Raw genomic sequence first — 45,625 nt, 5'->3', positions numbered from 1 at the left:
CAGCCGGTGGAGTGGGCGATCCATGCGCCGATCGCGCGCGATTACGGCATCGGCGAGGCGGTGATCGCGGCGATTGCGGCGCGCCAGCGGCCGGACGGGTTATTGGCGGATGAGGCGCTGGTGTATGACTTTTGCATGCAGCTGCACCGGCAGCAGCGGGTCGATGACGCCACCTACGCGGCGGCGCTGGCGGCGTTCGGCGAGCAGGGCGTGGTGGACCTGATGGGCATCAACGGCTATTACACGTTGCTGGCGATGGTGATGAATGTGGCGCAGACGGCAGCGCCGCCGTCCGATGCGCCGCCGCTGCCGTAGTTCAGAGGATGCGTTTGAGCCAGGCGCTGATGTCGTCGACTTCTTGCTGGCACAGCGAGTGCTGCATCGCGTATTCGTGCCATTCCACCTGGTAGCCCCAGTCGACCAGCAGGTCGCGCGAGGCGGTGGCGCGGGCGATCGGGATCACCGGGTCCATGCGGCCGTGCACCAGGAAGATCGGCGTGGCCAGGCTTTCCGGGGTGTGCTCGGCGGCGGCTTTGGGCGCGATCGGCACGTAGCCGGACAGGCACAGCAGGCCGGCCAGTCTGGTTTTCTGGCGCAGGCCGGTTTGCAGGGTCATGGCGCAACCTTGCGAGAAGCCGGCCAGGATGATGCGCTCGTTCGGGATGCCGCGGGCGTTTTCGCGCGCGATCAGGGCTTCGACCTTGGTTTGCGAGGCGCGCAGGCCGGCTTCGTCTTCCTGGCGGCCGAGGTCGGTGGCGATGATGTCGTACCAGGCGCGCATGACGTAGCCGCCGTTGACGGTCACGGGCATGGTGTCGGCGTTGGGGAAGATGAAGCGGATAGCCGGCAGGCCGGCCAGGTCGAGTTCTTGCAGCATCGGCACGAAGTCGTTGGCGTCGGCGCCCAGGCCGTGCATCCAGATGATGGCGACGGTCGGGTTGGGGCCGGTTTCTTTTTCGATGGTGTGCAGCAGTGCGGTCATGAGGCGGTTCCTTGCGCAGGGCGAATGGCGGATTTGGGACGGAAAGCCTTGCACACGGCCGGGTCGGTTTCCATGTACGGACCGCCGATCAGGTCGATGCAGTAGGGCACGGCGGCGAAGATGCCGCCCACCAGCGTGGCGCCGTCGGCGTCTTTCAGGCCGCCCAGCGTCTCGGCGATGGCTTTCGGCTGGCCCGGCAGGTTGAGGATCAGCGCCGCGTGGCCGGCGCTTTCACGGATCACGGCGGTCTGGCGCGACAGGATGGCGGTCGGCACGAAGTGCAGGCTGATCTGGCGCATCTGTTCGCCGAAACCCGGCATTTCCTTGGTGCCGACGGCCTTGGTGGCTTCCGGCGTGACGTCGCGCCGCGACGGGCCGGTGCCGCCGGTGGTCAGGATCAGGTGGCAGCGCACGGCATCGGCCAGGTCGGTCAGCGTGGCCTCGATCTGCGGCTGCTCGTCGGCGATCAGGCGGGTTTCGACGCGGAACGGCGTGGTCAGCGCGCGCGCCAGCCAGTCCTGCAGCGCCGGCAGGCCCTGGTCCTGGTAGACGCCGCCGCTGGCGCGGTCGGAGATCGACACCAGGCCGATCACCAGCGCAGCATCGGCGGCGGCGGGTGCGGTATTACTCGTCATCGGCTTCGTGGTCGTCTTCGTCGCCGTCGTCACCATCTTTGGCGGCCTTGCGCTTGGCGGCGTCCAGCTGCTTGAGAATCTGGAAGATTTCGCGGTAGGCTTTCGGCGGCTTGTTCTCGGCCTGCTCCTTGCGGGCGTTGCGGATCAGCGTGCGCAGGTGCTGCACGTCCAGTTCCGGGTGGTCCGACAGCAGCGAGGTCAGCGCGTTGTCGTCGGTCAGCAGCTTGTCGCGGCGGCGTTCCAGCGCGTGCATGGCCGAGGTTTCGGCCTTGGAGGCGCCTTTCCAGCCGTCGATGGCGGCCTGGATCAGGCCGATCTCGGTTTCATCCAGCGTGCGCATCTTTTTGCCGACAAATTGCATCTGGCGGCGGCGGCCTTCGTGGTTGGTGATGGTCTGGCACATCAGGATGGCTTCCAGCACGTCTTCCGGCATCGGCACGCGTTTGACGCGGTCGCGCGGGGCTTCGACCAGGGTTTCGCCCATCTTTTGCAGCGCGTTGGACTGGCGCTTGGCCTCGGATTTGGAGGGGCGTTCGTATTCTTCTTCGAATTCCGTCGAGCTGAAGCCGACCGCGCCGCGATTTGGATTTACCATAATATCAACTTTCGTGCGGACGCGTGGCCGCGCCCTTAAACTGTAAACGGCTGCTATGATAACTGTTTTAGCGGCCACCCGAAGAAAACAGCCCATGAGCGATACCCATTTTACCCACACCCAGGACCAGTTGAAGCAGCTCGCACGCGATGTGCTGGGCTATGCCAAAGCGCAGGGCGGCACCGATTGCGCCGTCGAAATCAGCGAAGGCAGCGGCCTGTCGGTGTCGGTGCGCAAGAGCCAGATCGAGACCATCGAGCAGAATAAAGACAAGGGCATGGGCGTGACCGTGTTTATCGGCCAGCGCCGCGGCAATGCGTCGACCTCGGATTTCTCGCCGGCGGCGCTGAAGGCGACGGTGGAAGCCGCTTACAACATCGCCCGGTTTACCGCCGATGACGATTGCGCCGGGCTGGCCGATGACGACCAGCTGGAAATGCAGCCGCGCGACCTGCAGTTGTTCTATCCGTGGGAGATCGCGACCGCCGACGCGGTGGCGCTGGCGCAGCGCGCCGAGGCGGCGGCGTTTGCCGTCGATCCGCGCATCACCAATTCGGAAGGCGCCGGCGTGCACGTGCAGCAGTCGCATTTTGTGGCGGCCAATTCGCGCGGCTTTATCGGCGGTTATCCGTTCTCGCGCCACACGCTGTCGGTGGCGCCGATTGCCGGCAAGGGCAAGCACATGCAGCGTGACGACTGGTATTCGTCGGTGCGCGATGCGTCCAAGATGTCGACGCCGGAGGCGATCGGCCGGTACGCGGCCGAGCGCGCGCTGGCGCGGCTGAATGCGCGCACCATCGATACGCGCACTTGCCCGGTGCTGTTTGAGGCGCCGCTGGCGGCCGGTCTGCTGGGGGCGTTTGTGCAGGCGACCTCGGGCGGCGCGCTGTATCGCAAGTCGACCTTCCTGCTCGATTCGCTGGGCAAGCAGGTGTTGCCGAAGCATGTGCAGATTCAGGAAGATCCGCATGTGATCGGTGCGGTCGGTTCGGCGCCGTTCGATGAAGAGGGCGTGCGCACCGTCAAGCGCGATGTGGTCAAGGATGGCGTGGTGCAGGGTTATTTCCTGTCGACCTATTCGGCGCGCAAGCTGGGCATGAAGACCACCGGCAATGCCGGCGGTTCGCATAATCTGTCGCTGACGTCGTCGCTGACCAAGCCGGCGGATGATTTTGCCGGCATGCTGCGCAAGATGGGCACCGGCTTGCTGGTCACTGAGCTGATGGGCTCGGGCACCAATTATGTGACCGGCGATTATTCGCGCGGCGCGGCCGGTTACTGGGTGGAGAATGGCGTGATCCAGTATCCGGTGGAGGAGATCACCATCGCTGGCAATATGAAGGATATGCTGGCGCAGATCGTTGCGGTGGGTAACGATGTGCTGGTGCGCGGCACCAAGCAGACCGGCTCGATCCTGATCGAGAATATGGTGGTGGCGGGCGGTTAATCGGTACTGCGGCGGGCGCGGCGCCGGCGGTTGACGCCGGGGCGGCGCTCGGCGCCAGCGCGCAAGTCGTGGGCGCGCGTCCACGGTTCGCGGTAGTTGCGGCGAATGTAGATGTCGCGCCAGGCATTGCGCACCATGCCGCAGACCTCGGCGGCCCAGGCGTTGGGTGTGGTGATTTTTCCGTCGGCCATCAGCAGGTCGCTTTCCACCTGGGCGAAATAGCATAGCCTGCGGTGCGTGATGCGCAGGCGCGTGCCGTGCGGCAGGAACAGGTCTTTCCATTGGTAGCCGCGATCGGTCGGCTGGCCGTATTCTCGCGTCATCCATTCCTTCAGCGCGATCAGCGTGATTTCTTCCCGCGAACGCAAGTCTTCGCGTTTGCGCATCTGGTAGTAGAGCTCTATATACACAGGGTGTGTAGTGTCCATGGCGTGCCTGATTTTGTCTGGAATGGTCTGACGATTGTCTGCGTTTGTAACTGTTAGACCGCCTCTTTCAGAGGGAAGTTCCTACGTTGGCACGTGAAATTTCAGGCATTTTTCAGACTATTTCAGACAAAATCAGGCAAGGGGTGGAGAGGACAAACCCTATGTATATACTCAGATACATAGCTTGCTGATTGGCTGGCCGCAGGCAATGAGGCGGCCGACGTCCGGGTTGCTCAGATACTCCAGATGGGCGGTATCGGGGCGCTCCAGCAGGCCCAGCAATGTGGGCGCGTTGGAGACGAGGATGTTGTAGACGGTGATGCCATCCTGCGCGTACTTCTCTTCGTCCAGCGTGTACGACAGCAGATCATTCGGATCGGTGAAAGCCACCAGCGTCAGGTGGCGATCGAGCGCGCGGCGCTGGCCGGCCTGCCGCTTGCGCAACAACAATTGCAGACTATCGGGCGGCGCCGCAGCCGCAATGCCGGCCTTGGCCAAAGGCTGATCGGCCAGCGACAGTAGCGGAATCTGATTGGCCGCCATCACCAGAAAGCGCATGCGGTCCACCGCCTGCTGCGCTACCAGCGCCGCTGTCGAACCGGGCGGCTCCTCCGTCATGCGCAACAGCGTATCGAACAAAATCTTGCTGCCCATGCTATGTGAGATCACCACCAGCGGCACGTCGGCTCGCGCCGTCGACACCACCTGCAAGACCGCCTCGCGCATGCGCTGCTGAATGGTGTCGCGCGCCACGCCCTGGTAGATCAGCGCATCGGGCAGGCAATCGTCGATCAGACCGTCCTTGAAGCGTGCATTGAGGCGGGCGCGGGTGTAAGGATAGGGCGGCGCGCCCTCGCACAGCGACGACTTGCCGCTCTGGTCGTAGCACAGCTGGCGCTTGAGGTCATTGGTCAGCGGCGACCAGATCAGCGCATCAAAGCGCAGCCGGCCGGCGGGCGTGGACACGGTGGATGGCACGATCTCGACGGCGTCGGTGGCAGCGGCGGCGCGGCGCGTGCCGGGTGCGGTGGTGGCGTCGGCCAACGCGCGCGCCAGCTGCGGCACCACCTCGCCGGCCCAGCTGGCGTCATGGGTGCAAATGCCGTGCACCAACAGCACATCGGCCTCATGGCCATCAGCCTGCGCGGCCAGATCGATCAAACCGGGAAACACCGCCGGCGGCACCTGCGGCGGACGATAGGGCGTGCTGCACGCGGGCAGCAGCAACGCCAGCAGCAAGGCCGAACACAGCGCGACGCGCCGCAAAGGGGAAAAAGGGAACATGATGGACCTCCGAACACGGCGCGCGGATGCGCCGTCTGAGGTCCAGTGTATTTTTCCCTGCGGCGGCCGCTTTGTGACGCCGCAGGAAAGAGGCTTACTGCGCCTGCGCCAGCAGCGATTGCAGCACGGGCTGCAGGATGGCCTTGCCCAGCTCGGCGCTGCGCGCGCCGTTCCAGCCGGTCTCGGCGTCCGGATCGTTGGCGTTGTCCTTGAACGGCATTTCCAGCGTCAGCGACAGGCAGCCGAACGCGTGCGTGATGTGCGGCGAGCCCATGGTCAGCGTTTCCGGCGTGTACGGCGTCTCGCCGTAGCCGAACTCGTCCTGGAAGTCCGGGCTGGCGATCAGGAAATTGTCGATGAAGTATTGCTGCGCTTCGGCCTGGTCGGCGGTGAAGGTCGGCAACGACTCGCTGCCAGCCACGAACACGTACGGCAGGCCTTCATCGCCATGGATGTCGAGGCACAGGTCGACGCCGATCTCGTGCATCTTCTGCTTGACCAGGAACACTTCCGGGCTGCGCTCCATGGTCGGGTTCAGCCATTCGCGATTGAGGTTGGCGCCGGCCGCGTTGGTGCGCAGGTTGCCGCGCACCGAGCCGTCCGGATTCATGTTCGGCACCACGTAGAACACGGCTTCCTTCAGGCACTGGCGGCCGAACGGATTGGCCGGGTCCAGCAGCGCTTCAACCAACCCTTCGACAAACCACTCGGCCATGGTCTCGCCCGGGTGCTGGCGGGCGATGACCCAGACCTTCTGCTGCGCGTCCGGATCGCCGATCACCAGCATGTTCAGGTCGCGGCCGTCGACCGTGTTGCCGAGGTCGACCAGCTTGACCAGCGGCGACAGCTGGGCGTTGTCCAGCAGCGCCAGGTGGCGTTCCCACGAGTACGGCTCGAAATAGGCGTAATAGACGCTGTCGTATTCCGGCGTGTGCTCGATGGTCATGGTCTGGCCGTCGTAGCGGGTCGGCACGCGGAACCAGCTGTCGCGGTCGTAGCTGGCGACGGCCTGGTAGTCTTTCCAGCCGTCCGGATAGGCGGCCGTGCCGGCGTTCAGGAAGTTCATCGTCAGCGGCGTCCCCTGCGCACCCTGCACGCGGTAGTAGAACCACTGCACGATGTCGGCGTGGGAATCCTTGCGGATGTTCAGGTCGATGGCGGCCGGATCGTCGGCGCGGACCACTTCGATGGCGCCGGCGTCGAACTGCTGGCTGATTTTGATAGGCATGGCAGGAATCCTGGTGAATTCGATGAAAAGAGTCGCTCACGCTTGTGGCGCGGCGCCGACATGATACAGGCTTGCGCCGCGCCGCGCCCGGATTTCCGCCCGCCGTGGCGGCCGCACCGCGCTAGGCCAGCCCGCCGAAGCGGTCGAAGAAGGCGGCTTCGGCGCGCGGGGCGGCCGCGTCTTCCCGGCGCAGCGCGCTGTCGACGTGCTGCTCGGCGGCGACGTAGACCTGCTGGTAGATCTGGCGCGCCAGCTCGTAGGCCAGTGCACCCGGCCACGGCGTCGGCAGCAGCTCGACCGGCAGCTGCGGATCGTGCAGCTGGACCCGGCGGTAGGCGTGGATCAGCAGCGTGCGCACCACGAACGCTTGTTCCGGCGTCAGCGGCTGGTCGCAGCCGTCGGCGTCCGGCGGCCCCCCGGCTGCGGCGTCGGCGCTGGCGCGCAGCGCCGCCAGCAGCGGCTCGAACTGGGCGATGAACTTGCTGTAGCCGCCGGCCACCGCCGCCACGTCCCAGCCGTCGGCCACCAGATCGCTGAGCGGGCGGGCGCTGACCTGGCGCATGGCCTTGCCCTGCACCACGAACAGCTTGCCGGCCACGCCCAGCCGCTTGAGCAGCTCGTCGAGCGCCGGGCCGTCGGCGGCCGGATGGCCCATGATGCCGGGCGCGATCACGCTATAGCCTTCCCACAGCAGCTCCTTGCGCACCGCCGCCCGCTCGGCCGCGTTGAGCGCGCCGTCGCCGTTGAGCACCAGCGTCCAGCTGCCGTCCCAGTGCACATTGGGCGGCGCGTAGATGCGGCGGTAGGCGTGCACGAAGCGCGCCATCGCATCGGGCGTGATGGCGTACGAGGCGCGGCGGCCGTCGCGCTGGGCGCCCAGCCAGCCTTCCTGCGCCAGCCGGAACACCGCGGTGCGCAGCAGGCGGTCGTTGACGCCGAACGGCGCCAGCAGCTCGATCAGGCTGCCCAGCCAGACCATGCCGCCGTGCGGCACGATGGCGTCGCCGAAAATCGTCACCACCAGCGACTTCGAGCGCGGCGGATCGCTGGCCAGGAATCCGGCTATCCAGTCGTTGCAATTCATAAGCGGCTTACTATTCTGACCATGGAAGCCATAGTTTACTTGGCCGCGCGCGCAAAATTAACGCGACGCATTAAAATAATATGACACAAGAAAACTGTAGCTAAATCAAAATACGTATCGTATTATGTATTGAAACAGGAGACAGCCATGTACGCACAACTGGTAGAAACCGGCCTCAAGCAAGTTCGCACGGCGGCCGACATGAGCGCCGACGAGCAGGCGTTCCAGGCCCGCATCGACGACGGCGTCAAGATCGAGGCCAAGGACTGGATGCCGGACGCCTACCGCAAGACGCTGATCCGGCAGATTTCTCAGCACGCCCATTCGGAAATCGTCGGCCAGCTGCCCGAGGGCAACTGGGTGACGCGGGCGCCGACCTTGAAGCGCAAATCGATCCTGCTGGCCAAGATCCAGGACGAGGCCGGTCACGGCCTGTACCTGTACAGCGCCGCCGAAACGCTGGGCGTGTCGCGCGACGAGCTGCTCGCCGCGCTCCATTCCGGCAAGGCCAAATACTCCAGCATCTTCAACTACCCGACCCTGAACTGGGCCGACATGGGCGCCATCGGCTGGCTGGTGGACGGCTCGGCCATCATCAACCAGATCCCGCTGTGCCGCTGCTCGTACGGCCCGTACGCGCGCGCCATGATTCGCGTCTGCAAGGAGGAATCGTTCCATGCGCGCCAGGGCTACGACATCATGCTGGCGCTGTGCCGCGGCACGCCGGAGCAGAAAGCCATGGCGCAGGACGCGCTGAACCGCTGGTGGTGGCCGTCGCTGATGATGTTCGGGCCGTCGGACGCTGAATCGGTCAACAGCGCGCAGTCGGCGCAATGGCGCATCAAGCTGTTCTCCAACGACGAACTGCGCCAGCGCATGGTCGACCAGACCGTGCCGCAAGCCGAATTCCTCGGCCTGACGGTGCCCGATCCCGATTTGAAATTCAACGCCGCCAGCGGCCACTACGAATTCGGCGCCATCGACTGGAGCGAATTCCACAATGTCCTCAAGGGCAACGGACCGTGCAACCGCGAACGCCTGCAAACCCGCGTCAAGGCATGGGACGACGGCGAATGGTTCCGCGACGCGCTGGTGGCCCACGCCGACAAACAACGCGCCGCCGCCTGACGTCACTCCCGCGTAGGCGGGAGTCCATACGACGCGGGCGACGGACAATCAGCATGGATTCCCGCTTGCGCGGGAACGACGAGGAGACAAGCATGAGCAAAGAATGGCCACTGTGGGAAGTATTCATCCGCAGCCAGCACGGGCTGGCGCACAAACACGTCGGTAGCCTGCACGCGCCGGACGCCGCCATGGCGGTCAACAACGCGCGCGACGTCTACACACGGCGCAATGAAGGCGTCAGCATCTGGGTGGTGCGCGCGGCCGACATCGTCGCCAGCAGCCCGGCCGACAAGGGCGCGCTGTTCGAGCCGTCCAACAGCAAGGTGTACCGCCACCCGACCTTCTTCCCGATGCCGGAAGAAGTCAAGAACCTGTAAGGCGCCGCCATGGACAACAAGGTGAATTATCTGCTGCGCCTGGGCGACAATGCGCTGATCCTCAGCCAGCAGCTGTCGCAATGGTGCGGCAAAGGCCCGGCGCTGGAGGAAGACATGGCGCTGACCAACGTCGCGCTCGACCTGCTGGGCCAGACGCGCCTCTGGTACCAGTACGCCGCCGAACTAGAAGGCGCCGGCCGCGACGAAGACCAGCTGGCCTACCTGCGCGACGCCCACGACTTCAAGAACTGCCTGCTGCTGGAGCAGCCGAACGGCAATTACGCCGACACGCTGGTGCGGCAGTTCTACTTCGACACCTGGCATTACTTCTTGATCGAAGGCCTGACGCGCAGCAGCGATGCCCGCATCGCCGCCATCGCCGAAAAATCGCTGAAGGAAGTGACCTACCACCTGCGCCGCAGCGGCGACTTGATCGTGCGCCTGGGCGACGGCACGGAAGTCAGCCACGCCCGCACCCAGGCCGCCGTCGACGCGCTGTGGATGTACAGCGGCGAAGTATTCGCCTACGACGCGGTGGACGAGGCCATGGTGGCCGCCGGCGTGGCGCCGGCCGCCAATGAACTGCGCGCGCAATGGCTGGCGCATGTGGCCGAGATTTTCGCCGAAGCCACGCTGACCATGCCGCCGGCCGACGCCTGGATGCAGCAGGGCGGCAAGCAAGGCCGCCACAGCGAGCACCTGGGCTTCATCCTGGCCGAGATGCAGTTCCTGCAACGCGCTTATCCTGGCGCCGAGTGGTAAGCGCGAGCCAGCCATGAAAGCCGCCGCCACCGCCATCGCCGCCGCAGCACCCGCCGTCCGCAGCGCCGCCGACGCGGCCCGCCCGGCCACCACCGTCACCCCGGCCACCACCGTCGCCCCGGCGAAAGCCGGGGCCCATGCTGAGCAAATCTGGACCTGGCTCGCAGAAGTACCCGATCCCGAAATCCCGGTCATCAGCATCGTCGACCTGGGCATCGTGCGCGACGTGCGCGTGGCGGCCGACGGCGGCTGCGACGTCACCATCACGCCGACCTACTCCGGCTGCCCGGCCATGCAAGTCATCGCCGACGCCATCACCGACGCGCTGCACGCGCACGGTATCGCGCAAGTCCGCCTGCACAATCAGATCTCGCCCGCCTGGACCACCGACTGGATGAGCGACGCCGGCAAGGTTGCACTGAAAGGCTACGGCATCGCCCCGCCGGCGCAGCAGGTGATCGACATCAGCGGCCTGCGGGCGGGGAGCAGGAGCGCAGCCGGCCGCAGCACCGCCGCCGCCGCCGTCGCCCGCCGCGCCGTGGCCGCACCAATCGTCGCCTGCCCTTACTGCGGCTCTCAGCACACCGACATCACCAGCCAGTTCGGCTCCACGCCCTGCAAGGCGCTCTACAAATGCCTGGACTGCCGCGAACCGTTTGACTACTTCAAGTGCCACTGACCGCCATGAGCAAATTCCACCCGCTGACCATCGCCCACGTGCGCAACGAAACGCGCGATACCATCGCTGTCACCTTCGCCGTGCCCGCCGAACTGGCGCACAGCTTCCAGTACCAGCAAGGCCAGCACCTGACCCTGCGCGCACAGATCGGCGACGAAGACGTGCGCCGCTCCTACTCGATCTGCTCCGCCGTGCAGGACGGCGCGCTGCGCGTGGCCATCAAGCGCACCCAGGGCGGCCTGTTCTCCAGCTGGGCCAACGACACGCTGCAAGTCGGCCACACCATCGACGTCATGCCGCCGTCGGGCCACTTCAACGTGCCGCTGGACGCCGCCAACAAAAAGCACTACCTGGCCTTCGCCGCCGGCAGCGGCATCACGCCCATCCTGTCGATCATCAAGACCACGCTGGCGACCGAACCGGAAAGCCGGTTCACGCTCTTCTACGGCAACCGCGCCTCGTCGTCGGTGATCTTCAAGGACGAACTGTCGGACCTGAAGGATACCTACCTTGAGCGCCTGAAAATCGCCTACGTCATGAGCCGCGAGCAGCAGGACATCGACTTGTTCAATGGCCGCATCACCAAGGAAAAGGCCGCGCAGTTCCTCAAATACTGGGTGCGCGCGGAAGACATCGACGTCGCCTTCATCTGCGGCCCGGAAGACATGATGCACGGCGTCTCCGAAGCGCTGCAGGAAGCAGGCATGCCGAAATCGCAGATCAAGATCGAACTGTTCGCCGCCAGCATCCCGAAACACGCGCACCAGCCGCGCGCCGCAACTGCCGCCGCCCCCCACCAGCACACCGAAGTCACCGTCATCATGGACGGCAACGCCGCCAGCTTCACCATGGAGCAGGACAAGGAATCGCTGCTGGACGCCGGCCTGCGCGCAGGCCTCGACATGCGCTACTCGTGCAAGGGCGGCGTGTGCTCGACCTGCCGCTGCAAAGTCATCGAAGGCAAAGTCGACATGGACGTCAACTACGCGCTGGAAGACTACGAAATCGCGCGCGGCTATGTCCTCAGCTGCCAGAGCTTCCCCACCACCGCCAAAGTCGTCATCGACTTCGACCAGGCCGAATAAAAACGGAGACACCATGGACTACCAGAACATCCTGTTCGACATCAGCGACGGCATCGCCACGCTGACGCTCAACCGCCCGGATAAACTGAACAGCTTCACGCAAGCCATGCACGACGAAGTACGCCACGCGCTGAAGCGCACCGCTGCCGCAGCCGCCGACGGCAGTGCGCGCGTGCTGGTGCTGACCGGCGCGGGGCGCGGCTTCTGCGCCGGCCAGGACTTGTCCGACCGCGCGGTGGGGCCGGGCGCCGCCGACGCGCGGCCGGTCGACCTGGGCGACTCGGTGGAAAAGAACTATGCACCGCTGGTGCAGTCACTGCGCGCGCTGCCGCTGCCGGTGATCGGCGCCATCAACGGCGTCGCCGCCGGCGCCGGCGCCAACATCGCACTGGCCTGCGACATCGTGCTGGCTACCCAATCCGCCTCGTTCGTCGAAGTATTCTGCAAACTGGGCCTGATACCCGACACCGGCGGCACCTACTTCCTGCCACGTCTGGTGGGCAGCGCACGCGCCATGGGCATGGCCATGCTGGGCGAAAAACTGACCGCCGACAAAGCCGAAGCCTGGGGCCTGATCTGGAAAGCCATCCCCGACGACGCCTTTGCCGACGAAGTGCAGGCCATGGCGCGCCACTTCGCCAGCGCGCCGACCAAGGGACTGGCCTTCACCAAGCAGGCCCTATACGCCAGCGCGCAAAACAGCCTGCAACAGCAGCTGGCGCTGGAGTGCGGCATGATGAGCGAGTTGGGTCGCAGCGACGACTACCGCGAAGGCGTGGCCGCCTTCATGGAAAAGCGCGCGCCACAATTCAAGGGGCGCTGAGATGGCGGCCCTGCATACTGAACGCGCGGTCGCCGTCATCGGCAGCGGCGCCATGGGCGCCGGCATCGCCCAGGTGGCGGCGGTAGCCGGCTACACGGTGCACTTGTTCGACACGCGGCCGCCAGCGGTGGCCAAGGCCATCTCCGATATCGCCGCCGCGCTAAACAAACTGGTCGCCAGGGAGCGCATGAGCGCCATCGACTGCGCCGCCGCCATCGCGCGCGTGCACGCCGCCGTTACGCTGGATGCGGTGGCCGGCGCCGGCCTGGTGGTGGAAGCCATCGTCGAAAACCTCGACGCCAAGCGCGCCTTGTTCGCGCAACTGGAGGCCATCGTCGGCGACGACTGCATCCTGGCCACCAACACCTCCTCCATTTCCGTCACCGCCATTGCGGCCGGGTTGCGCCTGCCGGAGCGGCTGGTGGGCATGCACTTCTTTAATCCGGTGCCGCTGATGGCGTTGTGCGAAGTGGTCAGCGGCCTGGCCACCGACGCCGGCGTGGCGCAGACCGTGTACGACACCGCCGCCGCCTGGGGAAAGAACCCGGTGCACGCCAGATCGACGCCGGGTTTCATCGTTAACCGCGTGGCGCGGCCGTTCTACGCCGAGGGCTGGCGTCTGCTGAATGAGCAGGCCGCCGATGCCGCCACCATCGACGCCGTGCTGCGCGAAGCCGGCGGCTTCCGCATGGGGCCATTCGAGTTGATGGATCTGATCGGGCATGACGTCAACTTCTCGGTGACGCAATCGGTCTTCAACGCCTACTTCGGCGATCCGCGCTTTACGCCGTCGGTGCTGCAACAGGAAATGGTCAACGCCGGTTTCCTCGGCCGCAAAACGGGGCGTGGCTTCTACCGCTATGGCGACGACGCAGCCGCGCCGCAAGCGCAGTCCGAGGCGGCGCAGCCGAAGCCGGAATACGTCAGCTACACCATCGAGCAGGGTGGCGCGGCGCACGCGGTGGGCGGCGCCGTGGTCGATGCGCTGGCGGCCCGCCTGCGCGCGGCCGGCGTCGACATCACGCACCGCAAGACGCCGGAAACGATTCGTCCCGCCGGCGCGCATGACGACGCGCCAGCCTTCCACTGCAACGGCGCCGCCATCTACCTGACCGATGGCCGCAGCGCCACCCAGCGCGCCAGCGACAACCATCACCCGGACACCGTGCTGTTCGACCTCGCACTGGACTACGGCAGCGCCAAACGCATCGCCATTGCCTGCGCCGACCAGTGTTCGCCGGCCGCTTACCACGCCGTGGTCGGCCTGTTGCAGGCCGCCGGCTTCACCGTCACGCGGCTGGACGACGTACCCGGCATGGCCGTCATGCGCACCGTCGCCATGCTGGCCAACGAAGCGGCGGACGCTGTCAACCAGGGCGTGTGCAGCGCCGCCGCTGCCGATATCGCGATGCAGAAAGGCGTCAACTACCCGCGCGGCCCGCTGGCCTGGGCCGACGCCATCGGCATTGAACACATCGTGCGCGTGCTGGCCAATTTGGCGACCAGCTACGGCGAGGACCGTTACCGCGTCTCGCCACTGCTGCGCCGCAAGCAGGTGAGCGGAGGGCGCTTCCATGAATAAGCCGATCGACCCGCAAGCGCTGGCCGAAGCGGTCGGCGCGGCGATGTATGCGCGCGATCCCGCTTCGCAATCGCTCGGCATGACGCTCGACGCCATCGCCCCCGGCCACGCACGCATGTCGATGCCAGTGCGCGCCGACATGCTGAACGGCCACGCCACCTGCCACGGCGGCTTTATCTTCACGCTGGCCGACAGCGCCTTCGCCTTTGCCTGCAACAGCCATAACCACGTCACGGTGGGCGCCGGCTGCACCATCGACTACCTGTCGCCGGGCCGCGAAGGCGACGTCCTCACCGCCAGCGCCACCGAACAGACGCTGGCCGGCAAGACCGGCATCTACGACGTCAACGTCAGCAACCAGGACGGCCGAACCATCGCCCTGTTCCGCGGAAAATCGCACCGCATCAGCGGCGAAGTCATATAACGAGGAGACACCGATGGTCCAACGCATTCCCGAACCGTCCGACCTGGAACCGATCGAACGCGCCAGCCGCGACGAATTGCAGGCCTTGCAGCTGCAACGCATGCAATGGTCGCTGAAGCACGCCTACGACAACGTACCGCACTACCGCGCCGCCTTCGACGCCGCCGGCGTCCATCCGGACGAGCTGCGCACGCTGGCCGATATCGCCAGATTCCCGTTCACCACCAAGAAGGACTTGCGCGATAATTATCCCTTCGGCCTGTTCGCCGTGCCGCAGGACCGCGTGGTGCGCGTGCACGCGTCGAGTGGTACCACCGGCAAACCGACGGTGGTCGGCTACACTCAGAACGACATCGACACCTGGGCCAATGTGGTGGCGCGCTCGATCCGCGCCGCCGGCGGCCGGCGCGGAGACATGGTGCATATCTCGTACGGCTACGGCCTGTTCACCGGCGGCCTGGGCGCGCACTACGGCGCCGAACGTCTCGGCTGCACGGTGGTGCCGATGTCCGGCGGCCAGACCGAAAAGCAGGTGCAGCTGATCCAGGACTTCAAGCCATCGATCATCATGGTCACGCCGTCGTATATGCTCAACATCATCGAGGAATTCCAGCGCCAGGGACTGGACCCGGCGGCCAGTTCGCTCAAGGTCGGCATCTTCGGCGCCGAGCCGTGGACCGATGCCATGCGCGCCGAAATCCAGCAGCGCGCCGGCATCGACGCGGTGGACATCTACGGCCTGTCGGAAGTGATGGGCCCCGGCGTCGCCAGCGAGTGCATCGAGAGCAAGGATGGCCCGGTGATCTGGGAGGACCACTTCTACCCGGAGATCATCGATCCCGAAACCGGCGAAGTACTGCCGGACGGCGAAGAGGGCGAACTGGTATTCACCTCGCTCAGCAAGGAAGCGCTGCCCATCATCCGCTACCGCACGCGCGACCTCACGCGCCTGCTGCCGCCGACTTCGCGCGCCATGCGCCGCATCGGCAAGATCACCGGCCGTTCGGACGACATGCTGATTATCCGCGGCGTCAACGTTTTCCCCACGCAGATCGAAGAGCTGATTTGCAAGATGCCGAAACTGTCACCGCAATACCAGCTGGTGGTGACGCGCGACGGCCACCTCGACAAGCTGGAGGTGCTGGCCGAACTGCGCGCCGACACGGCCGCCGGCGATATCGAAGCGCTGGCGACCGAACTACAGCAGCGCATCAAGACCAACGTCGGTGTCAGCACCAAGGTCCGGCTGCTGCCGCCCAACGGCATCGAGCGCACGCTGACCGGCAAGGCGCGCCGCGTGGTCGACCAGCGTCCTAAAAATTAAAGGAGACACCGTGAACCAAGCATATATCTGCGACGCCATCCGCACCCCCTTCGGCCGCTACGGCGGCGCGCTGGCCGGCGTGCGCACCGACGATCTGGCGGCGCTGCCGATCGCCGCGCTGATCGCGCGCAATCCCGGCGTCGACTGGTCGCGCGTGGACGACGTCTACTACGGCTGCGCCAACCAGGCCGGCGAAGATAACCGCAACGTTGCCCGCATGGCGGCGCTGCTGGCCGGCTTGCCGGTGGACGTCCCGGGCAGCACCATCAACCGCCTGTGCGGCTCGTCGCTGGACGCGGTGGGCATGGCGGCGCGCGCCATCAAGTCCGGCGAGGCGCAGCTGGTGATCGCCGGCGGCGTGGAGAGCATGACGCGCGCGCCGTTCGTCATGGGCAAGGCCGACAGCGCGTTTTCGCGCGCCGCCAAGATCGAGGACACCACCATCGGCTGGCGTTTTGTCAATCCGCTGATGAAGGCGGCGCATGGCATTGATTCGATGCCGGAGACGGCGGAAAACGTCGCGCGGGAATTCGGCATCAGCCGCGCCGACCAGGACGCGTTTGCGCTGCGCAGCCAGCAGCGCTGGGCCGCCGCCAACGCCGCCGGCGTGTTTCGCGACGAGATTGTGCCGGTCACGCTGCCGCAGAAGCGCGGCGATCCGAAGATCGTCGACACCGACGAGCATCCGCGTCCCGACACCACCATCGAGATGCTGGCCAAGCTGAAAGGCGTGGTGCGGCCGGATGGCACGGTAACCGCAGGCAATGCGTCCGGCGTCAACGACGGCGCTTGCGCCATCCTGCTGGCGTCCGCCGCAGCGGCCGAGCAGTACGGCCTGCGCAAGCGGGCGCGCGTGCTGGGCATGGCCACGGCCGGGCTGGCGCCGCGCATCATGGGCTTCGGGCCGTCGCCGGCGTCGAAGAAAGTGCTGGCGCAGCTGGACCTGTCCATCGCCGATATGGACGTCATCGAATTGAACGAGGCGTTTGCCGCGCAAGGGTTGGCGGTGACGCGCGACCTGGGCCTGGCCGACGATGCGTCGCACGTCAACCCGAACGGCGGCGCCATCGCCCTCGGCCATCCGCTGGGCGCGTCCGGCGCGCGGCTGGTGCTGGCGGCGCTGCACCAGCTGGAACGCACCGGCGGCCGCTACGCGCTGTGCACCATGTGCATCGGCGTCGGGCAGGGCATCGCCGTCGTCATCGAGCGCGTATAAAACCCGTCATTCCCGCCTGCGCGGGAATGACGCTGACGGAGAGTATATGGTCAAGGTATATGAAATCAATGGCGTGACGCCGGTGGTCGATCCGACCGCCTATGTGCATCCGAGCGCGGTGCTGATCGGCGATGTGATCGTCGGCCCACGTTGCTATATCGGCCCGCTGGCGGCGCTGCGCGGCGACTTTGGCCGGCTGATACTGGAGGAAGGCGCCAACTTGCAGGACACCTGCGTCATGCACGGCTTCCCCGGCTGCGATACGGTGGTGGAGCGCGATGGCCATATTGGCCACGGCGCCGTGCTGCACGGCTGCCGCATCGGCCGCAACGCGCTGGTCGGCATGAACAGTGTGATCATGGATAACGCCGTGGTGGGCGCGGACAGCATCGTCGCCGCCATGAGCTTCGTCCGCGCCGGCATGGAGATTCCGCCGCGCAGCCTGGCGATGGGATCGCCGGCCAAGGTCGCGCGTGAATTGCGTGACGACGAAATAGCATGGAAGTCCGGCGGCACCGCGCAATACCAGGAGCTGGCGATACGCTCGATGCAGACCATGCGCGAGACCGAAGCGCTGACCGCGCCGGAGCCGGACCGCAAGCGCATCGACTGGGATAGCAGCCTGCCGCTGCATCTACACAAGAACGCCGCGCCCTGAGCCGCCGCGCGCTGGACGTGTCGCCTGCGCCACCGCCAACCGCCAAATCGAACATCACGGAGACCACATCATGCCAAACACGCCTACCCTGCAAAGCTTTATCGCCGGCCGCTGGATCGGCAGCGAAGCCGCCGCGCCGCTGCACAGCGCCCTGACCAACGCCGTCATCTACCACACCCACGCCGACAAGATCGACTTCGACGAAGCCGTCACCTACGCCCGCAAGACCGGCGTGCCGGCACTGATGCAGCTGAACTTCCAGCAGCGCGCCGCGCGTCTGAAGGCGTTGGCCCTGTATCTGCTGGAGCGCAAGGAAGAGCTGTACGCCATCTCGCACCAGACCGGCGCCACCCGCGCCGACAGCTGGGTCGACATCGAAGGCGGCACCGGCACGCTGTTCGCCTACGCCAGCATGGGCAGCCGCGAACTGCCGTCGTCCAACGTGCTGCACGAAGGCCCGGCCATGGCGCTGAGTAAAAACGGCGGCTTTGCCGGCACCCACATCCTGGTGCCGCGTGGCGGACTGGCGGTGCACATCAACGCCTTCAACTTCCCGATCTGGGGCCTGCTGGAGAAATTCGCCCCGAGCTTTTTGGCCGCCATGCCGTGCATTGGCAAACCAGCCAGCGCCACCAGCTACCTGACCGAAGCGCTGGTGCGCATGATGCACGAATCCGGCCTGCTGCCGCACGGCGCGCTGCAACTGGTGATCGGCAGCACCGGCGACCTGCTGGACCGCCTGAATGGCGCCGACGTGGTGACCTTCACCGGCTCGGCCGACACGGCCGCCAGGCTGCGCGTGAACCGCAACCTGATCGCCAACTCGGTGCCGTTCACCGCCGAAGCGGACTCGCTCAATTGCGCCATCCTGGCGCCGGATGTCACGCCGGACGACGTCGAGTTCGACCTGTTCGTCAAGGAAGTGGCGCGCGAGATGACCGGCAAGGCGGGGCAGAAATGCACCGCCATCCGCCGTATCATCGTGCCGGAACAGATGGTGGACGCCGTCGGCACGCGCCTGCGCGAGCGGCTGGCGAAAGTCAGCGTCGGCGATCCGTCGGTGGAAGGTGTGCGCATGGGGGCATTGGCTTCCCGCGACCAGCAGCGCGATGTCGCCGAACGGGTCGAGCTGCTTGCGCGCGGCAACGAAGTGTTGTTCAGCGCCCGCGACGGCTTCAAGCCGGTGGGCGAGGGCGTGGCGGAAGGGGCCTTCTTCGCGCCGACGCTGCTGCTATGCCGCGACGGCCATCGCAACGACGCGGTGCACGATGTGGAGGCGTTTGGCCCGGTCAGCACCATCATCAGCTACAACGGCATCGACGAAGCGCTGGCGCTGGCCGCGCGCGGCAAAGGATCGCTGGTGTCCACGCTGGTGACCAGGGAACCGGCCATTGCCGCCTACGCGGTGCCGATGGCGGCCGCCTCGCACGGCCGCGTATTGGTGCTGGACCGCGAAGCGTCGGTGGAGTCCACCGGCCACGGCTCACCGCTGCCGCAGCTGAAGCACGGCGGTCCGGGACGTGCCGGCGGCGGTGAGGAACTGGGTGGCATCCGCGCGGTGCGCCACTTCCTGCAACGGGCGGCGGTGCAGGGATCGCCGACCATGCTGGCTGCCGTCACCGGCGAATACGTGCGCGGCGCGGCGGTGCAGGAACACGATGTGCATCCGTTCCGCAAATACTTTGAAGACCTGGCCACCGGCGACTCGCTGCTGACGCATCGCCGCACGGTCAGCGAGGCGGACATCGTCAATTTCGGCGGCGTCTCCGGCGACTACTTCTACATGCACTTCGACGAGGTGGCGGCGAAAGATACCCAATTCGGCCAGCGCATCGCACACGGCTACTTCGTGCTGTCGGCGGCGGCGGGCCTGTTCGTGTCGCCGGCGCCGGGACCGGTGCTGGCCAACTATGGGCTGGACAACCTGCGCTTCGTGGCGCCGGTGGCGATTGGCGATACCATCCGCGCGCGCCTCACCTGCAAGCGGAAGGTGGACCGCAACCGTACCGATGACAAGGGCGTCGGCCAGGGCGTGGTGGCGTGGGACGTGCAGGTCACCAACCAGCGCGACGAACTGGTGGCCAGCTACGACATCCTGACGCTGGTGATGAAGCGCGCGTAACGGCATCGCGCATAACGAAGCCTGCGGTGGCGCGCGGGCGCGGCGCGGCGTAGAGTCGGCCGTGATGGTCGCCGCGCTTTGATTTTTTTGCAAAACTGGCGCATGATGATGGCATGAGATCCTCCTTTATCAAGCAAACAATCGGTATCAACCCGTTGCTCACCACGCGTGACTGGCTAATTTTCAGCGGTATTTTGGGCGCCATTGTGCTGTTGTGGATAGGGGTGGCGCCGGGCATACCGTCCGCCGCCGCGCGCGGCGCCTTGTTCGGCGCGGTCGGCGGCTGTCTGCCCTCGCTGCTTAGCTGCCTGCCGGTACGCGGCAGTGTGCCGGCGGAACGTAGCATCAGCTTCCTTGGCCGCATCGAGCAGGCAGGGTTCAAGCCGGCCGGAGAAACCGCCGAGGGCCGCATCTTCAACTACAAAGGCCCGCGCTGGCTGCGCTGGGACTCCAACCGCATCGTGATCCGCACCGCCGCCGATGGCGCGCTGCACGTCACTGCGCCGTATTACTTCTACTTCCGCCTGAAACGCCTTCAGGCCTGACTTTCCTCATGACGCAAGCGCATTCTCCGCAGGCCGGCCAGCTATTCGCGCAAGGCCTGCAATTTCATGGCGAGGGCGATCTGGCGCAGGCCATGCGGGCCTACGAGCAGGTGCTCAAGCTGGCGCCAGACCATATCGATGCGCTGTACCACGTTGGTATCGTCGGCTTCCAGACCGGGAATTTCGAAATGGCCGCTGGCTTTTTCCGCTCGGTGCTGGCGCTGGCGCCGGACGACGCGGCGGCGCACAGCAATCTTGGCAACGCCCTCAAGGAGCAGCAGTTGCTGGAAGAGGCGCTGGACAGCTACGCGCGCGCGCTCTCGCTCAACGCGGCCGATGCCGACACCTGGTTCAATCGTGGCGCGGTGCTGCTGGCGGTCGGACAGCCGGAGGACGCGCTGCACAGCTTCGAGCAGGCGCTGACGCTGAACGACGCCGACGACCAGGCATGGCAGCAGCGCGCGGCCGTGCTGCGGCAGCTTGGCCAGCATGTGCCGGCGCTGGAAAGCGCGGAGCAGGCGCTGGCTTTGAATCCACAGAACATCGAGGCGCACAATCAGCGCGGCGCTATCTTGCACGCGTTAGGACGACTGGACGACGCCGCGCAAAGTCTGCGGCAAGCGTTGGCGCTGCTGCCCGAATACGCGGATGCGCATCACAATCTTGGCCTGCTGCTGGCTGCGGCCGGGCAGCTGGACGATGCGCTGCATTGCCACGACCAGGCGATCGCGCTGCAACCACAATGGCATGAAGCGCATGCCAGCCGCACCGCTGTGCTGCGTCAATTGTCCCGCCGCGACGATGCGCAACGGGCCGATGCCACGGCCAACAAGCTGCGGCGCGAACAACTGGCCGATTGCCGTCGCCTCGGCGAAGAGCTGCTGGCGCAAGGCCGCGCGCCGGCTGCGGCACGTCACTTTGCCGCCGCGCTGCGGCTGGACGACAGTGATGCTGTCCTGTGGCAGCAGCATGCGCGCGCGCTCAACGCCGCGGCGCAGCGCGACGAGGCGCTGGTCAGCATCGGCCGCGCACTGGCGCTGAAGCACGACAGCGCAGAATTCCATCTGACCCGTGGCGTGATTTTGCGCGGCGCGGCGCGTTACGAGGAGGCGCTGCAAAGCTACCAGCAAGTGGTGCAGCTGGCGCCGCGCAACACCGCCGGCTATACCAATCTTGGCAGCGTGCAGGATCAACTGGGTCTGGCCGATCTGGCGATGGCCAACTACGAGCGCGCCATTGCGCTCGATCCCGGCAACGCGCTGGCGCGCTGGAACCGCGCGCTGGTGCATCTGCGGCGCGGCGACTACCAGCAAGGCTGGCGCGATTATGAATATCGCTGGAAGGCGGAAACGCTGGACCTGTATAAGAAGCAGCGCGACTTTGCGCAGCCCGCGTGGACCGGCCGCGAGCCGCTGGCCGGCAAGACCATCCTGCTGCACGCAGAGCAGGGCTTCGGCGACACCATCCAGTTCTGCCGCTATGCGCCGCTGTTGGCGCGGCGCGACGCGGTCGTTGTGCTGGAGGTAAAACCGGCGCTGGTAGCGTTGATGGGAACACTGGAAGGCGTCAGCAGCATCGTCGTCAAGGGCGATGCGCTGCCGCCGTCCGACTATCACATTCCGCTGATGAGTTTACCACTGGCCTTCGATACGCGGATCGACAGCGTGCCGGCCGCCACGCCGTATCTGGCGCCGGATGCGGCCAGGGTGGCCCATTGGCGCGCCGCGCTGGGGCCGCGCACGCGGCCGCGCGTGGGCGTGGTGTGGAGCGGTAGCGCAGCGAACCAGAATGACCACAACCGCAGCTTGCCGCTGCCGTTGCTGGCCGCCCTGTTCGACGCGCCGTGCGATTTCATTAGTCTGCAAAAGGAAGTGCGGCCGGACGATCAGGCCTTGCTCGACACGCTGCCCGTGCTGCAACTGGCCGACCAGCTGCGTGACTTCGCCGATACCGCCGCCTTGTGCGCGGTGCTGGATCTGGTGATTACGGTCGACACCAGCGTCGCCCATCTGGCCGGTGCGCTGAGCGTGCCGGTGTGGGTCATGCTGCAAACGCCGTTCGAGTGGCGCTGGCTGGAGCAGGGCGCCGCCAGCCCATGGTATCCGAGCGCCACGCTGTACCGTCAGGCGCAGCGCGGCGACTGGACGCAGCTGGTGGAGCAGGTGGCAGCCGACTTGCGCCAGCTGCGCTGAACCCTGCCTAGCGCTGCAAGCCGAACGGATCGTCGATGCTGTGCGCCGGTTCGGTGAACCACTTCGGACCCTGTTCGGTCATGTAGAAGTGGTCCTCGTGGCGCACGCCGAATTCGCCGGGGATGCAGATCATCGGTTCGTTCGAGAAGCACATGCCGACGTCCAGCGGCGTCTTGTCGCCGCCCACCAGGTATGGCCACTCGTGGATATCGAGGCCGATGCCGTGGCCGGTGCGGTGCGGCAGGCCTGGCAGCTTGTAGCCGGGACCGAAACCGTCGGCTTCCAGTGAACGGCGGGCGGCGGCGTCGACTTCCTCGCACGGCACGCCCAGCTGGGCCGCCGCAAACGCTGCGGCTTGCGCTTTCTTCTCGCTGTTCCACACCGAGCGCTGACGTTCGCTGATCGGGCCATACACGTAGGTGCGGGTAATGTCGGAAATGTAGTTGTGCAGTTTGCAGCCGGTGTCGATCAGCACCGTGTCGCCGGCCTTCAGCGTCTGCACGTAGCTGACGCCGTGCGGGTAGGCGGTGGCTTCGCCGAACAGCACGATGACGAAGTAGGAGCCGGCCGAGGCGCCGACCTTGCGGTGCGCGCGGTCGATGAACTCTTCCACTTCCCTGGTGGTGATCCCTTCGTGCAGCATGCTGGCGGTGGCGATGTGCACTGCCATGGTCATGTCCTTGGCGCGCTGCATCAGCGCGATTTCGGCGGCCGATTTGCGGGTGCGGCAGTGCGCGGTGACGGTGCGCGCATTCTGCAGCGCGTAGCCCTCCGCCAAAGGACGGATGCCGTCGTAGATGAAGAAGGCGGCGCTTTCGCAAATGCCCACGCGCGGCGGCTGTGCAGAATTCGGCGCGATGCCCATGCGTTTCAGCACAGCGACGAACAATGCGTACGGACTCTCATGCTCTTCCCAGCAATTGACGGCGCCTTCGACCAGCATGAAGTCCTTCAGCGTGCTCTCTTCAAACGCGGGCGCGATGTATTCAACGGCGCCTTGCGCCGGCAGGATCGCGCCGACCATGCGTTCGCTGGCGTACCACTTGGTGCCGGTGAAGTAGGTGAGGTTGGCGCCGGCATTGATGTAGATGGCGGCGATGCCCTGCGCCTGCATATAGGCTTGCGCGCGGGCGATGCGCTGCAGGTGTTCGTCTTTGCCGATGGGGACCGCGCCGGCGGTCATGTCCGATAAGGAGGCCAGCGCCTGTTCGATGGTCTTTCCGCCAATAGTCATTTTTATATCCTGATGTGGTGTACAAACAAGCAGAAGATGATAGCAGGTCATTCGGCCGTCACACACGAATGTTATGTTGCCCGCTCGTTTGTTTTACACTTCGGGATCATACAAAATGTCGCCTCAAAAATTGCTCATTCCTTCCGCTATTGCCATCATGCTGGCCGTCGTCGCCTGCGGCGGCGACAACGAACCGGTGAACACCACGCCGCCATTGCCGGCCGGCCGCTGGATCGCCGGCGACCTGCATACGCACACCACGCAGTCGGCCGACGCCGACGTCAGCCAGACGCTGGACAAGGTGCTGTCCAAGGCTTTCACCACCTATGGCCTGGACTGGATGGCGGTGACCAATCACCTGCGCGTGTCGACCCGCGACGACAAGGGCGCAACGCTGGCGGCGCAGATTCCGATGTCGCTGGGCCTTGAGCGCTACGAGACGCCGCGCATCCAGGCCTTGCAGGCTGGCGGCACCTATGCCGACAAGCTGATTTTCTCCGGCGTCGAGTGGGACATGCCGACCCACGATCACATCGGCGTGGCGCTGATGGATGGCAGCACCAAGGGTCTGAAGGAATTCGAGTATCTGTTCACCACGCGCGATGCGGCGATGTTCGATGCGGCCGACGTGGCGGCGTGGAAGGCCAAGTACGGTGAGACGCGCTACAACAAGACCGCCGCCGATGCGCTGCAGGCGTTCACCTGGCTGAAGACGAATTATCCGGATACCAGCTATGCGGTGATCAATCACCCGTCGCGCAACAAGGGCAGCTACACCATTGCCGACTTCCGCGCTTTCAACGACACCGCGCCAAACATCATGTTCGCCATCGAAGGCATGGTTGGCAACCAGATGGAACCGGACCGCGGCGGCTACACCGCTGCCTACACCGATGACAATGCGCTGCTGCGCGTCTACGGCGGCGTCGATTACGTGGTGGCCAAGCTGGGTGGCCCGTGGGATGCGCTGCTGGGCGAGGGCCGCCATATCTGGAACCTGACCGACTCGGATACGCATTTCAAGATCGTCGGCGGTAACAGCAGCGGTTATTTCCCGGGCGAGTATGCGAAGAACTATGTGTTCAACAGCGGCACCGGCAAGCCGGCGGCCAAGGATCTGCTGGCCGGTCTGCGCTCGGGCAAGATGTTCTCGGTCTACGGCGATTTGATCAACGCGCTGGACTTCAATCTGTCGACCAGGGATGACCGCAAGGAGATGGGCGGCGAATTGAAGGCGGCCAGTGGCGACAAGGTCACCATCACGATCCGCTTCAAGACGCCGGCCAAAAACAACTACGAGAAGCCGGTCGATAGCGGCACGGCGGCCAACGTCAAGCCGGTGGTCGATCACGTGGATCTGATCGCCGGCGACGTCGGCGCCAAGGCCACGCCGGGCAGCGCGGCCTACAGCGTGGCCACCAACGCCAGCACGCGCGTGGTCAAGCGCTTCACGGCGGCGGACTGGAAGGTGGATGCGGATGGCTACTACAGCGTGACGTATGAAACCACGGCGTCAAAGAACCAGTACTTCCGTCTGCGCGGCACCAATCTGGGCGTCGATGTGGCGGGGCTGACGGCCAACGGCGAACCGCTGGCCGATCAGCGCACCGGTACCACCGACAACACCCAGCGCTTCAACGATATCAACGACCGCAATTACCGCAGCCTGTGGTTCTATTCGAATCCGGTGTTCGTCACGCTGCGCTGAGCTATTTGGTGAGCAGGCTGACTTTGTCGAGCACAAAGGAGGTCTGCTTGCTGCGGTCTTCGCGCATGGAAAACGACAGCGTCACCGTCTGGCCTTTGTATGGCAGCAGGTCGAAGCTGCGGAGCTGGTAGCCGGCGGCCGGCGTCAGGTTGGTGTAGGTGGCCAGCGTGGCCGTCGCACCACTGCCGCCGGCCGGGGCTACCGTGACCGTCATGGTGTCGTAGACGGTGTTTTTCGTTTCGGCGGTGTCGATGTGCAGCGCGAAGCTCAGTTGCGCGCTGCTGGCGGTGGCGGGGATCTGTACTTGCTGCGTCAGTGTTTCCGTGCTGCGCCGGCCGTTGCCGCCCAGCCAGGCGTAGCGCGTGCCTTCGTACGGCGCGTGAGCGCTGTTGGCGGTGATGACGCCGATGCTGCCGCTCCAGCCGGTGGCGCCGCTTTCAAAGCCGCCGTTGCGCACCTGCTCGACGGCGTCACCGCCACCGCCACCGCCGCCGCCGCCGCCGCCTCCGGCTTGCTCATCGACATCCGCGCCGACGTTGATGGCGGCGTAGGCGCGCTGCACGGCGATGGCTTCCTTGGAACTGGCGCCGTACAGTTCCTGCGCCGCCTGCAGCACCTTGTTGCGCGCGTCGGCGTAGTTGGTGGCGGAGGTGAACTTGGTGGTCAGCGCCTTGAACCAGATGCGGTAAGCCTTGTCGTTGCCGATGCCGGTCATGGCGGCCGGCGTGCGGGTCAGGAAGGCGCTGTAGTAGTCGCTGGCCGGATCGGCTTTCGAGCCTTGCGACAGGAAGTAGAACATGCGGTTATTCGGGCCGCTGGAGTAGTGGACGTCGAGGTTTTTCAGGCTGGTGCTCCAGGCGTCCGGGCTGCTGCCGTCCTTGTGCGGCTTGTACATCCAGCGCAGCGGCTCGCCGCTCTTGCTGATTTCCGTGCCCATCATCCAGTCGTTGCCGCTGGCCGGAACCACGGCACCGGTGCCGCCGGCGCGGGCGTAGGCTTCCACCATTTCGCCGCCGATGTCGGAGTTGGACTCATTCAGGCCGCCCGATTCGCCCGAGTAGATCAGGTCTGCGGTGGCGGCGGTAACGCCGTGCGACATTTCATGGCCGATGACGTCGATCGCGCCCAGGCTGGTGAAGCTGTTGCCGTCGCCGATATACATGCAGTGGCAGCTGTCGTCGTAGAAGGCGTTGTCGTAGGCGGTGCCGACGTGGGCGGCGATGTAGGTGGCGGTGTTGTTGCCGTCCAGCGACTGCCAACCGAGCACGTTGCGGTTGGTGTCGTAGGTGTTCATCAGGCCCCACAGGGCGTTGACGGCGGCGGTCTGGCCGTTGGCGTCGGTGGTGCTGCCGCCGCTGTATTGCTTGCCGTCGCCCCAGGTGTTGCTGCTGTTGGTGTAGATGCTGCCGGGGTTGGGATTGTTGGGCGAGCTGTGGTTGGCGTTGGTGATGGCCATGCCGCCGAACTGGCCGCCGGTGCCGCGCGCGCTGTCGAGCATCTGGAAGCCGCCAGCGGTGGCTGAGGTGCTGATCGGCACCACGCCGTTGTACTGGCTGTTGCCGCTGCCGATCACGGTTTTCAACGCCGGCCACTGGGCGATGATGGCGCCGCTCAGGGCGTCGACCACCACGTCGTAGTAAATCACTTTGCCGTTCAGCGCCATGCGCAGCTGCACCAGGTAGGCCAGCGCGTAGCGGTCCACCACTTCCTGCACGTCCAGCGCGTTGAGTTGTTCTTCCGGCTTGGTGGCGGCGCTGGCCGCGCGCACGGTTTTCATCACCGGGTAGATCAGCAGTTCGGCGCTGGGCGGCCAGCGGTGGGTGCCGCCGGGGGCGATGGCCTGCACCGCCACGCGGATGGCGTCGTCGGCGCTGATGGCGGGCGTGAGGTCGGCCGGCGCCGGCAGCGCGGGCGGCAGCGGCATGCCGGGCGTGCTGGCTTGCGGTTCAACGCCGGGACGGCGGTCGGCCACCGAGACGCTGACGATATCGCCGGCGGCGTTGGTCACCACCACCGATTCGGAGCCCAGCACGCGCAGGCCTTTGTAGGTGTGCTGGGCGCGGGTGATTTTCTGGCCGACTACGCCGGGATGCTGGCTGCTGATGCGGAAGCTGTAGTCGTTGGTCAGGCCCTGGCGCCCATCGAGCGCGGTCAGGCGCGCCACCAGGTTGGCGTTTTCCTGCGGAGTGGCGATGGTCACCGGGGCCGACATCAGCTGGACGGCGTCGGCGGCGACGGGCGCGGTCAGGGCGAAGGCGAGGGCCAAAGCCAGGCTGGCGGCGATCAGGGGCGTGTGCGGTTTCATGTCATCCTCCTTGGGTAGATGACTTCACGCTAGATCGGCGGCGGGGACAGGGTACTGTGCCAGATCAACAAACAGCCACGTCGTTCCTGCGGAAGCAGGAACCCATAGAACGCTGGCCGGGCGGCGTGCTATGGGTTCCCGCCTGCGCGGGAACGACGGGAGGGTGTTACTGCAGTTGCGCGCGCACGCGGGCGATGGCTAGTCTTACCTGGTTCGGCGCGGTGCCGCCGACGTGGTCGCGCGCGGCCACCGAGCCTTCCAGCGTCAGCACGGCGAAGACGTCGTCGTCGATCAGCGGCGAGAAGGCGCGCAGCTGCTCCAGAGTCATCTCGGACAGGTCGATTTTCAGGTCGTCGCAGGCGCGCACGGCGTGCGCCACGGCTTCGTGGGCATCGCGGAACGGCAGGCCCTTTTTGACCAGATAGTCGGCCAGGTCGGTGGCGGTGGCGTAGCCTTGCAGCGCGGCGGCGCGCATATTGTCCGGCTTGACCGAGATGCCGCCGGCCATGTCGGCGAAGATGCGCAGCGTGTCGACCAGCGTGTCGACGGTGTCGAACAGCGGTTCCTTGTCTTCCTGGTTGTCCTTGTTGTAGGCCAGCGGCTGGCCTTTCATCAGGGTCAGAAGGCCCATCAAATGGCCGAACACGCGGCCGGTCTTGCCGCGCGCCAGTTCCGGCACGTCCGGGTTTTTCTTTTGCGGCATGATCGACGAGCCAGTGCAGAAGCGGTCGGCGATGTCGATGAAGCCCACGCGTGGGCTCATCCAGATGATCAGCTCTTCCGACATGCGCGACACGTGCATCATGATCAGCGAAGCGGCGGCGGTGAATTCGATCGCGAAGTCGCGGTCGGAGACGGCGTCCAGCGAGTTGTGGCAGACGTCGTCGAAGCCCAGCGTTTTGGCCACGCGTGCGCGGTCGATCGGGAACGTGGTGCCGGCCAGCGCGGCGGCGCCCAGCGGCAGGCGGTTGACGCGCTTGCGGGCATCGGCCATGCGCTCGGCGTCGCGGCCGAACATTTCAACGTAGGCCAGCATGTGGTGGCCGAAGGTGATCGGCTGCGCCACCTGCATGTGGGTGAAGCCGGGCAGGATGGTGTCGGCGTTCTTTTCGGCCAGGTCGGTCAGGGCGCTGCGCAGCGCGTGCAGCAGTTGCAGCACGTCGTCGATGGCGGCGCGCACGTACAGGCGGATGTCGGTCGCCACCTGGTCGTTGCGCGAGCGGCCGGTGTGCAGGCGCTTGCCGGCGTCGCCCACCAGTTCGGTCAGGCGTTTTTCGATGTTCAGGTGGACGTCTTCCAGGTCGAGCAGCCATTCAAAGCTGCCGGCCTCGATTTCGGCGCTGATCTGGGCCATGCCGCGTTCGATTTCGGCGCGGTCGGCGGCCGAGATGATGCCTTGGGCGGCCAGCATTTCGGCGTGGGCGAGCGAGCCCTGGATGTCGGCCTTGGCCAGGCGCTTGTCGAAGAACACCGAGGCGGTGTAGCGTTTGACGAGGTCGGAAACCGGTTCGCTGAAGCGGGCCGACCAGGCTTCGGCTTTTTTGGAGAATTGTGCAGTCATAGTCTAAAAGTTGGTATGCGCTGAGGATCAACGGAGATTATAAACCGCAAGCTGCACTAAAATACGTCAACATTATTTTAATGACCACGGAAAACATGACCGCACTGCACATCAGCACCGACAAAGCCGCCCTGGACGTGGCGATGATCCACCAGTTTTTGAGCGAGCGCTCGACCTGGGCGATCGGTATTCCGCTGGCCACCGTGCAACGGGCGATCGACCATTCGCTGTGTTTTGGCGCCTATCTGGATGGGCGGCAGGTGGGCTTTGCGCGCGTGACGACCGACCGCGCCACCTTTGCCTATCTGGCCGACGTGTTTGTGCTGGAGGCGGAGCGCGGCCAGGGCGTCAGCAAGGCGCTGGTGGCGGCGGTGATGGCGCATCCGGACCTGCAAGGGCTGCGCCGTTTCATGCTGGCCACCAGCGATGCGCACTCGCTGTACGCCCGCCACGGTTTCACGCCCCCGGCCCGCCCGGCGTCGCTGATGGAGCGCTATTTTCCGGATATTTACGTGAATTGATAATGGCGGGCAGGACGGATGCGTCCGCGATCCAGCGTGCGTAATCGTCACGCAATTTCTGGTACCGGCGCCATGTTTGTCCCCGTGGAAGGGACCAATTTAGCCGTCACGCCTGTTTGATTCCTGAGCCGGATCAGGCATCACGCATGCCTGCGCCAGCCGGCTATCGCGGAGGGTATATACATAGGGTTTGTCCTCTACGGTGGATGCCTGAAATTGTCTGAAATCGCCTGACGAATGCCTGAAATTTCAGGCGCTTTTCAAGCGAGCTCCCTATGAGACCTGACGCCTGCCTGTTACAAATGCAGGCATTTCTCAGGCCATTTCAGACAATTTCAGGCATCCACCCGAGGGTAAGTCCCCTATGTATATACCCGGCACTTACTGCCGATTCCTTACTGCCAGTTCATCAGGCACGGCGGCACCAGCAGCGCCAGCGCCAGAACCGCGTAGATCAGTTGCAGCGGGATCATCCACTTGGCCCAGGTGATCCACGGGATGCGCGCCAACGCCAGCACGCCGACGGTGATGCCGGAAGTCGGGATCATCGGCGTGGTGAACTCGCCGAACTGGAACGCCAGAATCGCGGTCTGGCGCGTGACGCCCACCAGATCGGCCAGCGGCGCCATGATCGGCATGGTCAATGCCGCCTGGCCGCTGCCGGAGTGGATGAAGAAATTGATCACCGTCTGGATGCCAAACATCTTCCACGCCGCAAACACCGGATGCGCCGACTGCACCAGCGGCATCAGCGCATGCAGCATGGTGTCGATGATGTGGGCGTCGCGCGCCAGCACCAGCGTGCCGCGCGCCAGCGCGATCACCAGCGCCGTGCCGACCAGATCGCGCGCGCCCTGAATGAAGCCTTCGACGATCTGGGTCGAATCGAGCCGCCCGACCAAGCCAATCACGATGGCCATGCTGAGGAACAGCGCGGCGATTTCGTCGATATACCAGTCGAAGTGCACCACGCCGAACACCATCACACCCAGCGCACCGGCGAAGATCCACAGCACCGCCTTGTGGCGCGCGGTCATGCCGTGGAACTCGCCGATGCCGCCAACCGGCAAGTCCTTGCGCTTCTCCAGGTCCAGCGCGTAGGTCGGGCTCAGCGTCGGATCGCGCTTGACGCGCGCCGCGTACCACATCATGAAGGCGATGGTGACGGCGGTGGCAATCACCCACACGATCAGCCGGTACTCCCAACCGGAAAACACGCGCACGCCGGCGATGCCCTGGGCGATGCCGACGTTGAAAGGATTCAGGAAGGCTGCCGAAAAGCCCACCTGCGAGCCGAGAAACGGAATCGACACGCCGACCACCGTGTCATAGCCCAGCGCCAGCGCCAGCGGCACAAAAATCAGGATGAACGGGATGGCCTCCTCATTCATGCCGAACGTTGCGCCGCCGATCGAGAACAGCGTGATGAACACCGGGATCAGCGCGCGCTGAATAAACTTGGAACTGGCGTGCGCGCGCGCCAGCGACTTGATCATCGAGTCGATCGCCTCGGTCTTTTGCAGCACCGCAAACGCGCCGCCGACGATCAGCACGAAGCCGATGATCTGCGCCGCCTCGACGAAACCCTTGATCGGCGCCTTCATCAGCGCCGTCAGTCCCTGCGGCGCGCTGGCGATGTAGTGGAAGCTGTCCGGGTTGATCAGCTGCTTGCCGTTGACCAGATGCGTATCGTATTTGCCGCCGGGGACCAGCCAGGTCGCCGCCGCAATCAGCGCCAGGATGATGAACAGCAGGACGAAAGTGTGGGGGAGTTTGAATTTACGGGAAGTGGTCATCATGCGCTCAGCAGGTCGCCATCACGATAGGCCTTGGCGCCGGCCACTTTGCCGACGTTCATGCCGCGGATCACATGGCGATGCGCGCTGCGCGCAAAGAACACGCCGTCGACCGCCGCCCGCAACACGGTGGTGTCGCCGCTGACCGGGTCGATCAGATCGGCGATGGCGTCGCCGGCCACCACGCGCGCACCCAGCTCGCGCGTGTAGACCAGTATCCCCGCATGCGGCGCATACAGCGGCTCGACGCCTTCCAGCGGCGTCGCCTCGCACAGCGGCGCCGGCAGCACGGCGGCGGCGGCCTGGGCGGCGGCGTCACCGGCGTGCAGCACGCCTTGCAGCGTCAGGAATTGCAGCAGGCCGGCGGCGTCCCGGTCTGCCAGGTCGTAGCTGACTTCCTGCTCGCCGCGCAGTTCGACCGTGGTCGACAGGCACGCCGCCGGAATCGGGAAGCGGTGCTGGAAGTGGCGCTCCAGATCCCACCACAGGCGGCTGCAGGCTTCGTCGAACGGCTCGCCGCCGGCCTCGTAGGCCAGCAGGGTCGCATGCGAACCGAGAATGGCCGACAGCGGCGCGATGGCCTCGGCCAGCGGCGTGCCGGCGTAGATGTGCAGCACCGCCTCATTGTCGCAATGCAGGTCGAGCACGATGTCGGCGTCGATCGCCAGCGTCATCAGGGTTTTTTTCAGCGTTTCGGCGTCGGTCTTCGGCTGCCAGGCGGCGATCGAGGCGCGCGCGTGTTCGCGGATCAGCGCCACGTTGGCGGCGGCGTCGGCGCCCAGTTTGCCTTCCAGCGAGGTTTTCAGGTCCTCGGCCACGTGCTTGTACGCGCGGTTGAAGTTGACGCCGGTGGTCAGGTCGAAGCGGCCGAAGGCGGCGCCGTGGATCGCCTGCGCCAGCCCGATCGGATTGGCGGCCGGCACCAGGATGATTTCGCCGCTGATCTGGCCGGCCGCTTCCAGCGCCGCCAGTTGCCGGCGCAGCACCTGCGCCACCAGCATGCCCGGCACCTCGTCGGCGTGCAGCGACCCCTGGATATAGACTTTTTTGCCACGGCCGGGCGTGCCGAAATGGAAACTGGTCAGCTCATACGCGGTGCTGGCGTACGGCGCGGAAAGGGGATGTTTGTGTGCTTGCATGGCGGGTCACCGTAATCGTCTAGGGATTGAGTATGTAGCACTATTTTCACAAAGTAAATCGCACAGGGCGAAAGGTGCCCGGCTTTCTTGAGTTTTCGGCCACAACTGCGTACAGTTAGTTTAAATGAATTATTTATATATCCAAAAGCAGGGAGAGAATATGAGTCACATGCATCGCACGCGCGCCTTGGTCATGACGCGGGCCGTCCGGCTGGCCATCGGCCTGGGCGCCGTCGCCGGCATCCTCGGCCAGCCAGCCAGCGCCCAGGATGCGCCGTTGCCGCCGCCGCTGGCGCGGGTCGAGATCACCGGGTCGGCCATCAAGCGCATCGAATCGGAGACGGCGCTGCCGGTGCAGGTGATCACCCGCGAGGAAATCGACAAGGTTGGCGTCACCACCGCCTCGGAGATCCTGGCGCGGCTGTCGGCCAACGTCGGCTCGCTGACCGACGGCGCCAGCATCTCGGACGGCAAGGACCAGCGCGGGTTTAACAGCGCCAACCTGCGCGGCATCGGCACCTCGTCGACCCTGGTGCTGCTGAACGGCCGCCGCATGGCCAACTTCGCCTCGCCCGGTGACGACACCGGCGTCGACCTCAACAACATCCCGGCGGCCGCCATCGCCCGCGTCGAAGTGCTGCTGGACGGCGCCTCGGCGCTGTACGGCACCGACGCCATCGGCGGCGTGATCAACTTCATCACCCGCAAGGACTTCCAGGGCGTCGAGCTGAACGCCTACGGCCTGAAAACCAAGGAGGGCGGCGCCGGCAAGCGCACCGCCACCCTGACCGCCGGTATCGGCGACGTCGCCAAGGACGGCTACAACGTGTTCGCCGTGGCCGACTTCCAGCGCACCGATGCGCTGAGCACCTCGCAGCGCGACTTCATCAACGACCTGCACATCGCCGAACGCCTGCCGCACCTGCTGTCCGGCTACACCTCGCCGGCCAACATCCGCCTGAGCGCCGACCAGCGCGATTACCTGGCCGCCAACGGTTTCAAGATCAATGGCCAGCCGATCACCAGCCGGCTGATCAACCCGTCGGTGCCGGGCTGCGCGCCGCCGGCCAACCTGAATTTGCCGACCGGCACCGGCGGCCCCGAAGGCTGCACCTACAACTACATGGGCGATACCGAGCTGTATCCGAAATCGGAAAAAGCCAACTTCCTCAGCCGCGGCGTGCTGCAGCTGAACCCGGACAACCAGCTCTACGCCGAAGTCGCGCTAAGCCGCTCGAAGACCTGGTACGCGGCCTCGTCGGCGCGGGTGCGCGCCTATGTCGACGCCGGCGTGATCCCGGCGTTCAAGGGCTACGACCTGGGCTCGGAAGAAGCCGGCGGCGACCCCGAAGTCGAGCTGCGCATCCGCCTGAACGAGGCGGGCCGCCGCACCAGCGAGCTGACCAGCGAAAGCCAGCGTTACGTGGTGGGCCTGACCGGCAGCCGCAACGGCTGGGACTATGACATCGGCCTGAACCACAGTGTCAACGTGATCCGCGACCGCGACACCCACGGCTACCTGCTGTACAACGAGCTGGTGCAGGGCATCAGCGACGGCCTGATCAACCCGTTCGGCCCGTCCAGCCAGGCCGGCCGCGACCTGATCAACAGCCTGCAGGTCAACGACGAGGTGCGTCACGCGCGCGGCACCATGGATGCGCTCGATTTCAAGCTTTCCCACGCCATCGGCACGCTGGCCGGCGGCGACGCCGCGCTGGCCGTCGGCGGCGAAATCCGCCGCGAGAAGACCGACTACAACCCGTCGGCGCTGCTGCTGAGCGACAACATCAACAACGACGCCGCACCCGAGGGCGGCCAGGCCACCAGCTATGCGCGCAACATCCAGGCCGTGTACGGCGAGCTGCTGTTGCCGCTGACCAAGCAATGGGAAGCGCAAGTGTCGGCCCGCTACGACCACTACCAGGTGGTCGGCGGCGCCGCCAGCCCGAAAATCGGCCTGACCTACATGCCGACCAAGACCATGCTGTTCCGCGCCTCGGCCGGACGCGGCTTCCGGGCACCGTCGATGACCGACCTGTACCGCCCGACCCAGGTCGGCGCCACCGCCGTGCTGCCGGACCCGGTGTACTGCGCGGTGGTCGACAACGACTATGCCTCCTGCGCCGAGGGGTGGGAAACCCACCGCCACTCCAATCCCAACCTCAAGCCCGAGAAGAGCCGCCAGTTCTCGCTGGGTATGGTGCTGCAGCCGTCCAGGCAGGTGATGCTGACGCTCGATTACTGGAACATCAAGCGCACCGACCTGATCGCCGAGGTCGGCGACGACCTGATCCTGGCCAACCCGACCAAGTACGCCAGCCTGGTGCACCGCGACCCGGACGACGACAACTACATCCTGTGGATCGACCAGTACAAGGAAAACCGCGGCGCGCAGAAGGCCGCCGGGCTCGATCTGACCATCGACTTCAAGGGCGTGCAGACCTGGGCCGGGCGCTTCGGCGGCCGCCTGGCGGGCACCTATGTCACCGATTCCAAGATCCAGAACGACAAGGGCGACGTCTACGTGTCCAACCTGGGCCGCTTCGTCACCGATGGCGTGGTGCAGCGCTGGCGCCATACCCTCAGCTTCGACTGGGACCAGGGCCCGTGGGCGGCGACGCTGTCGAACACCTTCTCGAGCGGCTATCACGACCAGAACTCGGCCATCAACCTGGACGACGGCTCGGTGGTCAAGCCCAACCACGTGAAATCGTATTCGCTGTGGGACCTGACCGGCTCGTGGCAGGCCAGCAAGGCCATCAAGGTGCGCGCCGGCGTGCAGAATCTGGCCGATACGGCGCCGCCATACTCGAACCAGGCGTATTACTTTATTTCAGGCTACGACCCGACGTATACCGATGTGCGCGGCCGCCGCTTCTTTGCTAGTGTAAATTACGCCTTCAAGTAATGCGTTTTTAAGCAATAGCTTGGTATCATCTGCGGTAACTACGGCGCCCGGCGATAGCCCGGCGCCGGTTTTCATCGGAAGGGCAACATGAAATTAACGGGTTTTACGCGCCGCGGGCTGGGCAGGCTGTGCCTGCTATGGCTGCTGGTGCTGACCGGCGCCGCCGCCCAGGCGGCTGCGACGACGCCGGTTCCCAAGGTGCAGGTGCCGGGCAAGAGCAGCAAACCGGCCAAGGCCGTGCCGCCGCCGAAGCCGGTGCTGACGCCGCCGGCCGGCAATCTGGTCATCATCGGCGGCGGCTTGCGCGCCGAAAACGCCGAGGTGTGGCAGCGCATCGTCATGCTGGCGGGCGGCAAGGGCGCGCGCATCGGCGTGTTCGGCTCGGCCTCGATCAATCCGGAAAGCGCGGCCCAGGCCACCGTCAACAAGCTCAATCAGTACGGCGCCCAGGCGTTTGCGATTCCGCTCGGCGTCACCTGGCCCAATAGCGACTACCGCAAGGCGGCCGAAGACCCGGAAGTGGTGGCCGCCATCCATTCGGCCACCGGGATTTATTTCACCGGCGGCGACCAGGCCCGCATCACGCGCGCGCTGGTGCGCACCGACGGCAGCCACACGGCGGCGCTGGACGCGGTGTGGGACGTCTACCGCGACGGCGGCGTGCTGGCCGGCTCCAGCGCCGGCGCCGCGATCATGAGCACCACCATGTTCTACGACGCCAAGTCGACGCTGGACATGCTCAAGCAAGGCGTCAACGAAGGCCATGAGATCGCCGCCGGCCTCGGCTTCATCGGCGAGGACGTGTTTGTCGACCAGCACTTGCTGGTGCGCGGCCGCTTTGCGCGCATGATTCCGGTGATGCTGAAGAAGGGCTACCAGATCGGCCTGGGCATCGACGAGAACACCGCGATGGTGGTCAACGCCAAGCGCGACGTCGAGATTATCGGTTACAGCGGCGCGCTGCTGCTGGACCTGTCGGCGGCGATCACCGACCGTGGCATCAAGGGCTTTAATATCTCCAATGCCACCATCAGTTACCTCGACCGCGGCGACAAGTTCAACCTGGTGACGCGCGAATTCACGCCGTCGCCGGACAAGGCCGACAACAAGCTCGACCCGAACCAGCCGGACACCCGCGAGCCGGTCTACACCAACGACATCCTCGGCAACAATGCGGTGCTGGATCTGATGGTCAACCTGATCGACAACGCCCAGCAGGACGCCATCGGCATCGCCTTCGGCAACCCGCGCGATTTCAATCCGGAGCTGGGCTTCGAGTTCCGCTTCTCCAAGACCATCAACAGCGTCGGCTACAGCTCGACCGAGGTGGAGGCGTATTCGGTGCTGAAACTGCGCATGGACATCCGGCCGATCCAGCTGCAACAGCCGTTGTACCGCTACCGCTAGCGCGGCTTCGGGTATATTAACGGGACGGCGCGCCTGCCCTGCGGCGTCGCCGCCCCCGTCCGTCATTGCCGCCGACGCGGCAATCCATGCGGCGCGTGTCGGTCAGCGCCGTATGGATTCCCGCGTGCGCGGGAATGACGTGTTCGACATGAATCTGGAGGGCATATGCGCATGGCGATCAAATTCCTGGTGCACGCGGCCTTGCTGCTGGCCTTGCCGCTAAGCGTGGTGGCGGCGGCTTCGACCACGGCTCCGACCACTTCTCCGACCACGGCCGCGGCCCTGCCCACGTCCCCGGCTGCCGGCCCCCAAGGCTCGCTGGTGATCATCGGCGGCGGCCTGCGCGCCGACAACGACGCCGTCTGGCAGCGCATCGTCCGGCTGGCCGGCGGCCCCGGCGCCCGCATCGCCGTGTTTGCGTCGGCCGCCGCCGATCCGGCGCCGGTGGCGGCCGCCATCGTCGACTCCCTCAACCGTTACGGCGCCGACGCCTTCCAGATCCCGCTGGCGGTCAAGCTGGCCGACAGCGATTTCCGCAAGGCGGCCGACGACCCCTTGCTGGCCGACGCCGTGCGCGGCGCCGGCGGCGTGTTCTTCTCCGGCGGCGACCAGGCCCGCATCACCCAAGCGCTGGTGCGCGCCGACGGCAGCCGCAGCGCCGTGCTGGAGGCGGTGTGGGACGTCTACCGCAAGGGCGGCGTGGTGGCCGGCAACAGCGCCGGTGCGGCGGTCATGAGCAGCACCATGTTCTACGCGCCCAAGACCGTGTTCGCCACCCTGCGCGGCGGCGTCACCGACGGCCAGGAAATTGCCCCTGGCCTCGGCTTCATCGGCGACGACGTGTTTGTCGACCAGCACTTCCTGGTGCGCGGCCGCTTTGCCCGCATGATTCCCGCCATGCTCAAGAAGGGCTACAAGTTCGGCCTCGGCATCGACGAAAACACCGCCATGGTGGTCGATGCGCAGCGGCGGGTCGAGATCGTTGGCAGCAAAGGCGCGCTGCTGGTCGACCTGTCGCGCGCCAGCACCGACCCGGCGCGCCCCGGCTTCAACGTTGCGAATGCAGTGATCAGCTATCTGGATCAGGGCGACCTGTATGACCTCACCACGCACGCGTTCACGCCGTCGGCGGCCAAGGCGGGCGGGCGCATCGCGCCGCACAAGGACCTGGCGGCCGACCCGGTGTTTTCGCCCGACATCCTGGGCCGCAACGCGCTGGTGCAGTTGATGGAAAACCTGATGAACAACCGCCGCAGCGAGGCGATCGGCATCGCCACCAGCGGCCCTGGCTCGACCTTGCCGGAGCTGGGCTTCCAGTTCACGCTGAGCAAGACGCGCGACAGCGTCGGCTACGCCTCAGCGGCGCCGCACAGCTACTCGATCCTGAACCTGCGGCTCGACATCCGCCCGCTCGACATCGGCCAGTCGCTGCGCGCACAATAGCCGCCGCCGCCGGACTCGTCGCAGCGCCGGCACCGGTTTACAATGACGCTCACGTTTCCAACTGACCGTCAGGACCTCCATGCTCCGCAATCTCTTCTCCCTGCTGGCGCTGTGCGCCTCGGCCTCGGCACTGGCCGCGCAGCCGGCCACCATGCGCGTCGACTACCTGCACAGCGGCAACGCGCTCGACGAACACTACGCGCTGGAGCGGGTGGTGGTCGAGCCGCTGCCATGGCCCGGCAACCTGCGCCAGACCATCGACACCACCAATCGCGGCAACAACATGGTGGAAGTGGTGGACGCCAAGACCGGCAAGCTGCTCTACTCGCGCGGTTTCAGTACCGTGTTTGCCGAATGGCGCAGCACCGAGGAAGCGGCCCGCATCAACCGCGGCTTCGAGGAGTCGGTGCGCTTCCCGCGTCCCGAGCAGCCGGTGCGCGTGCGCATCCTCAAGCGAGACGAGCGCAACCTGTTCTCGGTGGTGTGGACCGCCGACGTCAACCCCGACGCGCAGGACGTGATCCGCAAGCAACCGCCGGCGCCGGTCAAGCCGATCGGCATCCGCGTCAACGGCCCGTCGGAAGACAAGGTCGACCTGCTGATCGTCGGCGACGGCTATACCCAGGCCGAGATGAAAAAATTTGAAGCCGCCGCCCGCCGCCTGGCCGACCACCTGTTCCAGGTGTCGCCGTTCAAGGAGCGCGCCAAGGACTTCAACGTCTGGGCCATCGCGTTGCCGACCGAGGAATCCGGCGTCTCGCGGCCATCGACCGGCGTCCATCATGCGTCGAAGCTGGGCGCGCGCTACGACATCTTCGGCAGCGAGCGTTACGTGCTGACCACCGACAACCGCGCGCTGCGCGAACTGGCGCAGTACGCGCCGTATGAGTTCATCGAAATTCTGGTCAACAACGAAACCTACGGCGGTGGCGGCATCTTCGGCCAGTTCAGCACGGCGGCGGCTGACAACGACTGGGCCAACTACCTGTTCGTGCACGAATTCGGCCACCATTTCGCCGGCCTGGCCGACGAGTACTACACCTCGCCAGTCGCCTACGCCACCGGCGGCGGCGAGCGTCGCGAGCCGTGGGAACCCAACGCCACCGCGCTGCACGATCCGGCCAATCTGAAATGGAAGAAGTTCGTCAAGGATGGCACGCCATTGCCGACGCCGTGGCCGAAAGAAGCTTACGAGACCGCCTCGCGCGCATATCAAAAAGAGCGCGCCGCGCTGCGCGCTGCCAACCGGCCGGAGTCGGAAATGAGCGCGCTGTTCCGCCGCGATCTGCAGCAGAGCAATGAACTGTTCTCGCGCGATCCGCACCGCCACACGGTCGGTGCGTTCGAGGGCGCCAACTACGAGGCCACCGGCTACTACCGGCCGGAGATGCAGTGCATCATGTTCGACCGCAGCGATGCGTTCTGCTCGGTGTGCGCCGATGCGATCGGCACGATTATCGACTTGTATTCCCGGCCGGAAAAATAAACCGGCGGTTTAGTACGCTAGCGTACAGTGTGCGGAGCGGGCGAGGCTTAAGCTGTATCTCACTTACTCAAACAACACCGAAAGGGATCACATCATGAACAAAATTATCGCTACCCTGATCGCCGGCCTGTTCGCTACCGCCGCTTTTGCTCAAACCTCGGACGTGGCTAAAGCGCAAGCCGATGCCAACAAAGACATCGCCAAGGCGCAGCAGAAAGAAGCCAAGGTCGATGCCAAGGCTGACCACAAAGCCAACAAGGCCATCGCCAAAGCCGACAAGGTGCATGAAGAGCAGCAAGCCAAGGTAGGTGTGGAACAAGCCAAAGCCAACGAAAAAGTGGCCAAGGCTGATCCTGAAGACAAAGCTAAAGCAGTGGCCAAAGGTGACAAAGCCGTCGCCAAAGCCGAAGAAAAAGCCGAGAAAAAATCGGTGAAAGCCGACGCCAAAGCGATCAAGGCCACTGTTGATGCCACCGAAGACAAAGCCCTGGCCGCGAACAAAACCGCCGCCACCAAAGCCAAGGCCGACGCTGACGTCAAAGAAGCCGCCGCCAAGCACTAAGCAATCCGGGGTCGGGTCTCCCATTTAAACACGGGCGCTGCCGTAGCGAAAACTACGGTAGCGCCCGTGTTCAATTGTGAGACCTGACCCCGGGTTTTAGACGATCGGGACCAGGCCGCTTGGCTTGATCTTGGTCGCCAGTTCCTTGCCTTTACGCGCGCGCTTGCCGAAGTGCACCGCCAGCGCCGACGCCGACAGCCGCTCTTCCTGCGCCTTGCCGCCACGGCCGATGCCGTGCACGGTCACGCCTTTCTGGCTGATCGGCTTGGCCGCCAGCAGGGTTTCCTTGTCGCCCAGCTCCATCAGGATCACGCCGCGGCCGCCGTTGGTCAGCACCTTCATTTCATCCATGCCGAATACCAGCACCCGCGCGCCCGACGACAGGGTCGCCACCGCGCTGGCCGTGTCCGGAATCACGGTCGGCGGCAGCGGCACGTCGCCGTCGTCCAGCGTGATGAACGATTTGCCGCTCTTGTTGCGGCTGACCAGGTCGGCCGCCTTGCTCTCGAAGCCGAAGCCGGCGCTGCTGGCCAGCAGCAGGCGGGTGGCGCCGGCGCCGGCGAAGTAGTGCAGCAGGCGCGAACCGGACGCCAGGTCGATCAGCGTGGTGACCGGCACGCCGTCGCCGCGCGCGTTCGGCAACGCCGCTACCGGCACCGAATACACTTTGCCGTTGCTGCCGAACGCCAGCAGGTGGTCCACCGTGCGGCATTCGAACGCGCCGTACAGCGTGTCGCCGGCCTTGAAGGTGAATTGCGCGGCGTCGTGGCCGATGCCGCTGCGGGCGCGGATCCAGCCTTTTTCCGAAATGATGACGGTCACCGGCTCGTCCACCACCTTCTGCTCGACCACGGCTTTCTGCGCTTCTTCGATCAGCGTACGGCGGGCGTCGCCGAAGGTCTTGGCGTCGGTGTCGATTTCCTTGATGATGGCGCGCTTCATCGACGCCGGGTTGTCCAGCAGGTCTTGCAGTTGCTGGCGGTCTTTGCGCAGCTCGGCCAGTTCCTGTTCGATCTTGATCGCTTCCAGCCGCGCCAGCTGGCGCAGGCGGATTTCCAGGATGTCTTCGGCCTGGATGTCGCTCAGGTTGAAGCGCGCCATCAGCGCCGCCTTCGGTTCGTCCGAGTTGCGGATGATGTGGATCACTTCATCGATATTCAGCAGGATGGTCTGGCGGCCTTCCAGGATGTGGATGCGCGCGTCGACCTTGCCCAGCTTGTACTGCGTGCGGCGGGTCACGGTGGCGAAGCGGAACGTGATCCATTCGCTGAGGATTTCGCCCAGGCCTTTCTGGCGCGGCCGGCCGTCGCCGCCGATCATCACCAGGTTGATCGAGGCCGACGATTCGAGCGAGGTATGCGCCAGCATCATCAGCATGAATTCGGTCTGGTCCTGGTTCTTCGATTTTGGTTCGAACACCAGCCGCACCGGCGCCGCGCGGCCCGATTCGTCGCGGATGGTGTCGAGCGAATTCAAGATCAGCGATTTCAGCGCCAGCTGTTCCGGCGACAGCGCTTTCTTGCCCAGCTTGATCTTCGGGTTGGTCAGTTCTTCGATTTCTTCCAGCACTTTTTGCGACGAGGTGCCCGGCGGCAGTTCGGTCACCACTGCCTGCCACTGGCCGCGCGCCAATTCTTCGATCTTCCAGCGAGCCCGCACTTTCATCGAGCCGCGGCCGCTGGCGTACATGTCGGCGATCTGCTGCGGCGGGGTGATGATCTGGCCGCCGCCGGGGAAGTCCGGCCCCGGCACCAGCGCCATCAGCTCGCTGTGGGTGATTTTCGGGTTGCGGATCATGGCGACGGCGGCGCTGGCCACCTCGCCGAGGTTGTGCGACGGGATTTCGGTGGCCAGGCCGACCGCGATGCCGGAGGCGCCGTTGAGCAGCACCATCGGCAGCCGCGCCGGCAGCAAACACGGCTCTTCGGTCGAGCCGTCGTAGTTGGCCTGGAAGTCGACCGTGCCCTGGTTGATTTCGTCCAGCAGCACCTTGGCGATCGGCGTCAGGCGCGCCTCGGTGTAGCGCATCGCCGCCGCGCCGTCGCCGTCGCGCGAGCCGAAGTTGCCCTGGCCGTCGATCAGCGGGTAGCGCAGCGAGAAGTCCTGCGCCATGCGCACCATGGCGTCGTACACCGACTGGTCGCCGTGCGGGTGCAATTTACCCAGCACGTCGCCCACCACGGTGGCCGATTTGCGCGGCTTGGCGCTGCTGTTGAGGCCCATTTCGTTCATCGCGTACAGGATGCGGCGCTGCACCGGCTTCTGGCCGTCGCACACGTCCGGCAGCGCGCGGCCCTTGACCACCGAGATGGCGTAGTCGAGGTAGGCGCGCTCGGCGAAGGTCGACAGGGTCAGGGCGTCGCCGCCATCGCCGCCGCCGGCGCCGCCGAACATGCCGTCGTCGTCGTTGCCGCCGCCGCCGTTACCGTTGCCGTTATCGCCGGTGCCATGGTCGTTGCCATCAGCGCCATCAGCGGCGGGCAGCGGCTGGCCATGGGCGTGCGCTTCGGCGGCGGCGTGGGCCGCTGCCTGCGCGGCCGGTTGCACCGGGTGGGCCGAGGCGCCCGGTTCGGCGGCGTTGGGGGCGCTGGCCGGCGCCGGCGCGCCCTGGTCGGCGGTGTGCTCGGCGTCGTCGTCCTGCGGCGCCGGTTCGTCAAAGAGATTTGCTTGAGTCATGGTGTACGTGATTTAAATGTCTGCGTCGGCTTCGTTGCCGTGTTCTTCGATCCAGGCGCGGCGCGCGGCCGCTTCGCCTTTGCCCATCAGCATGTTGAAGCGGGCGGCCGATTCGTGCAGGCCGAAGCCGCCCAGCGCCACCGGCAGCAGGCGCCGCGTGTCCGGGTTCATGGTGGTTTCCCACAGCTGCTCGGCGTTCATCTCGCCCAGGCCTTTGAAGCGCGAGATCGACCACGCGCCTTCCTTCAGGCCGTCCTTGCGCAGCTTGTCTTCGATGGCGGTCAGTTCGCCGGCATCCAGCGCGTACAGCTTCTGGATCGGCTTCTTGCCGCGCGCCGGCGCGTCGACCCGGTACAGCGGCGGCCGCGCGATGCAGATGTTGCCGTTGGCGATCAGGCCGGGGAAGTGGCGGAAGAACAGCGTCAGCAACAGCACCTGGATGTGCGAGCCGTCGACGTCCGCATCGGACAGGATGCAGATCTTGCCGTAGCGCAGGCCGGACAGGTCGGGCTTGTCCAGCGGCGTGTGCGGGTCGACGCCGATCGCCACCGAGATGTCGTGGATCTCGTTATTGGCGAACAGCCGGTCCTTGTCGGTCTCCCACGAGTTCAGCACCTTGCCGCGCAGCGGCAAAATCGCCTGGAATTCCTTGTCGCGGCCCATCTTGGCCGAGCCGCCGGCCGAGTCGCCCTCGACCAGGAACAGTTCGGTGCGCTCGATGTCGGTCGATTCGCAGTCGGTCAGTTTGCCCGGCAGCACCGCCACGCCCGAGGATTTTTTCTTTTCGACTTTTTGCGCCGAACGCAGCCGCGATTGCGCCTGCTTGATGACCAGCTCGGCCAGCTTCTTGCCGTAGTCGACGTGATGGTTCAGCCACAGCTCCAGCGCCGGCTTGGAGTAGGTCGATACTAAGCGCACGGCGTCGCGCGAGTTCAGGCGCTCCTTGATCTGGCCCTGGAATTGCGGGTCCAGCACCTTGGCCGACAGCACGAACGAGGCGCGCGCGAACACGTCTTCCGGCAGCAGCTTGACGCCTTTCGGCAGCAGCGAGTGCATTTCGACGAAGTTTTTGACGGCGCCATACAGCCCGTCGCGCAGGCCCGATTCGTGGGTGCCGCCGTTCGGCGTCGGGATCAGGTTGACGTAGGATTCGCGCACGATGGCGCCTTGCTCGGTCCACGCCACCACCCACGACGCCCCTTCGCCCTCGGCGAAGCCTTCGGCGTCGGGGCCGGCGAACTGTTCGCCCTCGAACAGCGGGATCAGCGTCTCGCCGTCGGTCGACTGCGCCAGCGCTTCGGTCAGGTAGCCGCGCAGGCCGTCGTTGTATTGCCAGGTCTGCGATTCGCCGGTCTTGCCGTTGGCCAGCGTGACGGACACGCCGGGCAGCAGCACGGCTTTCGAGCGCAGCAGGCGTTGCAGCTCGGTGGTGGAGATCGCCGCCGAGTCAAAATACTTGGCGTCCGGCCAGACGGTGACCCTGGTGCCGGACTTCTTGCCGTCGCGCGGCGCGACCACCGAGGTCAGCGGCTCGGTGACGTCGCCGTTTTCGAACACCAGGTGGTGCAGGCCGGTGCCGTTCGGCTCCTTGCGCCACACCGTGATTTCCAGCCGCTTGGACAGCGCATTGGTGACCGACACGCCGACCCCGTGCAGGCCGCCGGAAAACGCGTAGGCGCCGCCGCTGCCCTTGTCGAACTTGCCGCCGGCGTGCAGCCGGGTAAACACGATTTCCACCGTCGGCACCCCTTCTTCCGGGTGCAGGCCGACCGGGATGCCGCGGCCGTCGTCTTCGACCGTGACGCTGCCGTCGGCGTTCTGGGTGACGATGATGTTATGGCAATTGCCGCCCAGCGCTTCGTCGGCGGCGTTGTCGATCACTTCCTGGATGATGTGCAGCGGGTTCTCGGTGCGGGTGTACATGCCCGGGCGTTGCTTGACGGGTTCCAGCCCCTTCAGGACCCGGATGGAGGATTCGCTATAGTCGGAAACAGGTTTTTTGGTGGCCATACGTGAGCAGCTTGTGTTTTTGATACTGGGTTTATGTACAGGTGCGGCGATTAATGCGTATTCTATCCTCAACCGCGTTTGATCGCGGGCAAAAATTGCGCACTGCGCAATTTATACACGATGTTTACAGCCCCGGCCCGCCTTTTTAGACCGTTTTTACGACGCCGTCGCTAAGCTGACAGGTATCGAAACGCTCACCCGGAGGTTAGTCATGCACGCCTTTTTCCACACCCAGGCCGCCCAGCGCCGCGCCAAACCGCCCCGCAGCA

At 65.6% G+C, this 45,625-nt stretch carries 37 protein-coding genes; 23 read left to right on the top strand and 14 right to left on the bottom strand.

The annotated features are described in order from the left end of the window. On the top strand, positions 1-315 hold a 315-nt coding region (locus tag GTP55_RS27040), incomplete at its 5' end, for a carboxymuconolactone decarboxylase family protein (RefSeq protein WP_503826666.1). A gap of 1 nt (position 316) precedes the next feature. Here the strand turns inward: GTP55_RS27040 and GTP55_RS27035 are convergent. From GTP55_RS27035 to yjgA, 3 genes are read right to left on the bottom strand one after another with little or no spacing between them, the layout of a single operon-like run. After that, a complete protein-coding gene (locus tag GTP55_RS27035; RefSeq protein WP_161047887.1) occupies positions 317-982 on the bottom strand; it encodes an alpha/beta hydrolase in 666 nt (221 codons plus the stop codon). Then, on the bottom strand, positions 979-1,617 hold the full coding sequence (gene mog, locus GTP55_RS27030; RefSeq protein ID WP_161047886.1) for a molybdopterin adenylyltransferase: 639 nt from the start codon (positions 1,615-1,617) through the stop codon (positions 979-981). The genes GTP55_RS27035 and mog overlap by 4 nt, the downstream gene beginning before the upstream one ends. Continuing rightward, positions 1,607-2,212: a ribosome biogenesis factor YjgA gene (yjgA, locus tag GTP55_RS27025; protein WP_161047885.1), complete on the bottom strand. Its 606-nt coding sequence runs from the start codon at positions 2,210-2,212 to the stop codon at positions 1,607-1,609. Before yjgA ends, mog begins: the two co-directional genes overlap by 11 nt. 94 nt (positions 2,213-2,306) lie before the next feature. Between yjgA and pmbA the strand changes: the two genes are divergently transcribed. Beyond that, positions 2,307-3,659, top strand: coding sequence for a metalloprotease PmbA (pmbA, locus tag GTP55_RS27020; protein ID WP_161047884.1), 1,353 nt, complete (start codon positions 2,307-2,309; stop codon positions 3,657-3,659). On the opposite strand, the gene GTP55_RS27015 is transcribed toward pmbA, so the two are convergent. From GTP55_RS27015 to paaX, 4 genes are all read right to left on the bottom strand, one after another. Beyond that, the gene (locus GTP55_RS27015) at positions 3,656-4,087 is read right to left on the bottom strand and encodes a hypothetical protein (RefSeq protein ID WP_161047883.1); all 432 of its coding nucleotides are present in this window, start codon (positions 4,085-4,087) and stop codon (positions 3,656-3,658) included. The genes pmbA and GTP55_RS27015 overlap by 4 nt on opposite strands. Before the next feature lie 171 nt (positions 4,088-4,258). Continuing rightward, positions 4,259-5,371 (bottom strand): hypothetical protein, encoded by a 1,113-nt coding sequence (locus GTP55_RS27010; protein ID WP_161047882.1) that lies wholly within the window; start codon positions 5,369-5,371, stop codon positions 4,259-4,261. A gap of 94 nt (positions 5,372-5,465) precedes the next feature. Next, positions 5,466-6,599 carry a M14 family metallopeptidase gene (locus tag GTP55_RS27005; RefSeq protein WP_161047881.1) on the bottom strand — a complete coding sequence of 378 codons (1,134 nt, stop codon included), beginning with the start codon at positions 6,597-6,599 and terminating at the stop codon, positions 5,466-5,468. Positions 6,600-6,720: 121 nt separating this feature from the next. Beyond that, a complete protein-coding gene (paaX, locus tag GTP55_RS27000; protein ID WP_161047880.1) occupies positions 6,721-7,683 on the bottom strand; it encodes a phenylacetic acid degradation operon negative regulatory protein PaaX in 963 nt (320 codons plus the stop codon). A 147-nt stretch (positions 7,684-7,830) separates the two neighbouring features. Here paaX and paaA point away from each other — a divergent pair, with 147 nt between their 5' ends. The 14 genes from paaA (at position 7,831) to GTP55_RS26930 (ending at position 22,600) form a co-directional block, all read left to right on the top strand. Next, a complete protein-coding gene (gene paaA, locus GTP55_RS26995) occupies positions 7,831-8,811 on the top strand; it encodes a 1,2-phenylacetyl-CoA epoxidase subunit PaaA (protein ID WP_161047879.1) in 981 nt (326 codons plus the stop codon). Positions 8,812-8,903: 92 nt separating this feature from the next. After that, complete coding sequence (gene paaB, locus GTP55_RS26990) at positions 8,904-9,188, top strand: 1,2-phenylacetyl-CoA epoxidase subunit PaaB (RefSeq protein ID WP_110845238.1); 285 nt, start codon at positions 8,904-8,906, stop codon at positions 9,186-9,188. Positions 9,189-9,197: 9 nt separating this feature from the next. Further along, positions 9,198-9,950, top strand: a complete 753-nt coding sequence (paaC, locus tag GTP55_RS26985) for a 1,2-phenylacetyl-CoA epoxidase subunit PaaC (RefSeq protein ID WP_161047878.1) — start codon at positions 9,198-9,200, stop codon at positions 9,948-9,950. A gap of 13 nt (positions 9,951-9,963) precedes the next feature. Then, positions 9,964-10,629 (top strand): 1,2-phenylacetyl-CoA epoxidase subunit PaaD, encoded by a 666-nt coding sequence (paaD, locus tag GTP55_RS26980; protein ID WP_161047877.1) that lies wholly within the window; start codon positions 9,964-9,966, stop codon positions 10,627-10,629. A gap of 5 nt (positions 10,630-10,634) precedes the next feature. Beyond that, positions 10,635-11,714: a 1,2-phenylacetyl-CoA epoxidase subunit PaaE gene (paaE, locus tag GTP55_RS26975; protein WP_161047876.1), complete on the top strand. Its 1,080-nt coding sequence runs from the start codon at positions 10,635-10,637 to the stop codon at positions 11,712-11,714. Between the two features lie 13 nt (positions 11,715-11,727). Beyond that, entirely contained in the window at positions 11,728-12,537 is an 810-nt protein-coding gene (gene paaG, locus GTP55_RS26970; protein ID WP_161047875.1) for a 2-(1,2-epoxy-1,2-dihydrophenyl)acetyl-CoA isomerase PaaG, read from the top strand. Between the two features lies 1 nt (position 12,538). After that, positions 12,539-14,119: a 3-hydroxyacyl-CoA dehydrogenase PaaH gene (gene paaH / locus GTP55_RS26965; RefSeq protein ID WP_161047874.1), complete on the top strand. Its 1,581-nt coding sequence runs from the start codon at positions 12,539-12,541 to the stop codon at positions 14,117-14,119. Beyond that, positions 14,112-14,543 carry a hydroxyphenylacetyl-CoA thioesterase PaaI gene (gene paaI / locus GTP55_RS26960; protein WP_161047873.1) on the top strand — a complete coding sequence of 144 codons (432 nt, stop codon included), beginning with the start codon at positions 14,112-14,114 and terminating at the stop codon, positions 14,541-14,543. The genes paaH and paaI overlap by 8 nt, the downstream gene beginning before the upstream one ends. Positions 14,544-14,556: 13 nt before the next feature. Next, positions 14,557-15,867: a phenylacetate--CoA ligase PaaK gene (gene paaK, locus GTP55_RS26955; RefSeq protein WP_161047872.1), complete on the top strand. Its 1,311-nt coding sequence runs from the start codon at positions 14,557-14,559 to the stop codon at positions 15,865-15,867. Positions 15,868-15,877: 10 nt separating this feature from the next. Further along, positions 15,878-17,083: a 3-oxoadipyl-CoA thiolase gene (gene pcaF, locus GTP55_RS26950; RefSeq protein WP_161047871.1), complete on the top strand. Its 1,206-nt coding sequence runs from the start codon at positions 15,878-15,880 to the stop codon at positions 17,081-17,083. Positions 17,084-17,129: 46 nt separating this feature from the next. Next, positions 17,130-17,741: a phenylacetic acid degradation protein PaaY gene (locus GTP55_RS26945; protein WP_161047870.1), complete on the top strand. Its 612-nt coding sequence runs from the start codon at positions 17,130-17,132 to the stop codon at positions 17,739-17,741. Positions 17,742-17,811: 70 nt separating this feature from the next. Beyond that, positions 17,812-19,863: a phenylacetic acid degradation bifunctional protein PaaZ gene (gene paaZ / locus GTP55_RS26940; RefSeq protein WP_161047869.1), complete on the top strand. Its 2,052-nt coding sequence runs from the start codon at positions 17,812-17,814 to the stop codon at positions 19,861-19,863. A gap of 113 nt (positions 19,864-19,976) precedes the next feature. Next, positions 19,977-20,408 carry a hypothetical protein gene (locus GTP55_RS26935; protein WP_161047868.1) on the top strand — a complete coding sequence of 144 codons (432 nt, stop codon included), beginning with the start codon at positions 19,977-19,979 and terminating at the stop codon, positions 20,406-20,408. Positions 20,409-20,416: 8 nt separating this feature from the next. Then, entirely contained in the window at positions 20,417-22,600 is a 2,184-nt protein-coding gene (locus GTP55_RS26930) for a tetratricopeptide repeat protein (protein ID WP_161047867.1), read from the top strand. A 7-nt stretch (positions 22,601-22,607) separates the two neighbouring features. Here GTP55_RS26930 and GTP55_RS26925 read toward each other — a convergent pair whose 3' ends face one another. Next, positions 22,608-23,834, bottom strand: coding sequence for a M24 family metallopeptidase (locus tag GTP55_RS26925; RefSeq protein WP_161047866.1), 1,227 nt, complete (start codon positions 23,832-23,834; stop codon positions 22,608-22,610). Positions 23,835-23,949: 115 nt separating this feature from the next. Here GTP55_RS26925 and GTP55_RS26920 point away from each other — a divergent pair, with 115 nt between their 5' ends. After that, a complete protein-coding gene (locus GTP55_RS26920; RefSeq protein ID WP_161047865.1) occupies positions 23,950-25,542 on the top strand; it encodes a CehA/McbA family metallohydrolase domain-containing protein in 1,593 nt (530 codons plus the stop codon). A gap of 1 nt (position 25,543) precedes the next feature. Here the strand turns inward: GTP55_RS26920 and GTP55_RS26915 are convergent, their stop codons facing one another. Together GTP55_RS26915 and argH are read right to left on the bottom strand one after the other, a co-directional pair. Further along, entirely contained in the window at positions 25,544-27,847 is a 2,304-nt protein-coding gene (locus tag GTP55_RS26915) for a M4 family metallopeptidase (protein WP_161047864.1), read from the bottom strand. Positions 27,848-28,013: 166 nt separating this feature from the next. Beyond that, entirely contained in the window at positions 28,014-29,408 is a 1,395-nt protein-coding gene (argH, locus tag GTP55_RS26910; protein WP_161047863.1) for an argininosuccinate lyase, read from the bottom strand. Between the two features lie 95 nt (positions 29,409-29,503). Between argH and GTP55_RS26905 the strand changes: the two genes are divergently transcribed. Next, positions 29,504-29,929, top strand: coding sequence for a GNAT family N-acetyltransferase (locus GTP55_RS26905; RefSeq protein WP_371868459.1), 426 nt, complete (start codon positions 29,504-29,506; stop codon positions 29,927-29,929). 395 nt (positions 29,930-30,324) lie between these two features. Here the strand turns inward: GTP55_RS26905 and GTP55_RS26900 are convergent, their stop codons facing one another. Next, positions 30,325-31,728, bottom strand: coding sequence for a YfcC family protein (locus GTP55_RS26900; RefSeq protein WP_229258182.1), 1,404 nt, complete (start codon positions 31,726-31,728; stop codon positions 30,325-30,327). Beyond that, positions 31,725-32,864: a succinylglutamate desuccinylase/aspartoacylase family protein gene (locus GTP55_RS26895; RefSeq protein ID WP_161047861.1), complete on the bottom strand. Its 1,140-nt coding sequence runs from the start codon at positions 32,862-32,864 to the stop codon at positions 31,725-31,727. The genes GTP55_RS26900 and GTP55_RS26895 overlap by 4 nt, the downstream gene beginning before the upstream one ends. A gap of 160 nt (positions 32,865-33,024) precedes the next feature. Here GTP55_RS26895 and GTP55_RS26890 point away from each other — a divergent pair, with 160 nt between their 5' ends. The 5 genes from GTP55_RS26890 (at position 33,025) to GTP55_RS26870 (ending at position 40,670) form a co-directional block, all read left to right on the top strand. Continuing rightward, positions 33,025-35,772, top strand: a complete 2,748-nt coding sequence (locus GTP55_RS26890) for a TonB-dependent receptor (protein WP_229258181.1) — start codon at positions 33,025-33,027, stop codon at positions 35,770-35,772. An 87-nt stretch (positions 35,773-35,859) separates the two neighbouring features. Then, on the top strand, positions 35,860-37,179 hold the full coding sequence (locus GTP55_RS26885; protein ID WP_161047860.1) for a cyanophycinase: 1,320 nt from the start codon (positions 35,860-35,862) through the stop codon (positions 37,177-37,179). Positions 37,180-37,350: 171 nt separating this feature from the next. Continuing rightward, on the top strand, positions 37,351-38,622 hold the full coding sequence (locus tag GTP55_RS26880; protein WP_371868458.1) for a cyanophycinase: 1,272 nt from the start codon (positions 37,351-37,353) through the stop codon (positions 38,620-38,622). A gap of 79 nt (positions 38,623-38,701) precedes the next feature. After that, the gene (locus GTP55_RS26875; protein ID WP_161047858.1) at positions 38,702-40,108 is read left to right on the top strand and encodes an IgA Peptidase M64; all 1,407 of its coding nucleotides are present in this window, start codon (positions 38,702-38,704) and stop codon (positions 40,106-40,108) included. Positions 40,109-40,202: 94 nt separating this feature from the next. Then, positions 40,203-40,670, top strand: a complete 468-nt coding sequence (locus GTP55_RS26870) for a hypothetical protein (RefSeq protein ID WP_161047857.1) — start codon at positions 40,203-40,205, stop codon at positions 40,668-40,670. Between the two features lie 96 nt (positions 40,671-40,766). Here GTP55_RS26870 and parC read toward each other — a convergent pair whose 3' ends face one another. Both parC and GTP55_RS26860 read right to left on the bottom strand, forming a co-directional pair. Continuing rightward, positions 40,767-43,064 carry a DNA topoisomerase IV subunit A gene (gene parC, locus GTP55_RS26865; protein WP_161047888.1) on the bottom strand — a complete coding sequence of 766 codons (2,298 nt, stop codon included), beginning with the start codon at positions 43,062-43,064 and terminating at the stop codon, positions 40,767-40,769. 294 nt (positions 43,065-43,358) lie between these two features. Then, positions 43,359-45,356 carry a DNA topoisomerase IV subunit B gene (locus GTP55_RS26860; protein ID WP_161047856.1) on the bottom strand — a complete coding sequence of 666 codons (1,998 nt, stop codon included), beginning with the start codon at positions 45,354-45,356 and terminating at the stop codon, positions 43,359-43,361. Positions 45,357-45,625: the final 269 nt, after the last annotated feature.

Source organism: Duganella margarita (assembly GCF_009857535.1).
GTDB classification, from domain to species: Bacteria; Pseudomonadota; Gammaproteobacteria; order Burkholderiales; family Burkholderiaceae_D; genus Rugamonas; species Rugamonas margarita.
Note: the sequence above shows the minus strand (reverse complement) of the source record. Positions and strands in the feature narration are given on the sequence as shown.

Coding starts and splice junctions, on each gene's coding strand:
- GTP55_RS27035 (WP_161047887.1), bottom strand. CDS start 982: ATGACCGCACTGCTGCACACCATCGAAAAAGAAACCGGCCCCAACCCG.
- mog (WP_161047886.1), bottom strand. CDS start 1,617: ATGACGAGTAATACCGCACCCGCCGCCGCCGATGCTGCGCTGGTGATC.
- yjgA (WP_161047885.1), bottom strand. CDS start 2,212: ATGGTAAATCCAAATCGCGGCGCGGTCGGCTTCAGCTCGACGGAATTC.
- pmbA (WP_161047884.1), top strand. CDS start 2,307: ATGAGCGATACCCATTTTACCCACACCCAGGACCAGTTGAAGCAGCTC.
- GTP55_RS27015 (WP_161047883.1), bottom strand. CDS start 4,087: ATGGACACTACACACCCTGTGTATATAGAGCTCTACTACCAGATGCGC.
- GTP55_RS27010 (WP_161047882.1), bottom strand. CDS start 5,371: ATGTTCCCTTTTTCCCCTTTGCGGCGCGTCGCGCTGTGTTCGGCCTTG.
- GTP55_RS27005 (WP_161047881.1), bottom strand. CDS start 6,599: ATGCCTATCAAAATCAGCCAGCAGTTCGACGCCGGCGCCATCGAAGTG.
- paaX (WP_161047880.1), bottom strand. CDS start 7,683: ATGAATTGCAACGACTGGATAGCCGGATTCCTGGCCAGCGATCCGCCG.
- paaA (WP_161047879.1), top strand. CDS start 7,831: ATGTACGCACAACTGGTAGAAACCGGCCTCAAGCAAGTTCGCACGGCG.
- paaB (WP_110845238.1), top strand. CDS start 8,904: ATGAGCAAAGAATGGCCACTGTGGGAAGTATTCATCCGCAGCCAGCAC.
- paaC (WP_161047878.1), top strand. CDS start 9,198: ATGGACAACAAGGTGAATTATCTGCTGCGCCTGGGCGACAATGCGCTG.
- paaD (WP_161047877.1), top strand. CDS start 9,964: ATGAAAGCCGCCGCCACCGCCATCGCCGCCGCAGCACCCGCCGTCCGC.
- paaE (WP_161047876.1), top strand. CDS start 10,635: ATGAGCAAATTCCACCCGCTGACCATCGCCCACGTGCGCAACGAAACG.
- paaG (WP_161047875.1), top strand. CDS start 11,728: ATGGACTACCAGAACATCCTGTTCGACATCAGCGACGGCATCGCCACG.
- paaH (WP_161047874.1), top strand. CDS start 12,539: ATGGCGGCCCTGCATACTGAACGCGCGGTCGCCGTCATCGGCAGCGGC.
- paaI (WP_161047873.1), top strand. CDS start 14,112: ATGAATAAGCCGATCGACCCGCAAGCGCTGGCCGAAGCGGTCGGCGCG.
- paaK (WP_161047872.1), top strand. CDS start 14,557: ATGGTCCAACGCATTCCCGAACCGTCCGACCTGGAACCGATCGAACGC.
- GTP55_RS26945 (WP_161047870.1), top strand. CDS start 17,130: ATGGTCAAGGTATATGAAATCAATGGCGTGACGCCGGTGGTCGATCCG.
- paaZ (WP_161047869.1), top strand. CDS start 17,812: ATGCCAAACACGCCTACCCTGCAAAGCTTTATCGCCGGCCGCTGGATC.
- GTP55_RS26935 (WP_161047868.1), top strand. CDS start 19,977: ATGAGATCCTCCTTTATCAAGCAAACAATCGGTATCAACCCGTTGCTC.
- GTP55_RS26930 (WP_161047867.1), top strand. CDS start 20,417: ATGACGCAAGCGCATTCTCCGCAGGCCGGCCAGCTATTCGCGCAAGGC.
- GTP55_RS26925 (WP_161047866.1), bottom strand. CDS start 23,834: ATGACTATTGGCGGAAAGACCATCGAACAGGCGCTGGCCTCCTTATCG.
- GTP55_RS26920 (WP_161047865.1), top strand. CDS start 23,950: ATGTCGCCTCAAAAATTGCTCATTCCTTCCGCTATTGCCATCATGCTG.
- GTP55_RS26915 (WP_161047864.1), bottom strand. CDS start 27,847: ATGAAACCGCACACGCCCCTGATCGCCGCCAGCCTGGCTTTGGCCCTC.
- argH (WP_161047863.1), bottom strand. CDS start 29,408: ATGACTGCACAATTCTCCAAAAAAGCCGAAGCCTGGTCGGCCCGCTTC.
- GTP55_RS26905 (WP_371868459.1), top strand. CDS start 29,504: ATGACCGCACTGCACATCAGCACCGACAAAGCCGCCCTGGACGTGGCG.
- GTP55_RS26900 (WP_229258182.1), bottom strand. CDS start 31,728: ATGATGACCACTTCCCGTAAATTCAAACTCCCCCACACTTTCGTCCTG.
- GTP55_RS26895 (WP_161047861.1), bottom strand. CDS start 32,864: ATGCAAGCACACAAACATCCCCTTTCCGCGCCGTACGCCAGCACCGCG.
- GTP55_RS26890 (WP_229258181.1), top strand. CDS start 33,025: ATGAGTCACATGCATCGCACGCGCGCCTTGGTCATGACGCGGGCCGTC.
- GTP55_RS26885 (WP_161047860.1), top strand. CDS start 35,860: ATGAAATTAACGGGTTTTACGCGCCGCGGGCTGGGCAGGCTGTGCCTG.
- GTP55_RS26880 (WP_371868458.1), top strand. CDS start 37,351: ATGGCGATCAAATTCCTGGTGCACGCGGCCTTGCTGCTGGCCTTGCCG.
- GTP55_RS26875 (WP_161047858.1), top strand. CDS start 38,702: ATGCTCCGCAATCTCTTCTCCCTGCTGGCGCTGTGCGCCTCGGCCTCG.
- GTP55_RS26870 (WP_161047857.1), top strand. CDS start 40,203: ATGAACAAAATTATCGCTACCCTGATCGCCGGCCTGTTCGCTACCGCC.
- parC (WP_161047888.1), bottom strand. CDS start 43,064: ATGTTCGGCGGCGCCGGCGGCGGCGATGGCGGCGACGCCCTGACCCTG.
- GTP55_RS26860 (WP_161047856.1), bottom strand. CDS start 45,356: ATGGCCACCAAAAAACCTGTTTCCGACTATAGCGAATCCTCCATCCGG.